General features: G+C 52.7%; 56 protein-coding genes, 1 tRNA gene and 2 pseudogenes (1 of these 59 running past the window's edge). 18 read left to right on the forward strand and 41 right to left on the reverse strand.

Features of this window, described 5'->3' with window-relative positions:
• Positions 1 to 30 precede the first annotated feature (30 nt).
• Both ACRCWW_RS08110 and ACRCWW_RS08115 read right to left on the reverse strand, forming a co-directional pair.
• Positions 31 to 1181, reverse strand: a protein-coding gene (locus tag ACRCWW_RS08110; protein ID WP_438681950.1) for an IS3 family transposase whose coding sequence is annotated in 2 segments (ribosomal slippage) — positions 31 to 923 and positions 923 to 1181 — 1152 coding nt in all. Because the reading frame shifts where the segments join, the coding sequence is not laid out codon by codon here.
• Between the two features lie 278 nt (positions 1182 to 1459).
• Positions 1460 to 1536 (reverse strand) — tRNA-Arg (locus tag ACRCWW_RS08115).
• 445 nt (positions 1537 to 1981) lie between these two features.
• Here ACRCWW_RS08115 and ACRCWW_RS08120 point away from each other — a divergent pair.
• Both ACRCWW_RS08120 and fimZ read left to right on the forward strand, forming a co-directional pair.
• The gene (locus tag ACRCWW_RS08120; protein WP_438681951.1) at positions 1982 to 2614 is read left to right on the forward strand and encodes a hypothetical protein; all 633 of its coding nucleotides are present in this window, start codon (positions 1982 to 1984) and stop codon (positions 2612 to 2614) included.
• 889 nt (positions 2615 to 3503) lie between these two features.
• On the forward strand, positions 3504 to 4136 hold the full coding sequence (gene fimZ, locus ACRCWW_RS08125; RefSeq protein ID WP_438681952.1) for a fimbria biosynthesis transcriptional regulator FimZ: 633 nt from the start codon (positions 3504 to 3506) through the stop codon (positions 4134 to 4136).
• A 44-nt stretch (positions 4137 to 4180) separates the two neighbouring features.
• On the opposite strand, the gene sfmF is transcribed toward fimZ, so the two are convergent.
• From sfmF to fimA, 6 genes are all read right to left on the reverse strand, one after another.
• Positions 4181 to 4696 carry a fimbria assembly protein gene (sfmF, locus tag ACRCWW_RS08130; protein ID WP_438681953.1) on the reverse strand — a complete coding sequence of 172 codons (516 nt, stop codon included), beginning with the start codon at positions 4694 to 4696 and terminating at the stop codon, positions 4181 to 4183.
• 10 nt (positions 4697 to 4706) lie between these two features.
• Positions 4707 to 5714, reverse strand: a complete 1008-nt coding sequence (gene fimH / locus ACRCWW_RS08135; RefSeq protein ID WP_438681954.1) for a type 1 fimbria D-mannose specific adhesin FimH — start codon at positions 5712 to 5714, stop codon at positions 4707 to 4709.
• Positions 5704 to 8232 (reverse strand): fimbrial biogenesis usher protein, encoded by a 2529-nt coding sequence (locus ACRCWW_RS08140; RefSeq protein WP_438682008.1) that lies wholly within the window; start codon positions 8230 to 8232, stop codon positions 5704 to 5706. The genes fimH and ACRCWW_RS08140 overlap by 11 nt, the downstream gene beginning before the upstream one ends.
• A 65-nt stretch (positions 8233 to 8297) precedes the next feature.
• Positions 8298 to 8990: a type 1 fimbria chaperone FimC gene (gene fimC / locus ACRCWW_RS08145; RefSeq protein WP_438681955.1), complete on the reverse strand. Its 693-nt coding sequence runs from the start codon at positions 8988 to 8990 to the stop codon at positions 8298 to 8300.
• A gap of 42 nt (positions 8991 to 9032) precedes the next feature.
• Entirely contained in the window at positions 9033 to 9578 is a 546-nt protein-coding gene (gene fimI, locus ACRCWW_RS08150) for a type 1 fimbrial protein subunit FimI (protein WP_438681956.1), read from the reverse strand.
• Positions 9579 to 9649: 71 nt separating this feature from the next.
• Positions 9650 to 10201, reverse strand: coding sequence for a type 1 fimbrial major subunit FimA (gene fimA, locus ACRCWW_RS08155; protein WP_438681957.1), 552 nt, complete (start codon positions 10199 to 10201; stop codon positions 9650 to 9652).
• Positions 10202 to 10562: 361 nt separating this feature from the next.
• Here fimA and folD point away from each other — a divergent pair, with 361 nt between their 5' ends.
• Positions 10563 to 11429, forward strand: a complete 867-nt coding sequence (gene folD, locus ACRCWW_RS08160) for a bifunctional methylenetetrahydrofolate dehydrogenase/methenyltetrahydrofolate cyclohydrolase FolD (protein ID WP_438681958.1) — start codon at positions 10563 to 10565, stop codon at positions 11427 to 11429.
• Positions 11430 to 11431: 2 nt separating this feature from the next.
• Positions 11432 to 11644, forward strand: a complete 213-nt coding sequence (gene ybcJ, locus ACRCWW_RS08165) for a ribosome-associated protein YbcJ (RefSeq protein WP_330983217.1) — start codon at positions 11432 to 11434, stop codon at positions 11642 to 11644.
• A 35-nt stretch (positions 11645 to 11679) separates the two neighbouring features.
• On the opposite strand, the gene ACRCWW_RS08170 is transcribed toward ybcJ, so the two are convergent.
• A complete protein-coding gene (locus ACRCWW_RS08170; protein WP_438681959.1) occupies positions 11680 to 12663 on the reverse strand; it encodes a fimbrial protein in 984 nt (327 codons plus the stop codon).
• Positions 12664 to 12914: 251 nt separating this feature from the next.
• Here ACRCWW_RS08170 and ACRCWW_RS08175 point away from each other — a divergent pair.
• Positions 12915 to 13220, forward strand: a pseudogene (locus ACRCWW_RS08175) (LacI family transcriptional regulator); the annotation flags it as partial.
• Between the two features lie 152 nt (positions 13221 to 13372).
• Here the strand turns inward: ACRCWW_RS08175 and ACRCWW_RS08180 are convergent.
• The 3 genes from ACRCWW_RS08180 to cysS form a co-directional block, all read right to left on the reverse strand.
• Positions 13373 to 14692 carry an FKBP-type peptidyl-prolyl cis-trans isomerase gene (locus ACRCWW_RS08180; RefSeq protein WP_438681960.1) on the reverse strand — a complete coding sequence of 440 codons (1320 nt, stop codon included), beginning with the start codon at positions 14690 to 14692 and terminating at the stop codon, positions 13373 to 13375.
• 214 nt (positions 14693 to 14906) lie between these two features.
• Positions 14907 to 15374, reverse strand: a complete 468-nt coding sequence (locus ACRCWW_RS08185; RefSeq protein WP_438681961.1) for a hypothetical protein — start codon at positions 15372 to 15374, stop codon at positions 14907 to 14909.
• 339 nt (positions 15375 to 15713) lie between these two features.
• Entirely contained in the window at positions 15714 to 17099 is a 1386-nt protein-coding gene (cysS, locus tag ACRCWW_RS08190) for a cysteine--tRNA ligase (protein WP_438681962.1), read from the reverse strand.
• A 172-nt stretch (positions 17100 to 17271) separates the two neighbouring features.
• Between cysS and ppiB the strand changes: the two genes are divergently transcribed.
• Together ppiB and lpxH are read left to right on the forward strand one after the other, a co-directional pair.
• Positions 17272 to 17766, forward strand: coding sequence for a peptidylprolyl isomerase B (gene ppiB / locus ACRCWW_RS08195; RefSeq protein WP_438681963.1), 495 nt, complete (start codon positions 17272 to 17274; stop codon positions 17764 to 17766).
• Between the two features lie 2 nt (positions 17767 to 17768).
• Positions 17769 to 18491, forward strand: coding sequence for a UDP-2,3-diacylglucosamine diphosphatase (lpxH, locus tag ACRCWW_RS08200; protein WP_438681964.1), 723 nt, complete (start codon positions 17769 to 17771; stop codon positions 18489 to 18491).
• On the opposite strand, the gene ACRCWW_RS08205 is transcribed toward lpxH, so the two are convergent.
• A complete protein-coding gene (locus ACRCWW_RS08205; protein WP_330983210.1) occupies positions 18492 to 18755 on the reverse strand; it encodes a DUF2534 family protein in 264 nt (87 codons plus the stop codon).
• Positions 18756 to 18999: 244 nt separating this feature from the next.
• Between ACRCWW_RS08205 and purE the strand changes: the two genes are divergently transcribed.
• The 3 genes from purE (at position 19000) to mnmH (ending at position 21777) form a co-directional block, all read left to right on the forward strand.
• The gene (gene purE / locus ACRCWW_RS08210; protein WP_438681965.1) at positions 19000 to 19509 is read left to right on the forward strand and encodes a 5-(carboxyamino)imidazole ribonucleotide mutase; all 510 of its coding nucleotides are present in this window, start codon (positions 19000 to 19002) and stop codon (positions 19507 to 19509) included.
• The gene (gene purK, locus ACRCWW_RS08215) at positions 19506 to 20573 is read left to right on the forward strand and encodes a 5-(carboxyamino)imidazole ribonucleotide synthase (protein ID WP_438681966.1); all 1068 of its coding nucleotides are present in this window, start codon (positions 19506 to 19508) and stop codon (positions 20571 to 20573) included. Before purE ends, purK begins: the two co-directional genes overlap by 4 nt.
• Positions 20574 to 20706: 133 nt before the next feature.
• Positions 20707 to 21777, forward strand: a complete 1071-nt coding sequence (mnmH, locus tag ACRCWW_RS08220) for a tRNA 2-selenouridine(34) synthase MnmH (RefSeq protein WP_438681967.1) — start codon at positions 20707 to 20709, stop codon at positions 21775 to 21777.
• A 136-nt stretch (positions 21778 to 21913) separates the two neighbouring features.
• Here the strand turns inward: mnmH and ACRCWW_RS08225 are convergent, their stop codons facing one another.
• From ACRCWW_RS08225 to ACRCWW_RS08260, 8 genes are all read right to left on the reverse strand, one after another.
• Positions 21914 to 23059 (reverse strand): porin, encoded by a 1146-nt coding sequence (locus tag ACRCWW_RS08225; protein ID WP_438681968.1) that lies wholly within the window; start codon positions 23057 to 23059, stop codon positions 21914 to 21916.
• Between the two features lie 181 nt (positions 23060 to 23240).
• The gene (ybbP, locus tag ACRCWW_RS08230; RefSeq protein ID WP_438681969.1) at positions 23241 to 25652 is read right to left on the reverse strand and encodes a putative ABC transporter permease subunit YbbP; all 2412 of its coding nucleotides are present in this window, start codon (positions 25650 to 25652) and stop codon (positions 23241 to 23243) included.
• Positions 25649 to 26329 (reverse strand): putative ABC transporter ATP-binding protein YbbA, encoded by a 681-nt coding sequence (gene ybbA, locus ACRCWW_RS08235; RefSeq protein WP_438681970.1) that lies wholly within the window; start codon positions 26327 to 26329, stop codon positions 25649 to 25651. The genes ybbP and ybbA overlap by 4 nt, the downstream gene beginning before the upstream one ends.
• Positions 26330 to 26410: 81 nt before the next feature.
• Positions 26411 to 27322, reverse strand: a complete 912-nt coding sequence (locus tag ACRCWW_RS08240; protein ID WP_438681971.1) for a hypothetical protein — start codon at positions 27320 to 27322, stop codon at positions 26411 to 26413.
• Positions 27323 to 27654: 332 nt separating this feature from the next.
• Positions 27655 to 28446, reverse strand: a complete 792-nt coding sequence (locus tag ACRCWW_RS08245) for a DUF1796 family putative cysteine peptidase (protein ID WP_438681972.1) — start codon at positions 28444 to 28446, stop codon at positions 27655 to 27657.
• 60 nt (positions 28447 to 28506) lie between these two features.
• Positions 28507 to 30252, reverse strand: a complete 1746-nt coding sequence (locus ACRCWW_RS08250; protein ID WP_438681973.1) for a hypothetical protein — start codon at positions 30250 to 30252, stop codon at positions 28507 to 28509.
• 361 nt (positions 30253 to 30613) lie between these two features.
• The gene (locus ACRCWW_RS08255) at positions 30614 to 31048 is read right to left on the reverse strand and encodes a recombinase family protein (RefSeq protein ID WP_438681974.1); all 435 of its coding nucleotides are present in this window, start codon (positions 31046 to 31048) and stop codon (positions 30614 to 30616) included.
• Positions 31033 to 31203 (reverse strand): hypothetical protein, encoded by a 171-nt coding sequence (locus tag ACRCWW_RS08260; RefSeq protein ID WP_438681975.1) that lies wholly within the window; start codon positions 31201 to 31203, stop codon positions 31033 to 31035. The genes ACRCWW_RS08255 and ACRCWW_RS08260 overlap by 16 nt, the downstream gene beginning before the upstream one ends.
• 319 nt (positions 31204 to 31522) lie before the next feature.
• Here ACRCWW_RS08260 and ACRCWW_RS08265 point away from each other — a divergent pair, with 319 nt between their 5' ends.
• Positions 31523 to 31687, forward strand: a complete 165-nt coding sequence (locus tag ACRCWW_RS08265; RefSeq protein WP_438681976.1) for a hypothetical protein — start codon at positions 31523 to 31525, stop codon at positions 31685 to 31687.
• A 1343-nt stretch (positions 31688 to 33030) separates the two neighbouring features.
• Here the strand turns inward: ACRCWW_RS08265 and ACRCWW_RS08270 are convergent.
• The 9 genes from ACRCWW_RS08270 to ACRCWW_RS08310 all read right to left on the reverse strand — a co-directional run bounded on the left by ACRCWW_RS08270 (position 33031) and on the right by ACRCWW_RS08310 (position 41272).
• Entirely contained in the window at positions 33031 to 33339 is a 309-nt protein-coding gene (locus tag ACRCWW_RS08270) for a hypothetical protein (protein ID WP_438681977.1), read from the reverse strand.
• 40 nt (positions 33340 to 33379) lie between these two features.
• On the reverse strand, positions 33380 to 36487 hold the full coding sequence (locus ACRCWW_RS08275; RefSeq protein WP_438681978.1) for a DUF927 domain-containing protein: 3108 nt from the start codon (positions 36485 to 36487) through the stop codon (positions 33380 to 33382).
• 56 nt (positions 36488 to 36543) lie between these two features.
• The gene (locus ACRCWW_RS08280) at positions 36544 to 36732 is read right to left on the reverse strand and encodes a hypothetical protein (protein WP_438681979.1); all 189 of its coding nucleotides are present in this window, start codon (positions 36730 to 36732) and stop codon (positions 36544 to 36546) included.
• A 226-nt stretch (positions 36733 to 36958) separates the two neighbouring features.
• Positions 36959 to 37597 (reverse strand): hypothetical protein, encoded by a 639-nt coding sequence (locus tag ACRCWW_RS08285; protein ID WP_438681980.1) that lies wholly within the window; start codon positions 37595 to 37597, stop codon positions 36959 to 36961.
• A 1-nt stretch (position 37598) separates the two neighbouring features.
• On the reverse strand, positions 37599 to 38396 hold the full coding sequence (locus ACRCWW_RS08290) for an antA/AntB antirepressor family protein (protein ID WP_438681981.1): 798 nt from the start codon (positions 38394 to 38396) through the stop codon (positions 37599 to 37601).
• Entirely contained in the window at positions 38393 to 38644 is a 252-nt protein-coding gene (locus ACRCWW_RS08295; protein WP_438681982.1) for a helix-turn-helix transcriptional regulator, read from the reverse strand. The genes ACRCWW_RS08290 and ACRCWW_RS08295 overlap by 4 nt, the downstream gene beginning before the upstream one ends.
• Positions 38644 to 39117, reverse strand: coding sequence for a host cell division inhibitor Icd-like protein (locus ACRCWW_RS08300; protein ID WP_438681983.1), 474 nt, complete (start codon positions 39115 to 39117; stop codon positions 38644 to 38646). Before ACRCWW_RS08300 ends, ACRCWW_RS08295 begins: the two co-directional genes overlap by 1 nt.
• Before the next feature lie 141 nt (positions 39118 to 39258).
• A complete protein-coding gene (locus ACRCWW_RS08305) occupies positions 39259 to 40071 on the reverse strand; it encodes a hypothetical protein (protein ID WP_438681984.1) in 813 nt (270 codons plus the stop codon).
• A complete protein-coding gene (locus ACRCWW_RS08310; RefSeq protein ID WP_438681985.1) occupies positions 40064 to 41272 on the reverse strand; it encodes a tyrosine-type recombinase/integrase in 1209 nt (402 codons plus the stop codon). The genes ACRCWW_RS08305 and ACRCWW_RS08310 overlap by 8 nt, the downstream gene beginning before the upstream one ends.
• Positions 41273 to 41416: 144 nt before the next feature.
• On the opposite strand from ACRCWW_RS08310, the gene tesA reads away from it, so the two are divergent.
• The 3 genes from tesA (at position 41417) to ACRCWW_RS08325 (ending at position 43783) form a co-directional block, all read left to right on the forward strand.
• Entirely contained in the window at positions 41417 to 42061 is a 645-nt protein-coding gene (tesA, locus tag ACRCWW_RS08315; RefSeq protein ID WP_438682009.1) for a multifunctional acyl-CoA thioesterase I/protease I/lysophospholipase L1, read from the forward strand.
• A gap of 28 nt (positions 42062 to 42089) precedes the next feature.
• Positions 42090 to 42860: an SDR family oxidoreductase gene (locus ACRCWW_RS08320; RefSeq protein WP_438681986.1), complete on the forward strand. Its 771-nt coding sequence runs from the start codon at positions 42090 to 42092 to the stop codon at positions 42858 to 42860.
• A gap of 68 nt (positions 42861 to 42928) precedes the next feature.
• Positions 42929 to 43783, forward strand: coding sequence for a co-chaperone YbbN (locus ACRCWW_RS08325; protein WP_438681987.1), 855 nt, complete (start codon positions 42929 to 42931; stop codon positions 43781 to 43783).
• Positions 43784 to 43855: 72 nt separating this feature from the next.
• Here ACRCWW_RS08325 and fetB read toward each other — a convergent pair whose 3' ends face one another.
• A complete protein-coding gene (gene fetB / locus ACRCWW_RS08330) occupies positions 43856 to 44641 on the reverse strand; it encodes an iron efflux ABC transporter permease subunit FetB (protein ID WP_438681988.1) in 786 nt (261 codons plus the stop codon).
• Positions 44628 to 45296 carry an iron efflux ABC transporter ATP-binding subunit FetA gene (gene fetA / locus ACRCWW_RS08335; protein WP_438681989.1) on the reverse strand — a complete coding sequence of 223 codons (669 nt, stop codon included), beginning with the start codon at positions 45294 to 45296 and terminating at the stop codon, positions 44628 to 44630. Before fetA ends, fetB begins: the two co-directional genes overlap by 14 nt.
• 135 nt (positions 45297 to 45431) lie before the next feature.
• Between fetA and ACRCWW_RS08340 the strand changes: the two genes are divergently transcribed.
• Both ACRCWW_RS08340 and ACRCWW_RS08345 read left to right on the forward strand, forming a co-directional pair.
• Positions 45432 to 46349: an SPFH domain-containing protein gene (locus ACRCWW_RS08340; protein WP_438681990.1), complete on the forward strand. Its 918-nt coding sequence runs from the start codon at positions 45432 to 45434 to the stop codon at positions 46347 to 46349.
• The gene (locus tag ACRCWW_RS08345) at positions 46346 to 46798 is read left to right on the forward strand and encodes an NfeD family protein (RefSeq protein ID WP_438681991.1); all 453 of its coding nucleotides are present in this window, start codon (positions 46346 to 46348) and stop codon (positions 46796 to 46798) included. Before ACRCWW_RS08340 ends, ACRCWW_RS08345 begins: the two co-directional genes overlap by 4 nt.
• Here ACRCWW_RS08345 and cueR read toward each other — a convergent pair whose 3' ends face one another.
• Positions 46799 to 47203 carry a Cu(I)-responsive transcriptional regulator gene (gene cueR, locus ACRCWW_RS08350; RefSeq protein WP_438681992.1) on the reverse strand — a complete coding sequence of 135 codons (405 nt, stop codon included), beginning with the start codon at positions 47201 to 47203 and terminating at the stop codon, positions 46799 to 46801. It lies immediately after the preceding gene.
• Positions 47204 to 47786: 583 nt separating this feature from the next.
• On the opposite strand from cueR, the gene ACRCWW_RS08355 reads away from it, so the two are divergent.
• The gene (locus tag ACRCWW_RS08355; RefSeq protein WP_438681993.1) at positions 47787 to 48770 is read left to right on the forward strand and encodes a winged helix-turn-helix domain-containing protein; all 984 of its coding nucleotides are present in this window, start codon (positions 47787 to 47789) and stop codon (positions 48768 to 48770) included.
• Positions 48748 to 49203 (forward strand): hypothetical protein, encoded by a 456-nt coding sequence (locus tag ACRCWW_RS08360; RefSeq protein ID WP_438681994.1) that lies wholly within the window; start codon positions 48748 to 48750, stop codon positions 49201 to 49203. The genes ACRCWW_RS08355 and ACRCWW_RS08360 overlap by 23 nt, the downstream gene beginning before the upstream one ends.
• A gap of 15 nt (positions 49204 to 49218) precedes the next feature.
• Here the strand turns inward: ACRCWW_RS08360 and ACRCWW_RS08365 are convergent, their stop codons facing one another.
• The 8 genes and pseudogenes from ACRCWW_RS08365 to ACRCWW_RS08400 form a co-directional block, all read right to left on the reverse strand.
• Positions 49219 to 50241: a hypothetical protein gene (locus ACRCWW_RS08365; RefSeq protein ID WP_438681995.1), complete on the reverse strand. Its 1023-nt coding sequence runs from the start codon at positions 50239 to 50241 to the stop codon at positions 49219 to 49221.
• A 2-nt stretch (positions 50242 to 50243) separates the two neighbouring features.
• Positions 50244 to 51161, reverse strand: coding sequence for a flagellar hook-associated protein FlgL (gene flgL, locus ACRCWW_RS08370; protein WP_438681996.1), 918 nt, complete (start codon positions 51159 to 51161; stop codon positions 50244 to 50246).
• Between the two features lie 22 nt (positions 51162 to 51183).
• Positions 51184 to 52554, reverse strand: coding sequence for a flagellar hook-associated protein FlgK (flgK, locus tag ACRCWW_RS08375; RefSeq protein WP_438681997.1), 1371 nt, complete (start codon positions 52552 to 52554; stop codon positions 51184 to 51186).
• A 118-nt stretch (positions 52555 to 52672) separates the two neighbouring features.
• Positions 52673 to 52954: pseudogene (locus ACRCWW_RS08380) on the reverse strand (rod-binding protein); the annotation flags it as partial.
• Positions 52955 to 52963: 9 nt separating this feature from the next.
• Entirely contained in the window at positions 52964 to 54055 is a 1092-nt protein-coding gene (locus ACRCWW_RS08385) for a flagellar basal body P-ring protein FlgI (protein ID WP_438681998.1), read from the reverse strand.
• Positions 54056 to 54066: 11 nt separating this feature from the next.
• A complete protein-coding gene (flgH, locus tag ACRCWW_RS08390; RefSeq protein ID WP_438681999.1) occupies positions 54067 to 54732 on the reverse strand; it encodes a flagellar basal body L-ring protein FlgH in 666 nt (221 codons plus the stop codon).
• A gap of 27 nt (positions 54733 to 54759) precedes the next feature.
• Positions 54760 to 55545, reverse strand: coding sequence for a flagellar basal-body rod protein FlgG (flgG, locus tag ACRCWW_RS08395; RefSeq protein WP_438682000.1), 786 nt, complete (start codon positions 55543 to 55545; stop codon positions 54760 to 54762).
• A gap of 27 nt (positions 55546 to 55572) precedes the next feature.
• Positions 55573 to 56126, reverse strand: partial view of a flagellar basal body rod protein FlgF gene (locus ACRCWW_RS08400; RefSeq protein WP_438682001.1) — the 3' portion only. Its footprint extends 178 nt past the window's final position; only the last 554 of its 732 coding nucleotides appear in the window; its start codon lies off the right edge, out of view — the gene reads right to left on this strand; the stop codon is at positions 55573 to 55575.

The raw sequence follows: 56126 nt of genomic DNA on the forward strand, positions 1-56126 counted from the left end.
TGATCCTACCCACATAATGTGGACACGGCCCTAAGCGAGGTTCTGGTTTTCAAATTGTTCCGGGCTGAGACCGCCGCACGCACTGTGGCGACGCCAGCGATTGTAATCGCACTCGATATAATTAAACACCGTCGTCCGCATTATTTCCCGGCTGGTAAAGCGTTCTCCGTGGATACATTCCACTTTCAGCGAGTGAAAGAAGCTTTCCACGCAGGCATTGTCATAGCAACAGCCTTTTGCGCTCATGCTCCCGCGCAGATTATGACGTTTCAGCAAGGTCTGATAATCCAACGAACAGTACTGACCACCACGGTCCGTGTGAACAATGACATTTTCCGGACGTTTACGTCGCCACAGCGCCATTTGCAGTGCATCGCAGGCAAGCTGCGCCGTCATACGCGGCGACATCGACCAGCCAATGACGGCACGCGACCACAGATCAATGACCACCGCCAGATACAGCCAGCCTTCATCTGTACGTAAGTAGGTGATGTCACCCGCCCACTTCTGGTTTGGGCCACTGGCGTAAAAATCCTGTTTCAGCAGGTTCTCTGACACAGGCAAGCCGTGCTCACGGTAACTGACCGGACTGAACTTGCGGGCCGCTTTCGCCCGCAGTCCCTGACGGCGCAGGCTGGCAGCAATGGTTTTAATATTGTATTCAGGCAGTTCTTCGGCGAGACGAGGCGCACCATAACGCTGCTTTGCCTCAGTGAATGCCTGACTGACAGCAGCATCACAGATGTGCCGGAACTGCTGGCGCGGACCGGGCTGATGGCGACGAAGACGCCAGGCATACCAACCGCTCCGGGCAACCCGAAGCACACGGCACATGGCTTTGACGCTAAACTCAGCCTGATGATTTTCGATGAAGACATACTTCATTTCAGGCGCTTTGCGAAGTATGTCGCGGCCTTTTGGAGAATAGCCAACTCTTCATCCCGCTCCGCCAGTTGACGCTTAAGGCGGGCAATTTCAACGGACATTTCCTGCTCCCGTTCGGAAGAGGAATGTGCATTTTTCAGCTTACTTCGCCAGTGATAGAGCTGTGATTCATACAGGCTGAGCTCGCGGGCTGCTGCTGCAACACCAATACGTTCCGCTAGTTTCAGGGCTTCCTGACGGAATTCAGGCGAGTGCTGTTTACGGATCTTTTTGATGGTTGATGCTGGTTTTGTCATGTGAGCTACCTCTGGTTGAGAGTTTACTCACTTAGTCGCGTGTCCACTATTCGCGGGTAGGATCACAGGACTGATGAAACGCAGTAACTACAAAGTAGTGAGTGATATTACCTGTGGCTCAGGCAAAAAAGGAAACTAACATTGATGGGAAAAAGTGATCGCCGAACCTTCGCTATAACGTTGATTTACGTTGCGGAAATTTACTTACACCAGCAGTTACATAAATATTAAAGGTAGCTAATCGAACAGGAGGAAATGAGATAACACATTGATTTAAATGGCACGCCCTACAGGATTCGAACCTGTGACCTACGGCTTAGAAGGCCGTTGCTCTATCCAGCTGAGCTAAGGGCGCACGGAGGAGAAACTTCGTGGTTGGAACGCGTGGAATTATACGGTCAACGCCTGTTGAGTCAATGGCTTTTCCCCGTAAACGTTGATTACCCGGATGTCAGCTTAAATCCCCTCCTTTTACCGCTCACTCCTTCACCAGACGTTCGCTATTCCGGCCCGGGTATACGAAATATCCCAGCGCCGTTTAAGCAACGCCTGGTACCTTCATTTCTGGGCTCTGACAACAATAGAAGTCCATCGCTCAACGCGGTCATCCCTGGATGAACAACGCTAACTCGCGCTTTGCAAAGATGATTTCTCCAGGGGCTACCGATAATGAGTTTTAAGAAGATAAATATGGATTGACGGTCAGAGAGGGAACGATGAGCATCATACTACGCAGAGAAAGACGACGGAGAAACCTCACTCCTGTTCAGAGTCACGCCCGCCCCCTCCCCCATTTTGCCTTGGTTGAACGCCACGATTTGCTGAGCCACCACGGGCGAGCTAATGAAAACCGCATTCTGGTGACCTGTGATTATTTCCTCGCACTTGGCATTCATCACAGCCCGGCTCCGTTGTGTTATTGCACTATCTATAACAATCTCGACGAGGCGCTAAGCGTGGTGCGTGGCACGCAACCCCTCAACCTGATTATCGACATTGAGGGGTGGCCCATACCGACACTGGCTATTCTTAATCACTTACTCGACCTTCATAAACGGTATCCGGGCCTTGAAATTTCATTGATCACCCCTGAAAAAGCCTGTTCATATCGCCGTTTTTTACAAGCCGCGTGTCTGTGCCGCTTAATCGACAAGCATCTGGACCTGAAACAGCTTCGTGATGCCTTACAGTATCGCCGCCTTCTTCTTCCTGCTTCACACCGTCTGTTTAAAACCCGGGAATGGAGCGTGCTGCTGTTAATGGCCCGAGGGTTCTCGTTATGCGAGATAGCACGCTATCAGCAGCGCCCTTATCATCGAATTACCTACCGGGTAAATTGCATCATTACCCTGTTACGGCTGGAGAAACGTCAGCATTTGCTCAACCTTTTACAGAAAATCTGTGCCACACCTCCCGGCTACACCTCGGAATAACTTATTGAAGCGCCGAATTTTTTTAGGAAATTACTTAAAATCAGGTAAGCATACCGTTATTATTTAACCATTAATTAACAATTATAATTAATCTTAAATTGCTCTCGATAGCGAAACGAACAACCGCCTTAGGCTAACTGCCCAATATTTACCACTGCTTAATAAGATTTTTTCGCGGATAGCAGGTGGTTTATTCGAGTGAATTGTGAGCGCGTTGGCATAACCTTATGCCTGGGATTTGCAACAACCGGAGATCCTGCTGCGCCGCAGCAGCCAGGGTGCACCAGAGAGGATATAGCGTTGTGTCATCATAACTCTCTCTCTTAAAAGCTATTTTAGCCACCGAATTTCCACAGGCGTCAAAATAACATTTGGAAAGAAAATTAACACTGCCACAACATCCAGTGCGTTGTGTTGTTTTTTTAAGACCAGTAAGCCATAAACATCGATAAAACAAAAATAAGCAGAAAATATCCCCAAAAGAAAAATCTCACTCGAGATCATTTAGAACATCCTAATTAGTAAAGGCATTTATCCATTTCTCAGGCTTTTTCAAATATCGTTAAAGGGTATAATCGACAGCATTAAGATAAATAACAAAATGCACCACAACGTCTCCCCCACAGATAATAGTTGATGGTGATTACGTGACCACAAAAAACAAGGAAGCCTTCATCGCATTCATTGGAAAATACATCAGTATCAGGATGTTCTGATTACCCCACCGTCACTTATATTGCTGTTCTGCCAGATAAAAACTGACGCTAGCGGCCCCCACGTTCCTTTTCTCCGCTATATCAGAAGCCTGGTTACATCGTTATTAGCCTGCACTGGCGAACTGCCCGTTCGGGGAACAGCAGAACCGAAAACATAATCTGAGGAATAGAAAATGAAACCGGCCGCCGTAATTATTATGGATGAACAGCCCATCGTCAGAATGTCGATAGAAGTCTTGCTGAACAAAAACAGCGACATCCGGGTGGTGCTAACATCAGGGGATGGAAGAGAAGTGCTTGATTACATAAGAAAATCGGAAGTCGATTTGATTATCGTTGACATCGAATTGCCGGGAACAGACGGGTTCTCGCTGCTAAAGCGCATTAATGATATGCGCCCAACGACGAAGGTCTTGTTTTTATCATCGAAGTCGGAGAACTATTATGCCGGGCGGGCACTTCGCGCGGGAGCAAATGGATTCGTGAGTAAGCGCAAGGATTATAATGATATTTACAAAGCGGTGGAAATGCTGCTGGATGGCTATTCTTTTTTCCCATCTGACACAATAAACCTGTTAAGCCAGCATGCCACTCGACGCAATGAGCAAGTGGAACTTCCTTTATCTAATCGCGAAGTGACCGTGATGCGTTATCTGGTAAATGGATTAACAAATAAAGAAATTGCTGACCAGCTATTATTGAGTAACAAGACCATAAGCGCACATAAATCCAATATTTTCTCTAAGCTTGGGGTTCATTCCATCGTAGAGCTGATTGATTATGCCCGCTCGCACGAGCTACTCTGAAAAAAAAATACCCCATTCCCGAAAACTCCGGGAATGGGGCGTATTTAATAATAATTAATGGCGAAGGTCGCGTCTGCGTCTGCGCTCCCCGCCTGAGGATTTTCGGCGGTGGCGATATAGTTGGCAAAAAACTGCAAGGTTGCGTTGCCTTGTGCATCCACGACCACTTCGCGGCTGGCGTGTTGCAAAGGCAATCGCCGGCGATCGCTGTCACGAATTTCAACGGCAACGCGGCTGGCGGTACTGCTCGCGTTTAAGCTGAGCAGCGAAGGGTCGCTGTCATCAGCTTTGCCTGCAAAGGTAATGGAAGCAGCGCCCGGAGGACAACCGGTCAGGCTTAAGGTAAAGGGTGTTAAAGAGGTCGTGCTCCCGGTCTGGCGTAATTGCTTTGACGCCCATCGCCCCAGTTCAACCGATTTATCGCTGTCGCTGCCTTCCGCCACACAGGTGTAATCCACCACATTTCCGGTCAACTCAATGTTGATTTCGCCCAGTGGCGTGTCAGCCCAAACCGTGCTGCTGATGCCCACGCCTAACACGATCCATCCCAGTTTCTTCATCGCCCGCTCCTTAGTCATAATCCACACGCAGGTAGCCGCGAGCCGTAAATTTCCCTTCCTCCGGTTTATTGCCGGTCACGCTAACGGGCCAGGCGCGGATACCAACCTGCGCCTGTGCACTGCCATCCAGACGGAAAGGGATCTTGCTATTGATGTTATTCGGTGTCAGAGGGTTACCACTGCTGTCAGCCACGATAAAACCAAGGTCAGGATTGTCCGACACCATCGCATTGCCCTGGGATTTCTCCGCTTCGACACGCATGGTGAGATAGGCCTGCGACTCCACGTTCGTGCATTTTATGCCAATGGTTTTCTGCTGAATGGGCACATTTGCCGGAGCATTTCCCGCCCCTGCATCGCTGAAGAGCGAGGCTCTGATATCACCAAAATCAAACTGCACGATGGTTCCCGCGTTGATTTCACAGGTCTGCGGCACATTGATTGTTCCGCTATAGCTGATGGTGTAGACCGGCGTGGTCAATGGCTCACCGTTGTTGGTTGTCACATAGACCGTAAACATTGTTTGCTTTGGGATAACGACCATATTGATAAAGCGACGAGTCACCTTCAGGCGGAAGATCAATTTAGAGTCATCCACCGGAAAGGGTTGTTGCTTCGGCACGTTAGGGTGCGAGCCCATTTGAATGTAGTTCGCCGGAGGATAAAAAGTCCCCGCCGCGCTGTCCGTTATCTGCATTGCGCCATCCAGATAATCATTCAGCTTTAAATATTTGAAGTTGTTCTCAGTGCTCACCACCGGGAAACTGGTCACGTAACTGCGTTTGGTGGTGGTGCCTGTGGTGCCCGCCGGACACACAGCGTTAACACCAATCCAGCCCGATTTTTGGCTGAGCGTCACCGTTTGGCCGACCTGGTTATTGGCGCTGGTAAAGGTATCCGTCAGATCGTAAAACACATCCGTCGGCACCCCGTTCTGATTACGGCAAACCGTTGCCCATGCCGACGTGCTGGTCAGCGCAATGCCCAGGACAAATAAGGTCAGGGTCTTAGTGATCACAGCGAACCTCCGTGAGTGTGACCGCCTGTTTCAGGCTCTTTTCGGGGAGAGAATACGGTGCGCGACATTGCGCATTTGGCCCGTCGCCCCATTGGATCAACAGTTCACCTTGCAGCGGTAAGCCACTCAGGTAGATTTGTCCGTCGTCTCCCACCATGCTGGTAACGCCGCTTGATGTTTCACGCACGATGGCACCAAAAGGCACGGGCTGAGCACCGCGGCGTACCGTTATCAGTGCGCGCACGCCGATGCGAGTATCGAATGCCGCTCGCACCACTGCGCCTTCCGTCGGCACCACGCTGCTGACGTTGTTTTCTACGTCCGTGCTGTTGCTCATGGTGTTGGTGTCCAGCGCGATGCGGTTGTAGCGATAAACCGTGGCGTAAGGCATCACCGCATAGCCGCGCCAGTCGGTTTTCACCCCGGTCTGGTTTTCGATGCGAACGCCGTCGGCACCGGGCGCCTTGATCAGCACATTGGTGTCGCCCAGCGGCTGGCTGAAGGTGATGCCATCGGCGTGCGCCAGAATGCCGCCCGAAGCCTGCCAGTTCAGCGAGTGCTGGTCCCTGTCATAGTTGTACGCCCCGCTTAAGGTGCCGTAGGTCGCCTGCCAGTTGGCACTGGCGCTGCCGGTGTAACCGCGATCGCTGGCGTTGCCCTGGGTCACGCTGTAGCTGAGGTTATTCCCCTCAAGCAGCGTGCCGCTGATGCCACTTTGCCAGCTGGTATCTCCGTCGCTGTTGCGGTTGGCGGACACCGTGGCATAAGCCCGATCGACCGCCGTACGCCAGCGATCGCTTCCACCGTTGTTGAAAATGCTGAAAGGCACGGAGAGATTAAAGGAAGCAATACGATCGGTTCCTTCGATCCCCACTGATTGGTTCCAGGAGAGGGATAACGAATAACTGATCCCACGCCACCCCGCTGAATAGCCGAATTGATACCAGGTCGTGCTCTCATCGGAGCCCCAGTAGGTTTGCTCGCTGCCAGACAGATACAGTGAGCCGTAATCACCCAACGATTGCGAAATGTTGGCCTGGAAGCGGCCTTTCTTATTTTGCGTCAGGTTGTGGTAGCTAATAACATCAGGCACACCGTCCCGGTCGCTGTCATCGTTCCCGTACTGATAGCCACTCATGCTCTTCCACGTGGTGTCATCAAGCGTGAAAAAGCCTTTTGTCGAGTAGCGATAACCCAGTAGCTGGAAGTTGGTGCCGAAGGTGTTCAGCGATTTCGCGTACAGGAAGCGTAACGACTGCCCGTCGTGCGAGGAGTCATCCACCAGCACGCTGTGCGCATGGGTAATATCGAATGAGACTGCGCCCCAGTCGCCGAGGTTTTTACCCACCCCAACGGCGAGAGCCCGATAATTTTCAGCAAGCTGCGTACCGCCATAAACGGTCACACCTGCGTTCAATCCGGTTATCAGCGTGCCTTGTGCGAAGAATGGCGTATCCTGCTGATTGTTACCCGAGCGGAAATCGCCCATCACCAAATCGTATTTCCAGCGCCCTTCACGTTGCAGTAATGGCACGGAGGAGTAAGGCACGGTGTAGCGCTGCTGGCTGCCGTCTTTTTCATCGACGGTCACTTCAAGGTCACCGCTTGAAGAGGTCGGGTTCAGATCGCTGATAGCAAAAGCGCCGCTCTGCACATAGCTTTGATAAACCACGTAGCCGTTCTGACGGATGGTCACTTTCGCTGGAGTGCGCGCAATGCCGCGCACTGTCGGCGCGAAGCCCTGCATACTGTCGGGGTACATGCTGTCGGACGAGTAAAGGCGCGCGCCGCGAAATCCCACGCTGTCGAACACGTCACTGCCGCTGTTGCTGTCGCCCAGCACCAGTTCGCTTTTCCACGGAATAATCGAGCGTTGCGCCCAGGTGGCGACATTTTGCCACTGACTCTGTTTCTGGCTGTTGTTGTTGGAATAGCTCCAGGTGCCGTTATTTCGCAAACGCCACGGGCCGTAGTTCAGCCCGCTCATCAGGTTTAAAAAGTAGCTGTCATCGTTGCTGCCGCGATTTCCGCTAAAGCTGTAGTTCGCCAACAGCGCCGGGATGCCTTCATCCCACTCTTCCGGCGGAATGTAACCGCGTGCGCTATTAAACATCGCCACCTGCGGCAGGCTGATACTGAGCTTCAGCGCGGCAAAATCAAAACTTGTCTCCGCCCCGGGAATGGTTTTTTCCAGCGCAACACATTCCCCCTTCCCGACTTTCGCCAGTTCAGGAAACGCCGCCGTATTGACGCCAAGCCTGCGCAACAATTCAGGTGTAATACACGGAGCAAGCCCGCCCGCCGCTGGCTGAGTATTATCAGCCGCAACGAAGCGTAGATCCTGTGAGCCCATAAATTCGTCGTTACGAGAAATATCGACGCGGTAGACACCAGCGGGTTGCTGATGGCCTTTTTCAAAGCGCGACAAATCTGCCACGCCCGCGGCATCATCAGACAGGAATGAAGGGTTGAAGTAACTCTCCGCACATGCGCCGGAGGTTAACCCTGCCCCCGACATCGCCAGCACCAGCAGTTTCAACCGCGGCCAGCGTCGGGCAGTAAAGGCGATAGTCAGGGTGTTCATTACAAGTTCACACGACGTACAGGCGTGATGGCGCCGTAATCATTGACGCTCTGCCAGCTCAGCGCACCCGGGGTCGCTGCAGGCAGCGTAACGCTGGCGCTACCTTTCGGCGCGATCATCACGTTATCGACTTTTTTCCCGGCCATTTGCAGATTCACCAGCGTGATGTAATACGGCGTCGGATTGCTAATATTCAGGGTGCTGCCACTGCGGGTGAACGCGAGCTTATCCAGCGCAGGAGCAGGCTGGATTTCCAGATTTTGCGGGCGAACAAACAGCTTGATGCGCGACAGGATCGCCAGTTGGAGCACGTTGCTGCCGTCGGCACTTTTCTTGTCCATCGAAGGGATTGCCTTCACGTTCAGATAGAACAACGTTTCCCGATCGGCGGGCAACGCCGGGCCGGCGTAAATAATACGCAGCGTGTTTTCACTGTTCGGCTCGCTGACAAACAGCGGTGGCGTGATGACGAACGTTTTCTCTTTCTGCCCGTTAGCGTTCTCAATCCAGGCATTGATCAGGTAGCGTTCCTGTTTGTTGCTGTTGCTCAGGGCAAGCGAGGTTTGTTTGGCATTTTCGGGATAAATCACCCGAGTCGCGCCCAGGGCTATCCCCCCCGCCGCCTGGGCAGGCATCACACAACTCAAAAAAAGCAGTGACAGTAATGTCGTCACGTTAATAAGGCGAATCATAGCGAAATAACCTGTTTCTTAATGTCTGACTCAGTATTTTATTTACGGATAAACCAGCGTAAACCAGACTTCGGTGAGTAAATTCCCCGGTACCAGCGGTAAAGAAATAACGCGATAGCGTGCGCTGAAATGCAAAGTCATTTCTTTGGCGGTGATCGGTAAATAATAATTTGGAGAGGCGTTAGGAATAATAAGCTGCTGTCGTGGGTCAAACAGCGCTAACCCCAGCCCACTCTCGCCAGGCATCCCAGTAGCCTGAGCCGATGCGACAAAGACCTGTGGATCCTCTGCGGGGCTAAGTCCCTGAAAGCTCACGCCAACCAGGCTTGCCACCTCAGGCTGGCACTCCATAAGATGCAGAGAGAACGGCACGGTGACGGTAGAAAAGGTGCCCACATCACCAAAAGTATTGGTGCGATATTGCCCCATATCTACCCGCATAACCTGGCTGTCCGGGGCAACGGCGCAGGCACTGTTAACCAGCTCGCCGCGCATTTTCACGCGCCCGCCGTCGACCACAACGGTGTGGGCAAAAGCAGGGGTGAGCGTCGCAAACAGCAAAGCCAGCAGCGGCAACTTCCGTATCATCATCGTGTCCTGGGAGGTCTGAAAATGTGCCTCATCCTTAAGGCAAACTTCGTCCTGAACGTCAGAATGACTTACTCGTATTTCATGACGAAAGTCGCATCAGCGTTCGCCTGACCCGGGGTGGTGGTGTCAGTCGTTGCTTTGTAACGCGCGCTGAATTGCAGGGTGTTGGTGCCCTGAATCAGGTTCTGTGCGGCAGAGAACACGGTGCCATTTGGCGTCAGCGTTGCAGACGCGTTATCCATGATCTCAATACCCACGCCAGAGGCCGTGTCGGTGTTGCCCCCGGAAGCCACTGCAAGCAGGGAGGTGTCAGTTGCATCAATCTGACCCGTGAAAGCCACCGCTGCGGTCGCCGCAACAGCAGGATCACAATCGTTCAGCACGATGCTGAATGGGATTTTTGCGGAAGTATCACCGGTCTTGGTGAAAGACGCGGTACGGTACTGACCCAGCTCAACGGTCTGGTTGGCGGATTCGGTGCTGACGGCACAGGCTGCGTTCACCAGTTCACCTTTGAAATGCACGTTGCCGCCGTTAACCACGGTAGTGGCTGCATTAGCGGAAGCTGCGACAAAACCGAGCGCCGCCACCAGAGCGAAGGCAATCTTACTTACTTTCATGAGTTTTCCTTGATTTATCTAATTATTTACGGCGAAGAAACAATCCGAAAAATAACTCCCGTCGTTCCTTCAATACTGAACGGAAATAAAGCCCGCAGCAGTTGGCATACAATAGACAAATCGATGAACAGGAAATATGGATAAAAGCTGCCATTTCTGTCAGCCTCGTCCTAATAATAATTAAGAAAGGACTACTTATTTTTGTAAACATGGGAAAAACCTGTCTCTCTTTGTGGTTTTTCTTGTCATCCCACCCCGCGAGCATGATAAAAACGCAAACGGTGACTGACATCACGCCCGGCTTCTGACAAAATATGAGCATCCCCCCCTTTTGATAGTGACAGACGGAATCCTCTCTCTGATGGCAGCAAAGATTATTGACGGTAAAACGATTGCGCAGCAGGTACGCTCTGAGGTTGCGGAAAAAGTGAAGGCTCGTGTTACAGCCGGAAAACGCGCCCCTGGCCTGGCGGTTGTGCTGGTGGGCAGCAACCCTGCTTCGCAAATTTATGTCGGCAGCAAACGCAAAGCCTGTGAAGAGGTGGGCTTTATCTCCCGCTCTTACGATTTGCCTGAAACCACCAGCGAAGCCGAGCTGCTGGAACTGATTGATACCCTGAATGCCGACGATGAGATTGATGGCATCCTGGTGCAGCTTCCTCTTCCGGCAGGCATCGATAACGTCAAAGTGCTGGAGCGTATCGCGCCGGACAAAGACGTCGATGGCTTCCACCCGTATAACGTGGGTCGACTGTGCCAGCGTGCACCGCGTCTGCGCCCTTGTACACCGCGCGGCATCGTGACGCTGCTTGAGCGTTACAATATCGACACTTACGGTCTGAATGCGGTGATCATCGGCGCATCCAATATCGTGGGTCGCCCGATGAGCATGGAACTGCTGTTAGCAGGCTGCACGACCACCGTCACCCACCGCTTCACCAAAAACCTGCGTCAGCATGTTGAGAACGCCGATCTGCTGGTCGTCGCTGTTGGCAAGCCTGGTTTTATTCCTGGCGAGTGGATCAAAGAAGGCGCGATAGTGGTCGATGTCGGCATTAACCGCCTTGAAAGCGGCAAAGTGGTTGGCGATGTGATTTTTGACGACGCCGCAGCGCGTGCGTCATATATTACGCCGGTACCGGGTGGCGTTGGCCCAATGACCGTGGCGACGCTAATCCAGAACACGCTTCAGGCGTGTGAAGAATATCATGATGTAGAGGACGTTTAAGAATGGCCACTTTTTCCCTGGGCAAGCATCCGCACGTAGAGCTGTGCGACTTACTGAAACTGGAAGGCTGGAGCGAGAGCGGCGCGCAGGCGAAGATCTTTATCGCCGAAGGCCAGGTCACCGTTGATGGCGTGGTAGAAACCCGTAAGCGCTGCAAGATTATCGCCGGTCAAACCGTCAGCTTTGACGGCCAGAGCATCACCGTTATCGCCTAATGTTTCCCCGACGGCAGTCGCCGTCGGGCTCTCTGCTACAGATATGAGAACGTCAGCACCGCCGACCCATTGGCATCACCTGCGCCGACCTGCGCTTTGGTCTGAATATAACGGGCGTGGAAAGTAAAGGTTTCCGGCCCGCCCGCCGCTTTCTTCAACAGCTTCTTCTCATTCAGTTTTAGCGCTTCGGTGCCATACAGCACCTGGATCCCCACCCCTGTTGCCACCTCCGCACTTCCGGCTCCGTTCAGCTGAAGCACGGAGGTGTCGCTGGTCTCGCTGTTTTGCATACCGCTGAGGGTCACGCTAACATCCAGCATGGCCTGACACTCCAGCAGCATGTTGATCTCTTTCTCCGGTGTGGTCGAGCCCACGCCGCGGAACTGCTTAACTGCAAAGTTTCCCATCATTACTGTCACATCCGGTGTTTTTATCATGCAGCCGCCAGTGGTAATGATGCGCCCACCTGTGACATTAAGTCTCACGGGAAACAGTGAACCGTCCTGGCTGACGGTCGAAAACTCGGCATAAAGCCCCGTTGGCAGATTCCTTACCGTACCGGGTTCGGATTGCCCGGTTTTACGAATAATCAGAGTGGCCTCTGCCAAATCATCCAGTGCGGTTATATTGTTGTGAGCAATAAATCTGGTAAACGGCGGCTGCTGATAGGTATATTCCGAATTGCTCGTACCAGCGTAAACAATCACGCTGTAGCCGGGGATCCCGGTTTGGTAGGTACCAGCAGGGCTGCCGGAAACGGCAATATTATTCACCCCGCTGGAGAGTACCCACTCTGGCGGGAGAATACAACGCATCACCCCCTGGCCATAAGGCTGAAACTTCACCGACGTTCTGAAAACTTCTGAGCCGACTGAAACGTCTTGTTTGATGGTAATATCACCGATATTGAGGTTTTGCTGAATATCGTGCGCACCGTTAATATATCGGCAGTTGGCCCACAGGCTACCACTGCTCCCTGTCAGCACAACCGCTAAAAATATTTTTATGACAACCTTCATATTTCCCTCTCCAGGTATCGCTCCCCGGCTAAAACAACCAGGAATATTCCCAATTATTATTTGGTCTCATAAAGAATCTATTTCACCGTCGATGGCGCACAAAACTCACGTCAGGGAAATAAATTTTCTATTTATTCTTTTGCCGAACTACTATATAAAAAGAGGGTGTCCAATAAATAATATTACCTGTTTATCTCCTTTGCATAATTACCCATTCAGGGGCTGACGACCCGAATGAGAGAAAGCCATTTCCGCAGGATGACCACGCAGGCCTCGAGCGCTGTCTTTTATCCTTCAAACAGCAGGGCTGTCACGGGGGGGATTTATCTGGCCTCAGAAACCAACCGGTCGGCCTTACCTGTGCTGGTGAGCGAGTGCCCGCTGCCGCTGGTCATGGTGTCGCAATCGCTGATGGGAGATAACTGCAACCTGCTGATGGGCGATAACCGTCAGGCAGCCAGCAGCGCTTGCAGGGAGCTCGCAGCGAACTAATGCAAAACGGCAGGGTGTATAAAGAAGAGTCGACCCCGGCATGCAATGACGATACCCACGCCGCAAGCCTTGCCACCCGGCAGCAGCGCTGATTATCCGTCAGCTCAGAGAGCCCGACCTGCAAACCCAGCGCATCACGCTTTCGGGCCAGCTCATTGCCCGGGAATCGGCCTGAAAATAACAACGCCCGGACGAACCGGGCGTGACAGTAACAACCTTATTTCCCTGCGGGTCGAACATCTACCACGGTTATCTCATACACCATCGTCGACGAAGGCGGGATCTCCGGCGGTCGCCCCTGCTCGCCATAGGCCAGCTCAGGCGGTACGGCCATCACCAGCTTGCCCTTGTCGCCAAGCTTGCCGACAGCCGATGAGAAAAGCGGCGGGAACTCCGACAGCGGCAGCGCCAGCACTTTTCCGGTCTGCGCCATATCCTTAATCACCTTGCCGCTCGCCAGGCTCTCTTTCACCGAAACCGCCACTTTGTCGTTTTGACCGATTTTTCCCTGGCCTTTTTTACTGATGCGGTAGTAGTAGCCCATCTCTGCGCGCTGCGTACCGGGCTTTTTACTGAAGGCCTGAAGGAATTTATCGCTCTGGGCAGGCTTATTCTGGCTGAGCACCTGTTTGTTCATCGCCTCCAGCACCGCAATAATTTTCTCCCTTGGCAGCCTGAACTCGCCGCGCAGGGAATCTGTCACGCCGCTGCTGACCTGCGTCATATCAAGCGGAAATCCGTCTGCTTTTACTTTATCCAGCACCTGAGTGACCTCATGCCCCCAGAAAGTTCCCAGAGCATACGAACGCACTTCGCCTTCTGATTTCGGCTCCAGCGTTTTCGCGCCCTGACGCAACTCAGCCAGCTGCGCCTCCTGCGCCTTGAGCTTATCGCTCGCCTCCAGCCATTTTTTATTTAGCTCCTCGCGCTGTTTCTGGCTTTCCAGCAGCGAGTTTTTCGTGGCGAGCAGCCCTTCATCCTTGGTTTTATTTTCAGCAGCCAATCCCGCGTTTCTGGCGAGCATATCTTTGGCAAGGCGATCGCTTTCAAGCTGCGATTTTTTCAGCTGCTCTGAGACTTTCAGTTGTTCGGCCTGAGCCTTAGCCCCGGATTCCCATGCAGCCTTCAGCGTAGCGACCTGCGTCTGGAGAGCCGCAACCTCCTTCCGGCTCTCTGTCAGCGAAGCCTCTGACTTCGCCAGCGCCTGATTTTTGAGGGCCTGGGCTGCCGCCAGGTCCAGCGCCGTCGCGGTCCGGGCAGCCGTTAGCTGCGCGATCTGCTCTTTCTGCTGCTGGTTTTGTTGCTGGCTGTCCGTCAACTGTTGCCTGATACCTGCCACTTCCTCCTCTTTCTCATGGCCGGAGGACTGCAGGACCGCGATTTGCCGGTTTCTCTCTTCAAGCTGTAGCTGCGTGCTCTGGAGCTGTTCCTGATTGAGCTTTTGCTGTTGCGCCGTCTCTGCCAGTGATTTTTGCAAAGCCGCTATTTGTGAATTCGCCTCTGACATCAGTGACAGCGGCGTTTTATTCGCACCCATCTGGCTTATTTTTGCGGGAGGAGCCTTACGACGAGGCAAAGCGGGAAGCGCTATCGGTTTTTCCACCAGCAGAGCCGGAATATCGCTGGACTGGGCGGTAATGGCATCCAGCGACTGCAGCGCTATGCTGCTATCGTCAGCCAGTACCTGAGTGGGGAGAATGAAAAGAATTAACGCTGGATAGGCAAAAAAAAAGAGCTCATGCGGCCTGCGGTCATTTTAAATTCTCCCCCCGATTGATCAGCGACTGGCGAACGGATTGCGCAATATCGCTGCATAATTTTTGCGTTTTATATTTATAGAGAGCATCCAGGGTATCCCGGGTTTGCTCGCCAATATCATCCCGCACGCTGGTATAAACAGAAGCGCTCTGAAGGAGGCTCTCAAACGCCTCTTTTTTACGGACATACAGGGTCTGATTGACTTTTGCCAGCGCGACCAGCTCCCGCTGGCACACCGACGCTGCGCCCTGCGCAACGCTCTCCTCACGCTCAATGACCGGTGCCGGGGGAGCGATGGCTGGTGCTGGTGATGGCTGAGTAAGGGAAGCTGAAACGTTATTTTCCGGAGGCTGCTTTTTTGTCTGATGCTTTTGGCACCCGGCAATAAGCAGCGGTAATGCACATCCTAATAATAATAAACGCCACTGATGACCTCTTTTTATTTCTGTTATCCCGTCCACGTGCCCTCCCTCATTTGCTTGTAATTTATCAGGAAATATAAAAACTAAAGGACGGGCATTATCTTACAGGCCGAAATATAAAAACAACGAGGGAAAAGCGTTCAAGGAATGGACTCATCACCAAACTAAATAAAACAAATGAAAACAATTCACTGCATCTATTTTTAAACTGACGTTCATATTTTCAGAACATCATAAAAAACAATGAGAAAACGATAAAAGGGAAATGAAAATTGAGTGGATAAAAGCTACTTCACGGAAGAAAGTTTTTTTAAGACCATTTAGGACTTTGAATAAAATGTGGCCCCTTCGCATTGAAAGAGGCCACAAGAGGAGAGATTACTTACGACGCCAGGTTGTACCCTGCGCGCCGTCTTCCAGCACGATCCCCATCTCATTCAGACGGTCACGTGCAGCATCTGCCGCTGCCCAGTCTTTCGACTGACGCGCTTCCAGACGCTGTTTAATCAGAGCCTCGATTTCAGCTACTTCGCCGTCGTCGGCCTGCGCACCGCCTTGCAGGAACACTTCCGGATCTTGTTCCAGCAGGCCCAGCACGCCAGACAGTTTACGCATGTGCGCCGCCATCCCGTTTGCCGCAGCCAGGTCTTCACCTTTCAGACGGTTCACTTCGCGGGCCATATCAAACAGCACGGAATACGCTTCCGGGGTGTTGAAATCGTCGTCCATTGCTTCACGGAAACGGGCTTCAAACGCTTCGCCGCCTGCGGCTTCAACAGAAGTATCTGTGCCGCGCAGCGCAGTGTAGAGGCGCTCCAGCGCTGAGCGGGCCTGCTTCAGGTTCTCTTCGCTGTAGTTGAGCTGGCTGCGGTAATGGCCGGACATCAGGAAGTAACGCACGGTTTCGGCATCGTAATACTTCAGCACGTCGCGCACGGTGAAGAAGTTACCCAGCGATTTCGACATTTTCTCGCGGTCAACCATGACCATGCCAGAGTGCATCCAGGTATTTACATACTCGCCATCGTGCGCGCAGGTAGACTGGGCGATTTCGTTTTCATGATGCGGGAACATCAGGTCCGAACCGCCACCGTGAATATCGAAATGGGAACCCAGCTGTTTGCAGTTCATCGCAGAACACTCAATGTGCCAGCCTGGACGACCTTCGCCCCACGGAGAAGACCAGCTCGGCTCGCCTGCTTTGGACATTTTCCACAGCACGAAATCCATCGGATTGCGTTTAACATCCACCACGTCAACGCGTGCGCCAGCCTGCAGCTGTTCCAGATCCTGGCGTGACAGCAAGCCATAGTTAGGATCGCTTGGCACCGAGAACATCACGTCGCCATTGTCAGCTACGTAAGCGTGACCGCGAGCGATCAGCTTTTCGGTGATCTCAATGATTTCGTGGATGTGGTGCGTGGCACGCGGCTCGTTGTCCGGACGCAGGATGTTCAAAGCATCAAAATCTTTGTGCATTTCGGCGATCATGCGATCGACCAGCGCCACAAAATCTTCGCCATTTTCATTAGCGCGTTTGATGATTTTGTCGTCGATATCGGTGATGTTACGCACGTATTTGAGCTGATAGCCCAGGAAACGCAGATAGCGGGACACCACATCAAACGCAACAAAAGTACGGCCGTGGCCGATATGACAGAGATCGTAAACGGTGATACCACACACGTACATGCCGACCTGTCCGGCATGAATAGGTTTGAATTCCTCTTTTTGGCGCGTCAGTGTATTAAAGATTTTTAACATCGAAGATTCCATGTAGACGTGTGTGGGCGAAAACCGCGTATTCTACCCGTTATTCAATCGTGAAGCAGCACACAATGCAAGGTGATCGAACCCTACGGTTATGCTATAACAAGCCCCTATACGTGACCCGTCAGCGGGTATTCGCACCACTATATCGGAACAGGATGCAAAAATGGTTACTTTCCACACTAATCACGGCGATATCGTCATCAAAACCTTCGACGATAAAGCGCCTGAAACAGTTAAAAACTTCCTGGACTACTGCCGCGAAGGTTTTTACGACAACACCATTTTCCACCGTGTGATTAACGGTTTTATGATTCAGGGCGGCGGCTTTGAGCCAGGCATGAATCAGAAAGCCACTAAAGATCAGATCAAAAACGAAGCGAACAACGGCCTGAAAAACACCCGTGGTACGCTGGCTATGGCCCGTACTCAGGCGCCACACTCTGCAACCGCACAGTTCTTCATCAACGTAGTGGACAACGACTTCCTGAACTTCTCTGGTGAAAGCCTGCAGGGTTGGGGTTACTGCGTGTTTGCTGAAGTTGCAGAAGGCATGGACGTAGTTGATAAGATCAAAGCTGTCGCAACAGGCCGCAGCGGCATGCACCAGGACGTGCCAAAAGAAGACGTTATCGTCACAAGTGTGACCGTCAGCGAGTAATCGTGGCGACACTCTTTATTGCAGATTTGCATCTGCACACAGAAGAACCGGCGATCACCGCCGGTTTTCTGCGTTTTTTACGGGGTGAAGCGCGCACAGCCGATGCGCTTTACATTCTGGGCGACTTGTTCGAAGCCTGGATTGGCGATGATGATCCCGAAGCGTTGCACCGCGAAATAGCCCAAGAGATCAAAGCGCTGGTCGATTCTGGCGTGCCCTGCTACTTCATTCACGGCAACCGTGATTTCCTGCTCGGTAAGCGCTTCGCGCGTGAAAGCGGCATGACGCTGCTGCCGGAAGAACAGGTCTTAGATCTTTACGGACGTAAAGTGTTGATCATGCATGGCGATACGCTGTGTACGGATGACACTGGCTATCTGGCCTTTCGCGCCAAAGTGCATCAGCCCTGGCTGCAAGCCCTGTTTCTTGCCCTGCCGTTATTTATCCGCCGTAAAATCGCCGCCAAAATGCGCAATGGCAGCAAAGCCGCCAACAGCCATAAATCAATGGCAATCATGGACGTGAACCCGCAAGCCGTGGTGCGCATGATGGAAAAACATCAGGTGCAGTGGCTCATTCATGGGCATACGCATCGCCCGGCGGTTCACCCGCTGACAGCGAATGACCGGCCTGCAAAGCGTGTGGTGTTAGGTGCGTGGCATGAGGAAGGGTCGATGGTCAAAGTGACCACCGACAGCGTCGAACTGATCGCGTTCCCGTTCTAATCAGCCGCGATCGTCTTTCGGGCCAAGGAAGTAAAAGCCAAACGGCAGTGAACCAATGATGGTGAACATGATGCTGTAAATGGCCGCCCAGGCGCCCTGAATAAAGAACATGCCCACATTCCAGTTTTCCATCGGCAGGTTGTATTGATCTTCCACGCCCTGGAACGTCACTTTAGTTACCACCGTCACGGCAATCAAAAAGACAATCGCGACAGCGGTCAGAAATTTTTTCCCTTCCGGGGTGCGAAGAATGTGTTTCAGCATACGTTCTCCTCGTGGTCATGCTGCGCTGCGGTGTTTCCGCAGTCGTTTCGTCGGCAAGGTAACGACTCCAGCCGCAACTTTACCGTATTTCTTGCCCTGTCGGGGTAAATTTACATCAACACGGCTGTGAACCGCGCTTTCGCCTGTTTCCTGACCGCGCAACCGTTTTCCTTGCCGATTTTCCATGCTATTCTCTGTGGCCTTCAAAGCAGTGTGTTCCACACCCACAGGAGTTTTAAGACGCATGTCTTCCCGCAACAATCCGGCGCGTGTCGCCATCGTGATGGGGTCCAAAAGCGACTGGGCTACCATGCAGTTCGCCGCTGAAATCCTCGATACCCTGAACGTACCGCACCATGTGGAAGTGGTTTCTGCACACCGCACGCCCGACAAACTGTTCAGCTTCGCCGAAACCGCTGAAGAAAATGGCTATCAGGTGATCATCGCCGGCGCCGGTGGAGCAGCACATTTGCCGGGTATGATTGCCGCGAAAACATTAGTTCCGGTTCTGGGTGTACCTGTGCAGAGCGCAGCGCTGAGCGGCGTCGACAGCCTTTACTCCATCGTTCAGATGCCACGCGGTATTCCCGTTGGCACACTGGCGATTGGCAAAGCGGGTGCCGCCAATGCCGCACTGCTGGCGGCCCAAATCCTCGCCACTCATGACAGTGAATTACACCAGCGCCTGGCTGACTGGCGGAAAGCGCAAACCGATGAAGTGCTGGACAATCCAGACCCGCGGGGTGCGGAATGAAACAAGTTTGCGTCCTTGGCAATGGTCAATTAGGCCGTATGTTGCGCCAGGCGGGTGAACCGCTGGGTATTAGCGTTTGGCCTGTCGGGCTCGAAGCCGATCCGGAAGCCGTGCCCTTTCAGCAAAGCGTGATCACCGCAGAAATTGAGCGCTGGCCGGAAACGGCGCTGACTCGCGAGCTGGCGCTGCATAAAGCGTTTGTGAACCGCGACGTGTTCCCGATTATCGCTGACCGTCTGACGCAAAAGCAGTTGTTCGACAAGCTGGGGCTCGCTACCGCGCCGTGGCAGCTGCTCGCTGATAACACAGAATGGCCTGGCGTGTTTGAGCGTCTTGGCGAGCTGGCTATTGTGAAGCGTCGCACTGGTGGCTATGACGGCCGCGGACAGTGGCGTTTACGCGCCGGTGACACCGGGCAGCTTCCTGCCGATTGCTATGGCGAATGCATTGTTGAGCAAGGGATCAACTTTAGCGGTGAAGTTTCGCTGGTCGGCGCGCGTGCCCACGATGGCAGCACCGTGTTCTACCCTCTGACCCACAACCTGCATCAGGACGGCATTTTGCGCATCAGCGTAGCGTTCCCGCAGGCCAATGCTCAGCAGCAATCACAGGCTGAAAGCATGCTCACGGCCATCATGAATGAGCTGAACTATGTGGGCGTGATGGCGATGGAATGCTTTATTACGCCATCAGGATTGTTGATTAACGAACTGGCCCCCCGCGTTCACAACAGCGGGCACTGGACACAAAACGGCGCATCCATCAGCCAGTTCGAGCTCCATCTTCGCGGCGTGACAGATTTACCGCTGCCGCCGCCGGTGGTGAACAGCCCGTCAGTGATGGTCAATCTGATTGGCACAGACCTGAACTACAACTGGCTGAAGCTGCCATTGGTGCATCTGCACTGGTATGACAAAGAAGTACGCCCGGGTCGTAAAGTCGGTCATTTAAACCTGAACGACAGTGACACCGGGCGTTTAAGCGCCACGCTTGAAGCGCTCATTCCCCTTCTTCCGCCGGAATACGCGAGCGGGATAGCATGGGCACAGGCAAAACTGAAGTAAGCGCACCAAAAACCTGCATCTCAAGGATGAATGCAGGTTCGAGCCCCTTTTCCTCATCGCAGCAGTGAAAAATCAAAGTATCCTTCTCTGATACGAGTAAAATCCCCCCATGCCATTCGAGAAGGATTTTTTCATGAACAATGGGACAGACTTCCGCGCCATTCTGCGTGCCGGAACGCCCATCATCGATGTACGTGCGCCCGTTGAGTTTCAGCAAGGTGCCGTGCCAACCGCCATCAACCTGCCGCTCATGAATGACGATGAACGCGCGTCTGTTGGCACCTGTTACAAACGCCAGGGTGCGGAAGCCGCGCTTAAACTCGGCCATTCACTGGTTCGCGGTGAGCTTCGCCAGCACCGTATTGACGCGTGGCTTGCGGCATTTCAGCTGTATCCCAATGCGTATCTTTGCTGCGCACGTGGCGGCCAGCGCTCGCATATCTCTCAGCAGTGGCTGCGCGAAGCAGGGCTTGATGTTCCGCTGATTGTCGGCGGGTATAAATCCCTGAGGCAAGCCACGATGAGCATCACTGAAGAGAAGGTCAAAAAACCCATTGTGTTGATTGGCGGTTGCACAGGAAATGGCAAAACGCTGCTGGTGAAGGCGCACGCTTCAGGCATTGATCTCGAAGGCCTCGCCCATCATCGCGGCTCTTCATTTGGCCGAACCCTGCAACCGCAGCTTTCACAGGCAAGTTTTGAAAACGCGCTGGCCGTTGAGCTGTTGCGTACCGGGAGTGAACGCTGGGTGCTGGAAGATGAAGGCCATATGATTGGCGCCAATCACCTGCCGGAATGCCTGCGCGAACGGATGGCGCAATCGCCAATCGTGGTGGTAGAAGATCCCTTCGAAATCCGGCTGGAGCGCCTGCGGGAAGAGTACTTCACAACGATGCATCAGGATTTCTTGCAGGCCTTCGGGGAAGAAAAAGGCTGGCAGGAATACAGTGATTATCTGCACCACGGCCTGTTCGCCATTCGCCGCCGTCTGGGATTGCAGCGCTTTGCTGAACTGACGGATAAACTGGATACCGCGCTGGTTGAACAGCAGCGTACAGGATCGACCGAATCGCATTTCAGTTGGCTCAGGCCATTAGTGATTGAGTATTACGATCCGATGTACAGCTACCAGCTCAGTAAAAAAGCGCAGAAAATTGTGTTCCGTGGGGATTACGCTGAGGTTGCGGCCTGGCTTACGGAGTAAACGCTTTCCAGGCCCGCGCAAACGCAGTGCCACCGGGCAAATTGGGAAAAAATGCCGGGTGGCGCTAGCGCTGACCCGGCCTACGAATCAAAGCCAGGTCCGGTCAGGCGAAGCCGCCACCGGGCGCTGTTCGGCATCAGAAATCGTAGCGCAGACGCACCAGATTCATGTCGCCCAGATCGTCGGTGCTGGACGTGAACACGTGTTCGTAATCCACCTGGAAGCCGTAATCCAGCTTGAAGCTGATACCGACGCCGTTATCGATACGCTGGTAGTTACGTCCGTTGACGTATTCCATGCGGTCGCCCATAAAGTAAGGCTGAACGGATTTGAGTCCGTACTGACCAATTGGGAATTTATAACCCGCGAAGTATTCAATCCCCCACGCGTCTCCCGCAAAGTAATCATCGACGGACACTTTTTTAGTGGTCAGGAAGTTCTGATACCAGCCGCCGCCAAACGAGAAGGTCCAGTTGTCCGGCGTGTAGCTCAGCGCCGTACCGACAATGTTCTGATCGTAGGTTTTGCTGTCGTTGTTACCTGGGTTGCGCATTTCGGCGCGGGTGTAGTTCCACGCGGTACCCCAGGTCAACTCATCGGAAATATGGTAATCGACACCGAGTGAGCCGCCGCCTTTACGCTTATAGCGCAGGCCGTTGCCCGGCAGATACTCGTCGTCGTTAAACAGGTAGGAAGCGTAGAGATCGACATTCTCCACGGTTTTCTTGTACTTCAGCATGCTGCGTGAACGGTAAGATCCGTCATAGTCGCCGTTGATCCCGTTACCTGGCGCCTGACCCAGCATGTCGTAATCCCAGATATCGGTTTTCGCACCGACAACGTCATAATAAACGCTGTTTTGCTGACCATAGGTTAACGTACCCCAGGTATTACTTTTCAGGCCGGTATATAGCATACGACGCTGAGTATTATTGGCCCCTTCGGCATAATGATTATCCCAGCTGAACAGTGCCGGAATATTGACGCCCAACTCGTAGTAGCTTATCCAGCTAATATCATCGAACAGATAATAATCCGCTGCGAAACGGAAACGAGTCCCGCCGTCAAAGCCATTGCGCTTATAAGAACCTTTATCGCCATCGCCGGTCATATTATTGAACTGAGGGCGAATACTGCCCCCGACGGTGAAGTTGAGGCGGCTGAGCGGGTCGCCAGCCTGAGGATCTTGTTTGAGGACGGTTATCTCAGCCTGGGCGGCCATTGAGGTTAATGCCACTGCAGCACCGATCGCAACAGACAGTGCTTTCATTGTTATTTTCATGTTATATCCCTGAGTAAATTAACAGACACGCATTTACCTAACGGATATTAACTTTTATAAATTTCGCTGTGTTGTTGTGTTTTTAATAAAACGTGCGGTTAAACATCGATATTTATCCTTACGTGCTTTTAAAATAAAAAAACCGGCACACTGGCCGGTTTTAATTAATGACGGAAATAAACTAAACGCTGAACTGACGGAATAACGCTTTACCTTTAAGCAGGCGAATTCCCAACCAGCCGCCACAAAGGGAAAGCAGCACCGCGCCGCACAGCGGTAAGGTCACCCACAGCCGCCAGTCTGGCTCCCAGGGGAAGTCAAAGACTTTGGTCTGCAATACCCCGAGTGCCGTTTCCGCGCCAATAGCAGCGACCAGCCCGGACACAAAACCAAGCAGCGCAAATTCAGCCCACAGCGTGGTTCGCAACAGCGATTTGCCTGCGCCGAGCGTGCGCCACACCACCAGCTCCTGATGACGCTGCCGCATACCGACCTGCACCTGCGCCAACAGAAGCAACACGCCACAGGCGGTCACCAGCACCACCATCACCTCCAGAGCGCGGCTAACCTGCCCCAACACCTGACTGACCTGTTTGAGGATCGCGCCAATATCCAGCAGGCTGACGGTCGGGAATTCGCGGTTCAACTGGGTCAGCAACGTTGTGCCGTTATCCCAGCGGAAACTCGTCAGCCAGCTTTGCGGCTGCCCGTCCAGCGCCCCTTGTGGGAAGATAAAGAAGAAGTTAGGCCGCAGGCTTTCCCAGTCCACCTTGCGCAGGCTGGTCACCCTGGCGCTGAACGCCTGCGTGTCGCCGGTAAAAGTCACACTGTCGCCCAGCGCAATATTCAGCCGTTTCGCCAGCCCCTCTTCTATCGAAACCTCGCCTGTTTTCGGCGGCCAGTTCCCAGCGGTCACTTGGTTATGATCCAGCTGATTTTGCCAGGTCAGATTCAGTTCACGGTTCAGCGATTCATCAGTGCTGCCATCTGTGGATTTGCCGTTAATCTCTGTCAGACGCGCGCGAACGATAGGGTAAAACGCCGAAGGAATAACCTGATGCTCAGCCAGGAACCCCTTCACCTGCCCCACTTGCTCCGGCGCGATGTTGATCAGGAAATAGTTCGGGCTTTCCGGCGGTAACTGCTGCTGCCATCGGTCGAGCAGATCGCCACGCAGCACCAGAAGCAGCGCCAGCAGCATGAATGAGAGCGAAAATGCCGCCAGCTGGCTGAGCGTCGACCAGGGCTGACGGAGCAAACGGCTCACTGCCAGACGCAGCGGCAGTGACTTCAGCGTCAATAGCTTCAGACCATTGAGCAACAGCCAGCCGACAATACCGCACAGCACGGCCAGCACGACGGCCCCAGCCAGCACCGACCAAAGCAGCATCGAACCGCCCATCAGCCAGGCCAGAAGCCCTACCACCACAACCACAATCGCCGGGATGTAAAACTTCAGCGGCCAGACATCCGCCACCGCATCACGACGCAGCACGCGCAACGGCTGGGTTGCCAGCAGCAAGCGCCACGGACGAAGCCCCACCAGCAGCGAAATCACCACCATCGCGCCGGTGGCCCACAGCCACGGCCACATACTGGCTGGCGGCAGCGCGGCAGGCAGCACCGGCTTTAGCAACACCATCAGGACTTTTTCGAACAATAATCCCATCGCGCCACCGGTGATCAGCGACAACGCAAGCAGCATCGCCCACTGCCCGAGGATCAGTTTTCGCAGTTGCGCTCGCCCTGCGCCAAGCGTTTTAAGGATCGCCACCAAATCGTACCGACTGCGGCAGTAATGCCCCATCGCCACAGCGACGGCAGCCACTGCCAGCAGTAAAGTCAGCAACGCAGAAAGCAGCAAGAATTGCTGTGAACGCTCCAGAGATTTGCCGAGTGCGCCTTCATCCTGTTCAAGGCCAATCCAGCGCTGATCGGGTTTGAGCTGCGGCAACAGCCACGCTTCATAAGCGGCTATCTGCTGCGGCGTGCCGCCAAATTTATAGCGCCAGCTCACGCGGCTGCCGGGCTGTACCGCGCCTGTTTTCGCCACATCGGCGACGTTCATCATTAGCCGGGGTGCCATCTGGAAAGGGTTAAATCCCGAATCTGGCTCCTGAATCACTTCGCCGGCGATCTTGAGTGTTGCATCACCCACATCAATAGAATCGCCGACTTTCAGGTTCAACAGCGCCATTAAGCGCGGTGCTAGCAGCACGCTGCCCGCCTGCGGCTTCAGGCCCGGAGGACGCGTATCCAGTTCGCCATACATCGGATAAACATCGTCTACCGCTTTCACATCGGCAAGCTGCGGGGTATCGCCTGCGAAGGTCATGGTGGCAAAGCTGAGCTGCTCGCCCACTTTCAGGCCAGATTCACGGGCTTTATCCAGCCATGCAGCGGGCACTTCCCGCGCGCTACGCAAGGCTCTGTCGCCCGCCATAAATTCACGGCTTTGCTGGCTAAGCCCTTTTTCCATTCTGTCGCTGATATTGCCCAACGCCAGCACGCACGACACCGCCAGGCTCAACGCCAGCCAGACGATCAGTAACGAGGGCGACCGCCATTCTCGCCAGAACCAGCGGGCAATCATGACTCTTCCCTCAACTGGCCGTTGACCAGACGCAGACGTCTGTCGCAGCGTGCTGCCAGCTCAGGATCATGCGTAACCAGTACCAGCGTCGTGCCATGTTCACGGTTGAGGGAGAAAAGTAACTCAGCAATGCGATCCCCGGTTTGTCTGTCGAGGTTTCCCGTTGGCTCATCGGCAAACAGCAAATCAGGCCGGCCGTTAAACGCGCGAGCCAGCGCCACTCGCTGCTGCTCACCGCCGGAAAGCTGCGCCGGAAGGTGATGCAGACGCTTACCCAGACCCAGCTGTTCTAACAGCGCTTTGGCATGAGTGCGCCCCTGGCTGTCAGTTTCCCCACGCAGTAACGCAGGAAGCTCAACGTTTTCCAGCGCATTAAGCGTTGGGATCAGCATGAAAGACTGAAAAACAAAGCCGACATGCCGCGCGCGTAAAGCCGCCCGGGCTTCCTCATCAAGCTTATGCAACGGTTGGCCCATCAGATTCACTTCACCGCTGCTGCCATCGTCTAAACCAGCCAGAATCGCCAGTAACGTCGATTTCCCGGAGCCCGATTCACCCACCAGCGCGAGCGTTTCTCCCCGTTTGACAAGCAGCTCAACTCCGGTAAGGATGGAAAGCTCCTGCTCACCCTGACCGACGGATTTCTTAAGATGATGAACTTCAAGTATGTCATCCATTGATTGACTATCTCATTGAAATTTAAAAAATAAAAATAAAAAAATGTATAAGGGGACAGATGGAGGGACTCCATCTAATCATCAAGCCCGCTTCAATGCAGCTCGTTTCGGCTTCTCTGGTGCCCTCATGTACAGCACGCCACCAGCGAGGGACACAATGAAATCATCGACGTAATTATCAAGACCATACCACAGGCTTTGCTGTGCTATCCCTTGATGAGGTAGGTAAATATCCATTCCATCAAGCGGGGAGGCATCTTCAGGTATCTCGCTATTGGGGTAAGCCCCGGAATAGTCATCAGGGTCGCCATGCCGCCAGTATTCTTCGTGAGTAATGCCTGAGTTGACGAATGTCAGCACATTAGACGCGCACGCCGCATCCACCAGCGTAGTCACCTCCTGAATAATTAGCCCTGAAATCATGGGAGGGAGCTGTTCGGTGTCTATGTCGTTGACAATGGTTCGCGCATATACCCGGTATCGTGTATCAACACCCTGATAGCGATAGCGCTCGATGAAGTCCACAAGTAAGCACAGCGAATCAGAAAGCTCTCTACGATCTTTCTCTGCACTTCTCCTAAATTGGATCGCCATCAAATCAGAAAGAATGTTCAGGTAAAACGGATTCATATTGCTAAATCGAGCCGTGAGCTCCTCCACGGCATTTTTTATGTATGCCTCGTATTTTTTCTTGCCTTCAGCGTTTAGAGTGTCTCGCGCTGCCACAAGTTGTCCTCTAACATACCCTAACCCTGCAAGATATGCGTTAAGTGATTCAGTGGGATGGGTATCATAAAATGCCTTGATAGCATGAGCACGAAACCCCAGCGCAGTAGCTGGTGATGGGTCGAACTCAATCGACTCAGAAAATATCTGTCGATTTTCTTCCTGCTCATGGAGTTGGCGCATAGCGCCAGTGAGTTTGCGTGCTGTGGCGGCGGCTTCAGCCGCAAATTTTGTGCCGCTCATGTGTCGAGGGTCGATGTGTGCCATAGTGCTCCCTAGAGCGGTGACGGAAAGGGCCTAATTATTGAAGTGTATTAGCTTGGACTCGAACTGACAGTTTCCTTGACAGAATACAATCGAAAATGACCGTCCGCTCTGAGCGAGGAGCGGACGGTCACTATGGGGTCCGCTTGGAAAACGGAAATTATCCTACTCTAAGCCTGCTTATTAACCAACAGAAGAGTCAACGGCCAGTTGTGGACGAGGATTTGGTGACGATCAGCACGTCACCGGTTTCCATACGATCAAGCAAACGGATAGCTGAGCGCCTTTCAGCCCATCGGGGTTCATTTACGAATAGGTCCGCACCGTCAAGGATTTTAAGCGGCTATATCTGGTTGTCGCTTAATTTGACTGTCAATGATATCGAACATCCTTTCGAAGAGACCATCATCCTTTTTAGCCCAGAAGGTATCAAGATCATCTCCTCCCCATATCTCATGGGTATGACAGACAAATTCAAGTAACCCGGTATCATGTTTAGTGAAATCGATAAACGCCTTAGTGTCCTGATTGACTATCATTTGATAAAATAGGGCCACTTTGCACGTGCGTCCATTAATATTATACATTGATAAAAACTCATTGAGATGCGAACGCAATAGCGTAAGGTCCGAATGTTCAGTGATCCGGTGATGGTATAAAAAAATAAAATCCTTCACCCCTCTAAATTTTTGCAGACGAGAAATGCGACGTCTGAAAGCTCGACTATCTTCTTTCACCCTTAATGGATCATGATGTGCAAATTCAAATCCCAGCATATGGCGAGGGCTGTATTGGCCAGCGCAATCTTTATAATAGGTTGAGCGTACAACAGAATGCACCCCATCAGAAAAATGTTGTAAATTTTCTTTTTTCAGAAGGTTTTTATAATCATCTTTTTCCATCTGAATGATATATTCAATATTGGAGCGCCCTGAGGAAAAAACTGAGCTGAATGATTTTCTGTTATGCCTCCGGAGGATATCATCGGGCAGACAATTTTCGCCAAGAGAAATCCAGACTTCATCGAGCGTTAAGTTATGTCTGTTTTTCCACTTCATATTTGCATTAGATAATGTTCGCTTAACTGAGCGAAGGTTATCCTTAAGGTATTGTATTACACGTTTCATTAATAGCTCCCGGTTTATTGCCTTAAATTCTTACGACAATGAATATCGTAATATTAATTATCATTGGTTGATTTCACTATATTCAACGGGATATGCTGCATGTATTGCAATCGTACCTGCAACAGCAGTCTCAATAGCTGGGGAAATGTCGAGGGTATAGCGTCCATCACGGACATATGTACCATTCGTAATGGTCGTCAGTAAATCATTACCATTTGCACCTGCTCCCGGAATAATTAATCGTGTTCCTGCATTTTTTAGATGATTAGTCTGACTCCAGTCATAATTAGCCGTCTGGATGTAAGTTTGACCAGCTGCAACGGATTGAATAAGCTCAGTGCCTGTAATACTGGCCCCTGATTTTGTCACCCGATAATATCCTCCACTAAGTTTCCATAACTGGCTTCCCTGGCTGAATTCACGGCCTGAAGGGAAACTATCATCCTGGAGAAGATAAACCTCTGCCGGTGCTGTCATCAGGGGCCCACGATGCCCGCCGGATTCAGAAACCATCGCAATGGAGAAGTTGTTGCCAGTTTCAACGAGCTTGTCCACATACATCTTTGTCACAGATGCATTGACCGCAGGCTCATTAAGACATAGCACGTCCACCCAATGCGTGCAGGTAAACGACTGCCGTGTGTATACCCCCCCTCCAGATCCCTCTCCATCACTGTGTCTTCCAATACAGTCCAGAGAGCAGCAATAAATATTTCTGAAAACTGAAACAGGGGGCAAACCACGCCAGTACAGAACATTACAGCGAATACTTTCGACTATAGTGGTGTTCTCCCATCCATCACCACCTGAAGTAGATACTTCAATGTTTCCGCTGACTGAATCGATGTTTTTGATGGTAAAAAAGGTGGGGGGGCCCGCATATACGCCACTATTGTTCCCCCAATCCAGCACCAGGAACCGGGAAGAAGGAGGTACAGGCTCCCCGGTCAGTCCATTAACAGAAAAACGTTTACAACCGTAGATTACACAGGCCCCAGAAATAATACCTGAACCTGTTGAGCGCGATGAGTCTGGATAACATATGTTATTGATAACAGAAAAATCCCGGCATAACTCCATATGAATACACTGGCGGCACCCTGAAATAAAGTTATCCTTGACAGTGAAATTAGCAGCATAGTTTTCATCAGGCGCATTGACACCGTAAGGAGTTATCCCCGAAATCCCGATGCCAATCCCCCAATTTGGACCAGCACCATCAATATTTGCGATGATATTGCCTTCAATAGTCAGCCCCTGTTCGTAATGCCCGTTAACCACATTGAGTTCAATAGCATCACCAGCAGTATCATGAAATGAATTAAAAGATATTATTCCAGAAACCAGATAATAACTACCGGTTCCTTGTTGTAGAATGGCATAGTTACAGTTGTAGAATTCGTTATTAACACAATTTAACCTGGTTGTATTTTGCAAATCGCGAATAAGAAGTGCTGCCGTGCTGGTTTGTCCATGAATCTTATTGTTAATTAATGAACAGGACCCTCCTTTTATTTCAATATGAGGTCCGTTAATATCAATGTTTTCAATAATAGCATCGGTTAAATAAATGGTCCCTGTCCCAATGAACTCTCCACCGATCCAACGAACCGAATTCAGTGTTATTGACTCCGTAAGGGTATAGTTTCCCCTACCCATGATTGTAACGTTATTTTCACTGGCGAAAGAAAGGCAGGCGTTGATGTCCTGCATGGTTATATTCGTCGGGTCGGATGCAAAAAGCTCTGGTGAAATAACAGGGGCTGTTGTCAAATCAATTTCGTTGGGTAAGGTTGAACTAGCCAAGATAATAACCCTCTGTGAGTATTTGTTATAAAACAACATGTCGTGAGTTGGCCTATGGGTAGGTTACCCATCTGGCTACAAGTGTAATCGTTTAATAGCAAGCAAGGGATATAGAGAAAATCCTAAAACCTCTTTTTATTGGGTTCGCTCACAACATTGATTTTCAGGACAAGAGTGGATCGACCGACGTAAATCCTATCCCTAGGTGCCGTGGACGACAAAATTTGAGTACAGTAAAAGCAAGGAAAACACTGTACATCATGATCAAGTGACACTTGGCAAATCTATAGCATCGTAGGAATGTCCGCTGTTGGCACGGAGCAGACCGCCAGCTCGTGTCCGGCTGTGTGCCATAGCAGTGTCAGGTCAAACCTGAGCTAATACACTTAAAGCTGTAGATTCTTGTCTTGCCTGCCTTAATGCCTTTCGACTCCAGCACCCTGACGATTTCTCCATAACGCAGGCCATCGGCCGACATATTTCTGATTTCTTCTTCATGGGGATGCCTCGGCCTTCCCATATGGACACCTTCAGCCCGAGCGCGGGCCATTCCTGCGAGTCTACGTTCATCGGTAAGGTTCCGTTCCATTTCCGCAAACCCAGCCATCATGTTGAGCATCATTTTTCCCACTGGAGTACTTAAATCAAAACCCTCTCGCAAACTAACAAGCCTCGCGCCCATGGCGGCAATCTCATTGGTCGTATTCAACACGTCCACAGCATTGCGCCCAAGCCGGTCTATTGCGGCAACTACAAAGATATCACCTTCACGCGCTTTGCTTATCGCAGTGCGCAAGCCGGGTGATCAGCTGATACCACCGAACCACTAACCGCCTCATCGACAAATTCCAGCCCCTTACCTACCTGATAGCCCGCATCGGCTATTTGCTTGCGCTTGTTCTCAATGGTTTGGTCAGCGGTCGAAACTCGCAGGAAGGTAATGACTGACATTTTTCTCTCTTTTATCGTTCATAAAGCTCAGTTCGGAATCATGCCGTTCGAAAATCACCCAATCAATCTTTTAGAACGCCGGAATGGGCTGTTTTTACATGGTTCGAAAAGGATATCCTTTGCGAACACGTGCCAGATAATATTTTTGGAGGGCATGTGCGAAAAGTGCGGGCTGCACCTAACCTTGAAACGAAACAAATCCATAGCTAGTACTTCTTTTCTCGCCGCTCAGTCCGGGCGGCTTTTTTTGGTATACCTGTTTGCCGAATAACGGCTTGATTTTGTTTGACGCACATTCGCGATGTGATTGGGGGTCGCAATGGATATTGATGAAAATCAGCTCTGGCAAAACTTCAGAGGTACATTAAAAAGCCTACTGGATGAGGCAGATATCACACAGGAACAGAGGGATTTTATTTTTCACAATCTTGAAGATAGTGAGCGGGATAATGTGATCGACATTAATCGAAAAATACCTGATTAGTGGTTTGCGGTGCCGGGTGCCTCCCGGTGGGGGCAAGACAGCAACTCATCCCCGCGATGTAAACATACAGTTATCAGTAATGACAAGAATCATCGCTAACAGTTGTAGTACTGCTGTTCGCCCATCCGCTTAGGTGGATTCACCGCCTTAGTAGCTTAACAAAAAAACTTATTGCACCAAAGGGAGTACGCGCCATGAGTTAAAATCTTTGAGTAATGCTATCTAGTAAGTAGGGTTAAAACCCCAGTGAGCCTTGACGATATCGCGCAGCTTTGATTCGGAAACCATCAGATTGGCCCGTCCAATAGGAGGGAGAAGAGCAAAGGCGTTATTACCTTCGAGTTTTACCACTCGCCACCAGTACCCCAAGTAGAATAACCAGTTCATAAGTACCATCCTTGTCAACGCCAATCGTTATATTTATTTTTGGATTTTTCCGATGCAAAGTCTACGAGAATCCACTTAAAGAGCATGGTTATTTTAAGTATAAGAGCCAGTTGACAGACAACCCGCACCCGTAGCCTTCAGCCGCCCACCAGCGCCACAAACCTAATAGGACTACTGAAACCATTTCGGCGGTATCACTGCTATGGTTGGGAAAGTGCAGCCTGCCTGATTGGTATAGTCCTGTTTGCGGTGACGGAAAGGGGGCGGTTAATTACTGCGGGGCCTCAACTTTGAGGACACCCACCGGAACCCGTTGAGCAAGTGAGTTTGCCGGGATTCTGTCGTCAGTGCTCTCAGTGCCGGGAGGTGCTATCCGTTGGCGACGTGGTGTAGCCACTTTCCCTATTTTGTAGCCAATGTAGCCACCTTTGTAGCCACTTTTTCAACTCTCATTAGTTCCAACAAAATCCAGTCGAATAAGGCTTTGCCGGGTGGCTACATGGCTACACGGAAAAACCATATACATGTATAGATGAAATCATGATGGCGCGGTCGGGATTTCATTACCCGATAAAATATTTTCCCATATGCGAGAGCAAATCCCGTGTAGCCATGTAGCCACATGCATATATTCACCATTTTAAAACAGTAACAATATAATTTATATGAACTTTAAACATTATAAATATGGCTACAAAGGTGGCTACAAATTGCCATTTTTTGGCTACATGTGGCGTTTTAATTTGTAGCCACCTCGTATACTTAGAACAAAAAAAGAACGTATCACAGTCAGGAAGTGTCGGCTCGTTGGGTTGAGCTCAACAAATGAGCAAAAAATTATTTTTGCGGAAACCACAGAAAGGAGGGGCTAGCGCGGTGAAATGCAGCCCTATTCCGTTAAGGCTGCTTTTTTTCGCTTTGTGGGTCTACTGGAGAGGTGGGGCGTGGGTTATAGCTTACTGGTGGCTATATGGCTGCAATTCCCCACTGTCTGCCACAGTCTGATAATCAACGCCGAAATCAATATCCGTCCTTAGCCCGGCTGGGTAGTGTCGCTTATACTGAAATGGTACGGGGTGTATCACACCTTCCGGGACAGGCTCCACGCTTCCGACTGGCACAAGCTCGCCATCATGTTCAACAATAAATGGGATGCGCCTGCCGTCTGTCGTGATAGCAGCTTCGATGTATGCGCCGTTATATGGGTCGTTACTGATATGCAGCCCCAGAAGTGCCGTATTGCTTGCTTTGTTCTCAGTATTCATATTGTTATCTTCTACATTTGATTGCTACGCTGTGGACTGATTAGGATCCAAATCCATCCACGCCGGAAATAACTACCAATCTGACGTTTGTCCTGCCTTCTTTATGCCCTGTTCGAACCTTGAGCATCATCGTCGCATTGGATTCAGTCATTGGCTTATCGCCATCGGTTACAGCGTTAGGCCACTCATAGCGCCCGGCCTGTCGCATTGCTTCCAGCTTTTTCATGTAGCTCATTGATGGCATAACGGACTTTATGAAATCCGGGCGCAATAACCATACTGGATAGGAATCGTCACTATCTTCGCTGATTCTCTTCGTCTCAAAGAATCCCGCCCGATTGTCGATGTAGCGGCTATCCGCGCCGTCAGTGATGTTTTTCGGGGCAATGTGGGCACGGTTTTCCACAATGGCGGTGTGAAGCGCGTCAGTGAATTTGCGGGCATCACGGTTCCCGGTGCCGTTATGCTCTGCGTATGCGTCAATCAGCGCGGTAAACGTGGAGGTAACATCACCATCAGTAAAACCAGTGACGTGCTGCGTTAGCAAGCCGATGGCAAAGACCGGGGCCAGCTTTGACAACGCACGAATAACAACGGGGTCGGTTGTCTGCTCTTTGAGCCAGTTCATAAAGCCACTCACCTGCTCTGCTATCTTCTCTCGCAGTTCGGCGTTATCAATATTGCAGAACTCAGAAAGCGCGGCATCGAGTGGCGCACCGTAGTACCGGGCGGCGTTGGCTTCAAATGCTTCCACGAACGAACGGGGGTCCGCATAACCATGAAGCTCGGTATATGGGATAAACGGAATATCAAGCAGTCGCGCCCCAACGCCGCCCGACGTATCACCACCTTTCGACTCGATGAAGGTCTCTGCTGACAGCTCGCCAGAGGAGAGGATAGCCGTTTCATACCGTGGCGTTTTGGTGAAGCCATAGCCAATAGGCTTGCCCTGAATCTTGCCACTGCCCTCACTCAGTTCGCGGAAAGTCTTGCTGAGTTTCTGGCCTTCAGAGCTGTCGCCCGTCCCGGCAAGCTGCAATTCATCAAGAATGAGTAATCCGTTATTCATCGCTGTCGCTATCTGGGTCAGGCCGTAACCCGTGGCTGACCATCCATACATTGAGCGGTCTGGTTTACCCAGTACGCTGGCAGCGCCTTTTAATGCCGTTGTCTTACCCTGAGTGGTTGCCCCGAAAATGTGTACTATCGGCATTTCAGCTTTCGCCTTGTCGGTCGCCATCCGGTAAAACGGTGCAGCGAGCGCATACAGGATGCAGAAAACCATAACGGGATTGCCTGCTGCCAGTGCTGCCACGTTGTCGCGCCAGTCATCGAGCGCGGTGATGGAAAGCGGGGCAACATCTTCAGGCAGGGTTAGCAGTGCGCAATGCGTGCTGGCGTTAGGGCCGTAGGTTTTCCCGTTCAGTGACGTGAAGTTATACCGCGCCTTTCCGCCCTCATCCTGCAATCGGTGCCAACCGGGGAGCAGCGAATAAGTAAAATCAGGGACGGGCTTCCATGAAAATATCGTTGCGATCATCTCCATGGCCTTTGTGCTCTGGTCTGGTGCGCCACCAATAGACGCCAGCGCGGTGCGGATATACTTCGGGGTAATCTCACTCTGCTTGATGGTGATGCGTCTGCCCGTATCGCTTTCCAGCGTGAGACAGGCTTCACCTTCAACACTGCCGCGCCCGATAACATCCACGCCCACACAAATTACAGTGCTGTTGCAGTCTGTAACCCGCTTTTCGTCCTCTTTCCCACGCACAGACGGCTCGTGCATGATGTAAGCCTTGCGCTGGCTGCGGCTCTGGCAAAGAATCCAATGAATACAGGCGTATAACGCTTTAATGCTTACAAGGTGCTGCGGGATTGCGTCGCGCGTCAGGTTCCATTTTTCAAAGTCGTCAGAGACGCCCATGCTGAAATCATAGCCAGCCGGAACGATGGCGATGCGTTGCTTTTTGGCGGTTGTTTCATGGTAAGGCGCGTGAATGGTTGCAGGGGCCGCACCCTTCTCGTCCCGCTCCTTTCTGGCCTTCGCCAGTTCGCGGTTAAACTCTTCAGTCATACGCTCAATGCCTGCCTCTGCCCGCACATCGTCCCAGTCCTGTTTTTTACGTCCCAGACAGCCCGGAAACACCACCAGCGCACCAGATTCACGTGCGGCCTCTTTGGCTTTAAGAATGCCTGTATTGGCTTTTGTCTTGCCGTTGGCATCAACATCGCCGGGGGCGTGATAGTCATTATCTGCGGCGATGACTATCTCAAGTGCCGGAAAACGCTCCCTGAATGCCGTGGAGACGCTTATCAGGTTGACCGCATTCATTGCCGCAATAACGCGAGAAAACGGCGCAGAGATCGATACACTGAGCGCGGTGGCATACCCTTCGGCAATGATGAGGGTGTTATTAGGCTTTTCGGGGGTGCTGACAGGAATAAACATGCCAGCCACTGGCAGGCCCTTCATCGGGTCTTTACTGCGTCCGTCAGGGAACGGAACCGCCAGCAGGCGCTGTACGTTCACCAGTTCGCCATTGATATTGTGGATTTCAGCAATCCCGGTGCCATCAGCAGTGACGGAAAGGCGCTGATATTCAGAGGCGAAGCCTTTGCGGGTCAGGTACAGACATTCCCCCGGACTCGCGTCGCTCAGTAGTTTGTGCATCAATTTGCGGGATTCTGCGGCCTGCTGCTCTGCCCCGGCTTCCCGTTCGCGCCGCTTTTCGGCTGCAATCCGCTCGTTCTCTTTGCGCTGTGCGTCCATTGCTTCCCGCTCTTCGCTGGTCATGCTCTGCCGGAAGTAACCCCAGCCGCAGGCCTCATCAATAATTTGCGCAGCCTGTTTAATTTGCTTTCCGTCTGGCTTGTTGTCTGGCGCACAGCCGCAGCGCATACGAGCCACCAGTTCAAGCATGTTAAATCCAATGCCAGCCGCGCCACAGGTGCAGATATACGAACCGACTTTCTTGCCATTGTCGTAGATTCTGAAGCTGTCAGCGTTGCCACATATCGGGCAGGTGTGTTTTTTGGAACCCTGCGGCTCAGGAATGCCCAGCGGGGCAAGCGCGTCGCGCCAACCCTCCGCCATGATGCGGGCTTTCACCTGGCTAAATGGTGTATTCGTGGTGATATGTTGATTCATGATGGTGCTCTCTTGTTCCGATTCAGCCCGTCCGTGGACTGCTGGTAACGGCTTTGCTACTGCTGGGGTTGTGGTACTGAATTATCCGGGGCTGACATGCTCACAATGGCGGTTTTGGCGTCAGCCTTCAGCCATCGATAGCGCCGCCCGCCGTGCCATGTCACCCCGCAAACAGCCACCAAAGCGCCGGGAATGAGCTTGCTCAGGGTCTCCATCGCAGTGATGTCGGTAGGACATATCGACATAGTTTTCATGTCGTAGGGGCGTGGATAGCTGGTTTCCTCCACGCGAACGCGAACGGTGTAGCCGCGATCACCTCGATTGAGAGGCTCAATCACGGTGGCCTTTACTGCATGTCGCCCCCTGTGCTCTGCGGCTGCGGTTGCAAGCCCTGCATCTCTTCTTGTTTGTGCTGCTCCAGTCGCTTTGCGCTTTGCAGCAATTCGCCGCCGTCTAGCGGCGCTGATTTTCTTACCCATGTTTTTTAGCCTCCATGGCTGCCAGTTTTTCCATAACAATCGATACGGGCAGTTTCCCGCCCTCCTTGACGTGCGTAACAAGAAAATGCTGTTTGTTGTACAGCGCTTTACCTTCCTTGATTTCAGTCTTTAAGCCGCTTTCCAGCCGGATAGTCAGCGTGTCGAACTCTGAATACCAGCGAAGTGATCCCCGGTGAATCTTGCCGCTGTCGAACAGACGCAGGTAAGTGCCAGCCGGGACGGAAGGGGCATTTGATTTGGTGACGATGACATGGATACCTAAGTACCCGGTTTTCTTTCCGTAGATGTGCTTTCCGAAGCGCTGGCACTCAAAGCCTTCGGGTGGCAGGCCGTTGCGGAACTGGTTGCTAGACACGGCCTGAGCGCGGTAAACGTGCTGCTGTGCAATCTCTTCCTGATAGGCCACCAGCGCAGATTCACCGGACAGAACGCCAGCCGCAGCGGTTGCGATGCTCTGCTCTTTCAGGAGATGCAGGGCGGCACTGGCAACGTCGCGCCACTCATCAGGCAGGACAGCCTTACCCGCATTGCTGCGGGTGATGAGTGCGGCGTAATGGGCATTGATAGCGCTGGCGGTGCCTGCTGCTGGGTAGATTGATGATGAGAGCATATCAATAATCCTCCCCAGCAATGATTACTGCGGCTTTGCGGGCTAGCCAGCTTTGAGACAGGGCAATGAGCGTGGCCTTACGATCGTGATAACTTTGCCCGGCCTCGATAAAGGCGGTATTCGTCAGCTCCAGATAGGACATGTGCATCAGTTGGAAGCGGTTCATATGGCTGCGAGGACTGCCGGAATAGCCGTTTACCTCTGCCCACTTTTTCGCAGTCAGCCCGGCCAGCACCATGCGGTCAATCATGGTTGACTCATTAGCGTAGTGGAAATCCTTGGTTTCCTTTCCTGCTGCGGCTCTGAGGCGTATCAGGGCATCGCACATGGTCTTATAATGGTCAGCAACATGAAGGTTTATTTTTAGGTCGCGGCGATGGTCTGCTGCCTTCAGTGGTGCGACCTTTCTAAGCTCCTCCTCGCATTTAATGAAATACTGACGAATGGCGCGGCCTTGTTCGGTGCTTGCCACCATCGCCAGCTCTTTAGCCATGCTCAGAGTGATTAGGTAATCATGTGTGACTTGCTGGCGGCTTTTTGCGCTACTCAATTTTGAGTCGCTCAAAATTTCAACAATCACATAATCAACATCCTTGCCGAACTTGTATTCGGCAATGCGGCGCTTAATCCAATCGCTGAATCGTGTATCAACTCCCAGCGCAGAATGCAGGGCGCGAGCGCTAACGATGCTGGTTTCAACCTTGTTGATAATCGCAGTGTCGACGGGAATGATGCTGGCGAACGTCTCGCCAGCGGTTACAACGTTGGATACGGTCTGAGATGTGCGGATGGTTTTCATTCGCCACCCTCCACAACTGCATAACCGTTAGCTTTGGTTGAATCGATAAGCCACTGTTTAACTTCATCTTCACGCCATACGCTGATACGTGGGGACAATTTGGCCGGGACGGGGAAGGCTCCTTTGCCCATATGGGCATAGATCACCTGCTCGCTGCGGAATACGATTTCTTTGACTTCGTCTAAGCGAATCCACTTGTATTTAGGGTCGAATGGTTGCGGGTTCCAGCATTGTGGGGACATAGCCATTATGCAGCCCCTCCGTTCTGGATGACGCCAGCGAAGGAAAGCACGTATTGACGGCTCACAGTTTGACGGGCAGCGCGTTCGGTTGCGGCGGTGATGCGCAGCATTATCGGGTGGGGGGATTTGAGGTTTGCACGCTCAACGGCGGCAAAGATGAAGGTTTTTAGGCGAGCGTGGGCGTAGACAGCCATGGTGGCGATCTCCTTTGACAGTGATTTTAAATCACCACCAAACGACGCCAATCGTTGGGTGGTGAGACTGATTGCGGATTGGCGTACCGGCGTCAAAGGCTCCCGGCGTCCCGTGAAGGACCCCACAACCAGCCCCACCATTGTAGGCATGCTGATTTTAGACAATAAAAAACCGCTATTCGCGGCGTAATTATCGCCTTTGACTATTACCAGACGCCAATCCGGTACACCTGATTTTGCAGGTGCTGGCGAATGATCTTTCAGATTGGATAGTGTTGTCAACATAAAAACGCCCCTCATTAACTATTGCTGTGTCAGTGAGAAGCATTTTGGAGATTTGTTTTTCCCGGTTGCGTCAGCCGCTAGCGACCGCAATTGTAAATATTGCAGCCATTTGAATTTAAATGACTAAATTAACAATGCCACTCACCTTTTGTGACACTGTCGCAAGTCCTTCGTATATCGCTCAATAGTTCTTTTGCCTGGTAGATTCCACCTCATTAGCTGGAGCAATCTCATAAGGTCAGGAATCGATATGCCGGGGTTAGCTATATACTGCTCCCGAATTTCATCACGCCCCGCAATAGTGACTACAGGCTGGGTGCCCTTGCCTCCGCTGGTTCTCTGGGTATGCTCCATCTTTGCCCAGTGCCGCATAATTCTACAGCTCTCGGCGAATGCGTTATCAAGCTGCCAGCTTTCCAGCGCAGTTTTAATTATTGCAGGCTTTTCTTTATGGTTTGAGGTGTCGAGATTCACGCCGACTGATTTGCATATAGCGGCATAAAGGCCGCCCGGTTCGTGTCCGGGGGTTGTTATCGTGCCTTTCAGATTGAGCATTGTTTCCATTGTGGCGATATTCTCCATGACCTGATCCGCAATCATTTCGATGAGCGTGGCTGCAAATTCGCAAAGAATCTGCCGTGTTACATCTTTTGATGCGTACAGGTCAGCAGACACACCGCCGATATATCCATAGTTTTCACGATACTGATTAACGTACTTATCAAGTAGAAAATCCGTAATATCGTGGGGCCGTAAGTCCCCTTGGATGGCTATTGGATCCTCTCCCCTCAACAACTCGCTTTCACATGTCTTGAGTTGCTCAAATTGTTTATTCGCAAGGAAAAGTTTGATTCCGAGCTTCGTTATCTCATTGGCTTTCGCGCTCATCATCCTTTGTAAATGATCGGTCTTGCGTGGCTTTTTATGCTGCTCATCGTCGTTGCGTTCAGTCATGAGAACCACCAGCGGTAACGGAAAGAGGGGTTTCGGCACGATGCAGTTCGTCGATGTGGTCCGCGTACCACTGGAGCATCTCGCGGCGGTTGTCGAGGTATTGGGCGTGATTGTATGTGCTGCGGATTGTGTTTTTATCGGCGTGCGCGAGCTGGGCCTCAATCCAAGCTGTGTTATAGCCCTGCTCATGCAGGACGGTGCTCATGGTGTGCCTGAAGCCGTGCCCTGTGGCCTCCTTTCCGTAGCCGCAGCGGTGTATCAGATTACCAACAAGTCCGGGGGACATCGCTCGCAGCGCGTCACGTTGGTTTGGGAATATCAGGCCGTGCGGCCCGGTGATGGAGTGCATGAATTTGAGGATATCGAGCACCTGCCGGGAAAGCGGGACAACGTGCGGCCTATCCCCCTTCATTCGCTCGGCGGGGATGCGCCACAGTGCGGCATCAAAATCCACTTCAAGCCATGCCCCTTCACGGGCTTCAGTCGGACGCAATCCGGTAAGCATCAGGAGGCGAATTAACGATATGACAATCAGGCTTTCGCCAGACGTTGTGAGAACGCTCAGAAACGCCCCTATCTCTGAGGCGTCTAATGATGCGAAGTGACCTTTTTTGTGGCGTTGTAGTGCGCCTGTTAAATCTCTGGCGGGGTTATATTTGGCCTTGCCAGTTATTACAGCAAAGGCGAAAACCTCTGAGCATCTGGCGCGTACATTTCCCGCCACCGTTGTCGAACCTTTGGCCTCGATTTTCTTCAAGAGCTTGAGGACATCAGGCGGTTCAATATTCGCCACGGGACGGCTGCCGATAGCGGGCAGGATGTGCATATCAAACAGGCGTGTTATGTTTCGCGCATAACTATCAGCCCATCGGGAAACTCTGGACTGATACCACTCGGAGTAAACGTCTCTGAATGCGCTGCCTGAGCGGTTTGATTCAATCGCTTTGGCCTTCTCATCGACTGGACTGATACCTTGCGCTACTTTCGCACGAGCGTTCGCGGCCTGTATGCGGGCAGCAGACAGGGTAACGTCCGGGTAAACACCTATGGATAATTTCTGTTTTTTGCCGTTCAGGGTGTATCTGAAGCGCCACAGCTTTGAGCCGTTGGGTTTTATGAGGATTGCCAGACCACCGCTATCGGTAATCATGTACTCGCGTTCTCTGGGAGAAGCGTTTTGGATGTGGGCATTGGTTAGCAAAGCGTGTCCCTCGGATTCTGATTTTTTTCGAGGTTACTCCAGAGGGACACTTTTTTATACTGTTACCGTGATATTCTCTCAGCATTAAACAGAGTTGAGATTCACCACAAACTCAGTAAAAACGAGGGTTAGCCTGTGATTTCAATCAGCTTCAAGAGGTTAGGAAAATCTATCAAGTATGTTTTCCGCTGGCATTTGCCTTTCCTGTTTCTGATTCTGTTAAGCTTTCGCGCCGCGGCTGCCGACACGCTGCTGATTCTGGGTGACAGCCTGAGTGCGGGCTATCGCATGGCGGCAACCGCCGCATGGCCTGCGCTGCTGAATGAAAAGTGGCAGCCGAAGACGGAAGTTGTCAACGCCAGTATTAGCGGTGACACCTCGCAGCAGGGGCTGTCGCGCCTGCCCGCCCTGCTGAAACAGCACCAGCCCAAATGGGTGCTGGTCGAACTTGGCGGCAATGACGGCCTGCGTGGGTTCCAGCCGCAGCAAACTGAAGAAACCCTGCGCACCATTCTCACCCAGGTCAAAGCGGCCAACGCCAAACCCCTGCTGATGCAAATTCGTCTGCCTGCAAACTATGGCCGTCGGTATAATGAGTCATTTAGCGCGATATATCCGAAGCTTGCCAGCGAGTTCGCTATTCCTCTGTTGCCGTTTTTCATGGAAGAGGTCTATCTGAAACCGCAGTGGATGCAGGATGATGGTATTCACCCCAATCGTGACGCCCAGCCGTTTATCGCCGACTGGATGGCGACACGCCTGGCTCCCTTAGTTAAACACGACTCCTGAGAGTCGCGAGTTGTCTTCAGGTAAAGTTATGCAAAAAACGGTCTTAATAACAGGATGTTCCAGTGGAATCGGGCTGGAAAGTGCGCTGGAACTGAAACGTCAGGGTTTTCGCGTGCTGGCCGCTTGCCGTAAGCCAGAAGACGTGGCGCGCATGGCAGAATTAGGACTGGTCGGGATCGTTCTCGATCTGGACTCTCCTGAAAGCGTCGATCGTGCCGCCGATGAAATTCTTGCCCTCACCGACAACCGCCTGTTCGGCATTTTCAATAACGCCGGATACGGGCTGTATGGCCCATTAAGTACGCTGAGTCGTGCTCAGGTCGAGCAACAATTCTCCACTAACTTCTTCGGTGCCCACCAGTTAACCATGCGCCTGCTGCCCGCCATGGAACCGCACGGCGAAGGCCGTATTGTGATGACTTCGTCGGTGATGGGGCTGATTTCCACCCCAGGCCGAGGGGCTTATGCCGCCAGTAAATATGCGCTGGAAGCGTGGTCCGACGCATTACGCATGGAGCTTCGCTACAGCGGAATCAAAGTCAGCCTGATTGAACCCGGCCCGATCCGTACCCGCTTCACCGAAAACGTTAATCAGTCACAGGCCGATAAGCCGGTGGAAAACCCAGGCATTGCTGCACGTTTTACGCTGGGGCCGGAAGCCGTCGTGGACAAAGTACGCCATGCTTTCACCAGCGACAGGCCAAAAATGCGCTATCCGGTGACGCTGGTCACTCATGCGGTGATGCTGCTTAAGCGCCTGTTACCCGGGCGGATGATGGACAAAATTTTACAGGGCTGAGTTGAAGCTGTGGCCAAAGCCCCCATGTAACAGAGATATCCTCTGAATTCGACTATAGAGAGTGCCTCATGACTGCACAGTATATCGTTAACATTACCGAAGCTAACCTGCACCAGACGCTGGAGCAGTCGGTCACCAAACCGGTGTTGTTCTACTTCTGGTCTCCTCGCAGCCAGCATTGCGAACAGTTAACCCCGATGCTGGAAAGCCTCGCGACTCAGTACAACGGACAGTTTATCCTCGCGAAACTGGACTGCGACGCCGAGCAAATGATCGCCTCGCAGTTTGGTCTGCGGGCCATTCCAACCGTTTATCTGTTCCAGAACGGTCAGCCGGTTGACGGCTTCCAGGGCCCGCAGCCGGAAGAAGTGGTTCGTGCGCTGCTCGACAAAGTGCTGCCGCGTGAAGAAGAGTTGAAAGCTCAGCAGGCGATGGCCCTGATGCAGGAAGGCAAACACGACGAAGCGTTGCCGCTGCTGAAAGAGGCCTGGCAGTTGTCCGGTCAGGACAGCCAGATTGGCCTGCTGTTGGCGGAAACCCAAATCGCGCTGCACCGTTCTGAAGACGCAGAAGCGACGCTGAAAACCGTGCCGTTGCAGGATCAGGATACCCGCTATCAAGGGCTGGTCGCGCAAATCGAGCTGCTGAAACAAGCCGCTGATACCCCAGAGATTCAGCAGCTACAGCAGCAAGTGGCAGCCAATCCTGAAGACGCCGCGCTGGCTTCTCAGCTCTCGCTGCAACTGCATCAGGTCGGCCGTAATGAAGAAGCGCTGGAACTGCTGTTCAGCCATCTGAAGAAAGATTTAGGTGCGGCAGACGGCCAGGCGCGCAAGATGATGCAGGAAATCCTTGCGGCACTCGGCACCGGGGACGCACTGGCCTCGAAATACCGCCGTCAGCTTTACTCTCTGCTTTACTAACCCCTTTGCTGAATGCCCGGCGGCGCTTCGCTTGCACGGGCCTACGGTAACGCAAACAGTCCGGGTAAGGCGTCAGCCGCCCGGATTTTTTAGCTGCTTCACCACCAACTGGTGGCGCGAGTTATAGAACTTCCGGTACGTCAGATAGCAGGCAATAATGGTCGACAGGCTCGCGGTTGAGAGCAGCATAAACGTCACCATAATCTGATACTTAATCGCTTTCACCGGGTCGATTCCGGCAAAAATCAGGCCTGACATCATTCCCGGCAAGCTGACTAATCCTACCGTTTTGGCTGAATCCACCGTTGGGATCAGCGACGCACGAATGCTCTCGCGAATCAAACGTTCAGACGCCATTTTCGGCGTTGCGCCGAGGCTCAACTTCTCCTGAATTTGCTGCTGCTCGCTGCTGAAACGCTGTCCGAGATTGTTGTAGCACAACCCCACCGCAATCATCGCGTTGCCGGCGATCATCCCTGAAATCGGGATCACCTGCATCGGCGTGAAGGTAATCGCGCCAGAGAAAACCAATACCGCCAGCGTCAGCCCTGCCCCGGTGGTGATGGCGATAAACGACGACACAAACGCCTGACTGATGTATTTACTGCGTTTTTGCGCATTCCACGCCGCGTTGAAACAGATAAACAGCACCATCAGCAGGGTCAGCAACGCGTTATTGACGTTAAAAATCGTTTTCAGCACGTAGCCGACAATTACCAGTTGGATAACGGCCCGGCAGATGCTCCAGATGATCTCTTTCTCCAGCGCCAGTTTTTCCCGATAGCTGACAATAATCGCCACCAGCACCAGCATCATCGATAGCGCCAGCGACTCATTGGAAATATTATGCTCGCCCATCTGCGCGCTCCTCCATTCCACCTGCCTGCGGTTTCAGGGTAATAACATCATCGGCGTGGCTTATTTCGTCTTTATCATGGGTGACCCACAACACGCCGACATTCTGCTCCTTCACATAATGATGAATAATCTCATTCACGTTACGCTTATTACTCTCGTCCAGCGCGCTGGTAATTTCGTCGAGCAATAACACTTTCGGTAAGAATTGCAGATTGCGGATCAGCGATATTCGCTGTTTTTCACCACCAGACAACGAATGAATGGATTTTTGCAGCGTCTCTTCCGGAAGATTAAAACGTGCCAAATCCGCCAGCAATTGTTTCGGCTCCGGGCGTTTATCCCGTATTTGCCACGGGAAAATGAGGTTGTCATAGACCGTTTCGCCAAACAGCGCAGGAGTTTGCGCGCAGTAAGAAACCTGCTGGCGGTAGGCTTCAGGGGAGAGCTGCATGATATCTTCGCCGCAAAAATGAATGCTGCCGGACGTTGGGCTCAGCAGCGAGGCAATTATCTTCAGTAAGGTACTTTTTCCACACCCGGAAGGCCCGGTTATCAGCGTAAATTGCCCTTCGCAAAGCCGCAGATTGATATTATTCAGGAGGGGAGTCTCACCAGACATAAACCCCAGTTGGCTGACCTGCAATAATTCCTTCATTGTTTTCCCGTTTATTACGCTTATTCCCCGATATTGTATGCCTGCGGCCTTCGCGCTGAGAAGGATAAAAGTTATACTTTCTGTTCTCGGGCTGACGAAGGCCGTTGGCTATCAGGCAAAAAACAGGAGGTTTTCATGCTCGTCTTTATTCCCGTCTTAATCTTTGTCGCGCTGGTGATTGTCGGCGCAGGCGTCAAAATTGTGCCGCAGGGCTATCAATGGACGGTAGAACGCTTCGGCCGCTACACCAAAACACTGCAACCGGGGCTGAGCCTGGTAGTGCCGTTTATGGACCGTATTGGTCGCAAGATCAACATGATGGAACAGGTTCTCGATATCCCTTCGCAGGAAGTCATTTCCAAAGACAACGCCAACGTTGCGATTGATGCCGTATGCTTTATTCAGGTTATCGATGCCCCGAAAGCAGCCTATGAAGTCAGCAATCTTGAGCTGGCGATCATCAACCTGACCATGACCAATATCCGTACCGTGCTGGGCTCGATGGAGCTGGATGAAATGCTCTCTCAGCGAGACAGCATTAACACTCGCCTGCTGCACATCGTGGACGAAGCCACCAATCCGTGGGGCATCAAAATCACCCGTATCGAAATCCGTGATGTTCGCCCACCGGCCGAACTGATTGATGCGATGAACGCCCAGATGAAAGCCGAACGTACCAAGCGTGCTTATATCCTTGAAGCCGAAGGGATCCGTCAGGCCGAAATCGTCAAAGCGGAAGGGGAAAAACAGTCCAAGATCCTCAAAGCCGAAGGTGAGCGTCAGTCTGCGTTCCTGCAAGCCGAAGCCCGCGAACGTTCCGCCGAAGCAGAGGCCCGCGCAACGCAGATGGTGTCCGAAGCTATCGCTGCCGGTGACATTCAGGCGGTGAACTACTTCGTGGCGCAGAAATACACCGACGCGCTGCAGCAGATTGGCTCGGCTAACAACAGCAAAGTGGTGATGATGCCGCTGGATGCCAGCAGCCTGATGGGCTCTATCGCCGGGATCGCCGAACTGATGAAAGACAGCGCGACTGAGCGGAAAAACAGATGATGGACGCCCTTCTCACACACCCGCACATCTTCTGGCTAAGCCTCGGCGGTTTGCTGCTGGCGGCGGAAATGCTGGGCGGGAACGGGTATCTGCTGTGGAGCGGCGTGGCGGCTATCATCACCGGCCTGCTGGTGTGGCTTCTGCCGTTTGGCTGGGAGTGGCAAGGGGTGATGTTCGCCGTCCTGACGCTGCTGGCCGCCTGGCTGTGGTGGCGTTGGCTGGCCAATCGCGTGAAACAACAGCCCCGCGCCGACAGTCAGTTAAATCAGCGTGGTCAGCAACTGGTTGGCAAGGTGTTTACACTTGATGTCGCGCTAAACAACGGACGAGGGCACGTCAAAGTGGGCGACAGCTCCTGGCCCGTGGCGGCTGATGAAGATTTGCCAGCAGGCACACGCGTGGAAGTCATTGCCGTGGAAGGGATCACCTTAAAGGTGCGCCCTCACTGATCAGGCCTTACGATGACAGCAGCCGGAAAGATTATCGATAATCGGACAGTCGGCGCTGTCATCTCCCGGGCAGGCTTCGGCGAGAGTGAGTAATTGCTTACGCATTCCCTGAAGCTCCTCAATGTGGCGTTCAATATCCGCCACCTTTTGCAAGGTTCGCGCTTTCACATCGGCACTGTGGCGAGCGGGATCGTTGAACAGGTTGACCAGCTCACCACACTCTTCCAGATTGAACCCCACCTGACGTGCCTGACGCAGCAGCGTCAACTCATCAAGATGCTTTTGCGAGTAGGTGCGGTAGCCGTTATCGCTTCGCAAAGGCGGCGTCACCAGCCCTTTCTCTTCGTAGAAACGAATCGCTTTGCTGGTCAATCCGGTTTTTTTTGCAACGTCGCTGATGTTCATCGAGCCTCCTGAGGCGAGCAAGGTGCATGCCAGGGGAAAATTATACTCGCTGCCAGGCGTTCCGGGCCAGCGCCTATACCCTGCTTTACCGTTTCTTCCTGAGAGCTAAAACAACCTGTTTATTAACGTCTGAAACTGACGCCTGTCGCCTACTCCTTTATTAGTATTAACGCTGATTATTTATTGCCATTTACAAACAATAATCTCGCCTTGAAAAAACAAAAAAGACACAACCCATCAACATTAAGAATATTCAATTTTAAATTTTAAAGAATCTGGATTTCATGTAATAAAAACTCACCACCAATAAAATTAATGAATATAAAACAATGAGTTAAATAGCAAAATAATCTCAAAAAAATCGTCTAAAAACGTTAATTAATACTCCCTCAATGTAATTTTAAACAGATTAACAGATTGAAATGTGATTAATATCTCGGTAGAAAACAGTTCACCGATGAAAACATCATCCTCACGGCACAGCTATTGCATCGCTCCCTCAAGAAAGGATTTCTCTCACGCTGGGTTATTACGACGGGTGCTTTTGTGCTTACTCTATTAGGCCATTGTTCATTTGATCATTATGCAAAAGTATTTTTACTCGGTTAACAACTGGCTGGTGGACTCGCCGACGGGGTCGCTCATCCACTTAGCCAACGGTGAAAAGAAGCGTCTGGGTGAGTATCAGATAAAGCTTCTCGAAGTGCTGCTGGAAAACGCGGGCCGTATTATGTCCCGTGAAGAGCTCACTGCGCTGGTCTGGGAACGCCGTGTCATCGGCAGCAACAGCCTGCCTAACGCCATTCATGCGCTGCGTGCTGCTCTGGAAGATGACGGGAAGCAGCAGCGCATCATCAAAACGCTGCCAAAAAAGGGCTACATTCTCGAAGCGGAATATTGCACTCAGGTTGAAAAAGAGGAGTCTGAGATATCCGCCGCTAACCAGAATGCGGAACTGACGGAAACCTTCGACAACAAAGAGACAGAAGAGGAGTACGTCACGGAGGACGTCACGCTGGTGAATGAAAACCAGCCTGTGGAAGTCTGTCTTCACTGCGCAGAAGTCCAGAGCGTGCCCGAAGTTACGGCCGTTCCTGAACCAGCCGCCCGCGAACCACGCAGCGCGTCTTTCCGCCTGTTGGTTGTTTTCGCAGCGATGGCCTTGAGCCTGCTGGTCGCAATGGGTGGAACCTGGCTCATGAAAGTGAATGCTTCCCAACTGACGCTGTCATCTCGCCAGCAAAAAGTGTTCGATCACATTACGATGTATGAAGTCAAAAACACCACTGACGACGATGTCGACCAAACGGACATGTATCTGTTCAGTCGCCTGAAGGACACTTACAGCCAGCTAAACCAGACGCTGAAAGCCCGTTCCGTGGACATGACGGTTTACTACCACTATGTGCAACAAACGCTGAACTACACCTTCGTCCTGAAAAGCCGCTGTGAGGACAAAGAGACCATTCTCTATTTCTATCACTGGCACAGCGACAACGCGGCCCTGAATCGCTCCATCTTTGACAATACCATGAGTACACTGAATGAAATGGCAACCTGTAAATAAGACACTCTGGCTCTTCATTCTGGCGCTGGGCATAGGACTGGCAGGGACATTTGCATGGCACACGCTGCATTCGCCTCGCTTCCTGATGAACAAGCACCAGAAGACGATAAAAATCGGTTTTGTCGATTTAATGTCGCATCAGCAGGAGATGTACAACATGGATATTCAGGTGCTTGATGACTGTATTCTGGCGACCTTCACAGACCCGAAAGACCCGGACTTTCTCATCAAAGGCAATATGGTGGAAGTGAAGAAGTATGACGATCGCTACAACTATAAGTTCAGCCCGGTGCTCACTTCATCAACCGTGAAATCATCGATGGCCTGGGAATATATTGAGATGCTGACCCACACCGATTTGTGGATGCAAGCGCAGGACGATAATCAGAGGACGTTAATGATTGGTAAGGAAGGCGTGGTTTTCCCACTCTGACCTTCCTTATAGCGGTCAACTCAGCAAGTTCTTCACCGTCGCCAGGCGGACATTCCCCTGGGCTGAGAGCGCCCGGGAGAAGCTCTCATAACTCTCGCCACTGTTCGCCAGAATGTCTCCCAGTGCCTGCGAAGTGTTTTGCGCCTGAGCGGCTGACATGGGCGGGGCTAAATCATCAATACGGCTGGCGGCACGCCCCTGATGCTGATTCAGGCGGCTACGCTGCTTCACAATATTATCCATCACCTGATTCAGCATAGAGCTGCTGACCTGTTTGCGATCCTGGGTGACCTGTTGCAGCACATCTTCCTGCGAAGATTCCGCTTTCGGAGTCAGCATCGTGAACGCATCCGCGGGGAAATTCTGCCCTTCCCCGCGCACGCTCAGGTACTCGCTCACCCGGCCCCAGCGTTGTTCATCCACGCTGAAACTGGTTTGCCCGTCTTTGCCCTGTTGAGCATGGATACCCAACCGTCCTAACCCAAGATTCATCTGGCGTAGCACCTGGCGAGGGTTGTCCTGCTTTGGCAGGGTCACCGCCGCCAGTTCGCGTTTATCGCCACCCAGGGAAAAAACCAGCGTCTCCCCCTGCGGATTTTCCACCAGCTTATCCAGGCCCGCCAGGCTGAAATTCACCTTGCTGCTCTGCTGTAAGCGCAGCGCGAACTGTCTGTCGACCGTGCCGCCTGACAGTTCACTCCGCCCATCGAGATGCTGCTTCAACCCGGAAGAAACCTTCCGGCTATCTGCCCCACTCGCATAAGCATGGCGTAACTGCATCAGCTTCGATTCCGTTTGCGCCAGATAGCTGTCCGCCTGCTGAACCGCTGTCAACTGCTGATTTAACTGAACGTTATAGCGCAGAGGCTGACGAGAAATGATCGCCGCTTCCGGGAAGACGTTATTACGCCCGGAAGAGGCGACATCGGCCACGGCCGACGACTGACGAATCGTTTCGGGTGCGCCGATCGGGCGCTGCCCAACCGCCGTTGAGGCGGTTGGGATCGTGCTGGTTTTAGAAGAGACCTGGGTGACCATGATTACAAGTTATCGAACAATGAGAGTGAGCTGACCATGCTGTAGGCCTTGTTGCTGATTTGGACTGAGTTGACATAGAGCTGCATGTTCATGCTGGTTTCAGCCCAGTCGGTATCAGAAAGATCATGAACCACCTGATCGTTAGCCATGCTGACATCGGCGTGCGCGTTATCCAGCAGCGTGAGCTGATTCTGACGGCCACCCAAATCGGTGAAGACCGAAGAAATCTTATCGCGCGAATCCGATTCCAGCTTCAGCACCTGATCAATCTGCGGTTGATAGTCTTCAAAGTGCGCAGTGGGATCCTGCATCTTGTCGCTCAGATCCTTCAGCTGATTGAGCATCTCCAGATCGTTACCGCTGGAGGAAAAGACGGAGGCAATATTGGTGTTTTCCTGAATCGTCACGCTGTTGGCGACGGTGGTTTCACGCGTGCCGTCGTTGCCCTGATACACATACTTGCCGGTCGCATCGTCGAACACCACCGGTTTGGTATCGGTTTTGGTACCCGAGAAAAGGTAGCTGCCGTTTTCATTCTGTGCGTTCATGCTGTCCACCAGCGAGTCCAGCATCGACGACAGTTCTGCGCCAAAGCCTGACATGTCTTTTTCGCTGTAGGTACTGTTGTTGGCCGACAGCAGCTTGTCGTTAATCGCCAGCAGGTTATCGCTCATCGCCTGAACGTGGGATTCCTGCACCGACAGCGTCCCGCTCACGCGGCTGATGTTTTGCTGATACTGCTCAATCGCCGACTGCTCGCGGTTAAGCTGCACCAGACGCGTGGCGGCCACCGGATCGTCCGATGGCACGTTGACACGCTTTTGCGTCGACATCTGTTCCATCAACTTACTCAGACGGTCGTTGTTGCTGTTCATCTGGGCCAGCATGGCCTGCGAGTGGTAAAGGCTACTGATTCGCATACTGTTCTCTCCTCATCCCTGATTAAAACAGGTTCAGCAGGTCGGAAAAGACCTGATTGCCCGTCGAAATGACCTTCATGTTGGCCTGATAAGACTGCATATAGGTTTGCAGGTTTATCGCCTCTTCGTCCTGATTGACCGCGCTGACGTTATCGCGCTGCGTCTGAGACTGATCGCTGACGGCTTGCGCCGCTTCCAGCTCGGCTTTGGTCTGCTTGCTGAAAATCCCGATGTTGGACACGATTGCCGCCGCCCCTTCGTTCAGGCTCATATTGCCCATCCCCGGAATGTCGACTTTCTTGTTTTTAATGTCGATAAGCTTCTGCAGATTATCGCCATTGCCCGGTTCGCCTGCCGCGCTGGAAAGCGCAATATCGTCGGGCTTCAAATCGTTGACCTGAAGGATGCCGTTCGGGCTGCTCGGGTCATAGGTGAACATCGGCTGGCCCGGGTTGCCGTTCAGGTCATAACCCTGCGCCAGCTGATCGTTAAACTGGGTGGCGAAGGAATCAGCCATGCCGCGAATACTGTCTCGCATCTCCTGCAACGTGCCGGTTTCATAGTCGTACAACGAGCCCATTTCTCCGCCCACGGACTGCGACAGCGGGAAGTCAGATTTCGAGAAACTCAGGTTCAGCGAAGGGTTGCCATCGGTGTCGTAATCCGCCGACAGCGTGCCTGCCGTGCGCCCGCTAACCAGCGGCTGGCCGCCTTTCAGCGCCACCGTGTAGTTGCTGTTGTCATCTTCGGTCACGTTGACGTCGATAATGCCGCTCAACTCTTTCACCAGGTCATCTCGCTGATCGCGCAGGGTATTGGTGTTAGCCCCTGACGCTTCCGCCGTGGTGATTTTTTGGTTGTAGTCCGCAATCTGCCCGGAAAGGGTATTCACCTGTGTCACCAGCGCGCCACGCTGGGAGTGGATTTGATCTTTCTGCGAGCTGATAAACCCGTCCATGTTGTTAAAACGGGTCGCCAGCGCGTTGGCCTGATTCAGCAACTGCTGGCGATTCGCTTCGCTTTCTGGCTGCGTGGTGAGGGAGCTTAACGCCGAGAAAAAGTCGTCAAACCCTGTCCCCAGGCTGCTGGAGTCGGTGCCGATCACTTTTTCCAGTGCGCTGGTGTACTGATCGGTCATGCCGTAATAGCTGGCTTTGGTGTTCGACTGCCACACCTGATTCACCAGGTACTGATCAGACACACGACGGATGCTGTCGACCTGTACGCCAGAGCCCGCAGACATGCCCGCTTCGCCCATCGGCCCTACGGAACTTTGGGTTGAGCTTTGACGGGTGTAGCCCGGCGTCAGGGCGTTGGCGACGTTCATCGACGTGACGCCAAGGCCAATCTGTGCCGCCTGCAATCCGCTGTAGGCAATATTAATAATGTTCATGGGTGACTTACTCCTTGCTGCCATGCCCGGTTGGCACGACAGGGGTTTTCAACTCTTGTGGATGCTGAATAAGAGCGACCATATCCTGTTGGTTCTTAAGCGCGTTTTGTGTCGATGGCCCTAATTGCGCCATGATCATCTGCGCAATGCCGCTGCTGCGGGTGGTGGCGAGGTGTAACGCCATTTTGTCATCGTAGAAATCACGCAGCATTTTTTGCTGTTTGCTCTCAAACGGGTTGTCGGCAAACAGCGCATCGGAGGATTTGCGCATCTCCTTCATCATCGAGCGCAGGAACATCGCTTCAAACTGCTCTGCCGCCTGCTCCAGGTTTTGCGGCTTCACCGCTCCGGTTACGTCACCCGGAATAACCGCCGTATTGAGATGGACTGCGTTAACCATATCCTTTCCTTAGATAACCACGAGTTCAGCGTCGAGTGCGCCCGCTTCATGCAGCGCCTGAAGAATAGCCATGGTGTCATCCGGGGAGGCGCCGAGGCTGTTCAGGGTATTCACAATCGCACGCAGGCTGGTGCCGGTGCGCAGCGTCACCATCTGGCCTTTGCCCTGACTCACGCTGATATCGCTCTGCGGCGTCACTGCGGTACGGCCCTGACTGAATGCGCCTGGCTGCGAAACATTGGAAGACTCACGAACCGAAACGGTCAGGTTGCCGTGAGACACCGCCGCCGCGTGAACCACCACGCCATCGCCAATCACCACCGTGCCCGTTCGGGCGTTAAACACCACGCGCGGCGGCTGTTTGCCCGCGTTGATCTGCACGTCTTCAAGCTGCGACATAAAGGCCACGCGATCGCCCGGATTCATTGGTGCGCGCACGGACACGTTAGTTGAACTTTCCGCCATTGCGGTGCCGTAGCCGAAGGAGTTGTTCAGCGCGATGGCGATGTTGTTCGCCGTTTTGAAGCTCGGACGCTTAAGATTGAGCATCACGCGATCGGTCTGCTGAAAATCACTTGGAATTTCGCGCTCAATGGAGGCACCGTTCGGCACCAGGCCAACCGTTGGCGTGTTCACCGTAATACTGGAACCGCTGTTGCCCTGGGCTTTAATGCCGCCCACCACGATATTGCCCTGCGCCAGCGCGTACACTTCACCGTCTGCGCCGTGGAGCTGCGTCATCAGCAATGTGCCACCACGCAGGCTTTTCGCATCGCCCATTGAGGACACGGTCACGTCGATCGACTGCCCGCGAGCATAGCCCGGCGGCAACGTCGCGCTCACCGCCACGGCTGCCACGTTCTTCACTTTCGGGTTAATTTTGGCAGGCAGCTGCACGCCAAACTGGCGCAGCATGTTGGTCACCGACTGGCTGGTGAATTTCACCTGGTTTTTATCACCGGTGCCATCCAGGCCGACGACCAGGCTGTAGCCCACCAGCTGGTTGCCGCGCACGCCCTGCACATCGACCAGATTGCCCAGACGAGCGGCAAAGGCGTTCGCGCTGCACAGCGCCAGGCAGAGAATCATTAACTTACGCATCATCTTCTCCATTAAATCGGGAACAGCGGATGGTTGAAGAAGCGCGTCAGCCAGCCTGCCGAGTTGGCATCGCTAAGTGCGCCACGTCCCGCATAAGAGATGCGTGCGTTGGCAATGCGCTGAGAAGAGATCGAGTTATCGTGTTCGATGTCTTCGGAACGTACCAGCCCGGTTACGCGCAGGTATTCGTCACCCTGATTGAGGGTCAGCCATTTTTCGCCGCGAACCGCCAGTACGCCATTTGGCAGCACTTTATAAATCGCCACCGTGATCGCGCCACGCAGGCTGTTTTGCTGCTGCGAACTGGCCCCCCCGTTGAAGTTACGGTCGCCGCTGACAGAGCCAGAAGCGTTGTCGAGGGTTTTACCCATCACCGTCGGCACGCCAATAGTGACATCGTTCTTCTTGCCGAAGTTGGTTTTCGCCTGTTTGCTCGACTGGGTCGATTCATCGAGAATGACCGTCAGAATATCGCCCACACGATAGGCGCGGTGATCCTGCACCAGACCCCAGTTGTAGCCTGAATTGTAGAGCCCGCCGCCTTTGACCTGGGTCGGCGGCTGGACGTAATCTTCCGGCGGCGCGAACGCCGCATCGTCTTTCTGGACCAGCAGTGCCGGGCTTTCACAGCCCGACAGCAACAGTGCCAGCATTCCAATCAATAACTGCTTTTTCATATCTCTTTCACTGTTTCGCCGCAGGCATTACATCTGCTGCGTGACAAACTTCAGCATGTCATCGGCGGCAGACACCATTTTGGCGTTCATTTCATAAGCTCGCTGAACGGTAATCATGTCCACCATCTCTTCCACAACCTGAACGTTGGAGCCTTCAAGCGAGCCTTGTTCAAGCTGGCCGAAAGCTTCTTCGCCCGGAACGCCTTCCACGGCTTCACCGCTGGCTGCGGTTTCCATGTAGAGGTTGCCACCGACGGCTTCCAGACCGGCCGGATTGACGAAGTTCACCAGCGTGATCTGCCCCAGCTCCACGGGTTCAGCTTCACCCGCAACGGTGGCAGTCACCGTGCCATCTTTGCCAATCTGGATGTCTTTGGTGTTCTCCGGCAGCTCAATCTGCGGGATCAGCGGCAAGCCCTGGGCATTGGTGATCATCCCGTCGGCATTACGTTGCAGGTTGCCCGCACGGGTATACGCCGTATCGCCATCCGGCGTTTCCACCTGGAAAAAACCCTGGCCGGTGATCGCCACGTCCAGCGACTGTCCGGTATTCTGGATATTGCCTTCGCTGAACTCTTTCTGCGTGCCAACGATCTTCACCCCGGTGCCGTACTGGATGCCGGTTGGTGACGTATTCTGCTGATCCAGCAACCCGCCCGGTGCGCGATCGGTTTGATAGAACAGATCCGCAAACATCACACGATCGCGCTTGAAGCCGGTCGTGTTGACGTTCGCCAGGTTGTTGGAAATCGCGGTCATCTTGGCGTCTTCTGCCGCCAGGCCGGTTTTACTCACCCATAATGCTGAATTCATTGTGACTCCTTGTTCTTATGCCGCCGCTTACGAGTTCCGTAGCAGTCGATTTCCTGCACTGGCCATATCTTCGGCCGCTTTCATCATCTTGATTTGCGCTTCGAACTGGCGGTTGAGCGAGATGCTCGCCACCATTTCGCCAATCGCCGACACGTTGGAGGTTTCAAGATGACCCGAAGCCACCTCGACCTCTTCGCTGCGAGGATTGTCAGTGGCCTGGGTTATCAGCAGACCATTTTCGTTCTTGTGCAGTTGACCCGGCGCGATATCCACCAGCTTGATGCGATCCACGTCGATAGCCTGATTAATCTCACCATCATCCGGAATGATGGTGATGATGCCGTCGTCGCCAATGGTCAGCGAGGTAAAGGTCGGCAGAATGATCGGCCCGTTATCCCCTTCCACTGGCAGCCCGTTGATCAGCAGATCACCTTCCGGGCCGACTTCCATCTGCCCGTTACGGGTATAAACTTCGCGGCTGCCATCATTGAGGGCGATCAGGCCATTGCCTTTGATCGCCACATCCAGATTGCGCCCCGTTTCACGCACTGCGCCCGGCGTCATGTCCACGCCACCGTTTT

The organism is Scandinavium sp., assembly GCF_051650185.1.
Classification (GTDB): domain Bacteria; phylum Pseudomonadota; class Gammaproteobacteria; order Enterobacterales; family Enterobacteriaceae; genus Scandinavium.

What these genes read in the sequence shown, in the direction of transcription:
- fimZ (WP_438681952.1), top strand. Translation starts at nt 3,504, where the DNA reads ATGAAACCGGCCGCCGTAATTATTATGGATGAACAGCCCATCGTCAGA.
- sfmF (WP_438681953.1), bottom strand. Translation starts at nt 4,696, where the DNA reads ATGAAGAAACTGGGATGGATCGTGTTAGGCGTGGGCATCAGCAGCACG.
- ACRCWW_RS08140 (WP_438682008.1), bottom strand. Translation starts at nt 8,232, where the DNA reads ATGTCGGGGGCAGGGTTAACCTCCGGCGCATGTGCGGAGAGTTACTTC.
- fimC (WP_438681955.1), bottom strand. Translation starts at nt 8,990, where the DNA reads ATGATTCGCCTTATTAACGTGACGACATTACTGTCACTGCTTTTTTTG.
- fimI (WP_438681956.1), bottom strand. Translation starts at nt 9,578, where the DNA reads ATGATACGGAAGTTGCCGCTGCTGGCTTTGCTGTTTGCGACGCTCACC.
- fimA (WP_438681957.1), bottom strand. Translation starts at nt 10,201, where the DNA reads ATGAAAGTAAGTAAGATTGCCTTCGCTCTGGTGGCGGCGCTCGGTTTT.
- folD (WP_438681958.1), top strand. Translation starts at nt 10,563, where the DNA reads ATGGCAGCAAAGATTATTGACGGTAAAACGATTGCGCAGCAGGTACGC.
- ybcJ (WP_330983217.1), top strand. Translation starts at nt 11,432, where the DNA reads ATGGCCACTTTTTCCCTGGGCAAGCATCCGCACGTAGAGCTGTGCGAC.
- ACRCWW_RS08170 (WP_438681959.1), bottom strand. Translation starts at nt 12,663, where the DNA reads ATGAAGGTTGTCATAAAAATATTTTTAGCGGTTGTGCTGACAGGGAGC.
- ACRCWW_RS08180 (WP_438681960.1), bottom strand. Translation starts at nt 14,692, where the DNA reads ATGGGTGCGAATAAAACGCCGCTGTCACTGATGTCAGAGGCGAATTCA.
- cysS (WP_438681962.1), bottom strand. Translation starts at nt 17,099, where the DNA reads ATGTTAAAAATCTTTAATACACTGACGCGCCAAAAAGAGGAATTCAAA.
- ppiB (WP_438681963.1), top strand. Translation starts at nt 17,272, where the DNA reads ATGGTTACTTTCCACACTAATCACGGCGATATCGTCATCAAAACCTTC.
- ACRCWW_RS08205 (WP_330983210.1), bottom strand. Translation starts at nt 18,755, where the DNA reads ATGCTGAAACACATTCTTCGCACCCCGGAAGGGAAAAAATTTCTGACC.
- purE (WP_438681965.1), top strand. Translation starts at nt 19,000, where the DNA reads ATGTCTTCCCGCAACAATCCGGCGCGTGTCGCCATCGTGATGGGGTCC.
- purK (WP_438681966.1), top strand. Translation starts at nt 19,506, where the DNA reads ATGAAACAAGTTTGCGTCCTTGGCAATGGTCAATTAGGCCGTATGTTG.
- mnmH (WP_438681967.1), top strand. Translation starts at nt 20,707, where the DNA reads ATGAACAATGGGACAGACTTCCGCGCCATTCTGCGTGCCGGAACGCCC.
- ACRCWW_RS08225 (WP_438681968.1), bottom strand. Translation starts at nt 23,059, where the DNA reads ATGAAAATAACAATGAAAGCACTGTCTGTTGCGATCGGTGCTGCAGTG.
- ybbP (WP_438681969.1), bottom strand. Translation starts at nt 25,652, where the DNA reads ATGATTGCCCGCTGGTTCTGGCGAGAATGGCGGTCGCCCTCGTTACTG.
- ybbA (WP_438681970.1), bottom strand. Translation starts at nt 26,329, where the DNA reads ATGGATGACATACTTGAAGTTCATCATCTTAAGAAATCCGTCGGTCAG.
- ACRCWW_RS08240 (WP_438681971.1), bottom strand. Translation starts at nt 27,322, where the DNA reads ATGGCACACATCGACCCTCGACACATGAGCGGCACAAAATTTGCGGCT.
- ACRCWW_RS08245 (WP_438681972.1), bottom strand. Translation starts at nt 28,446, where the DNA reads ATGAAACGTGTAATACAATACCTTAAGGATAACCTTCGCTCAGTTAAG.
- ACRCWW_RS08260 (WP_438681975.1), bottom strand. Translation starts at nt 31,203, where the DNA reads ATGTCAGTCATTACCTTCCTGCGAGTTTCGACCGCTGACCAAACCATT.
- ACRCWW_RS08265 (WP_438681976.1), top strand. Translation starts at nt 31,523, where the DNA reads ATGGATATTGATGAAAATCAGCTCTGGCAAAACTTCAGAGGTACATTA.
- ACRCWW_RS08270 (WP_438681977.1), bottom strand. Translation starts at nt 33,339, where the DNA reads ATGAATACTGAGAACAAAGCAAGCAATACGGCACTTCTGGGGCTGCAT.
- ACRCWW_RS08275 (WP_438681978.1), bottom strand. Translation starts at nt 36,487, where the DNA reads ATGAATCAACATATCACCACGAATACACCATTTAGCCAGGTGAAAGCC.
- ACRCWW_RS08280 (WP_438681979.1), bottom strand. Translation starts at nt 36,732, where the DNA reads ATGTCGATATGTCCTACCGACATCACTGCGATGGAGACCCTGAGCAAG.
- ACRCWW_RS08285 (WP_438681980.1), bottom strand. Translation starts at nt 37,597, where the DNA reads ATGCTCTCATCATCAATCTACCCAGCAGCAGGCACCGCCAGCGCTATC.
- ACRCWW_RS08290 (WP_438681981.1), bottom strand. Translation starts at nt 38,396, where the DNA reads ATGAAAACCATCCGCACATCTCAGACCGTATCCAACGTTGTAACCGCT.
- ACRCWW_RS08295 (WP_438681982.1), bottom strand. Translation starts at nt 38,644, where the DNA reads ATGGCTATGTCCCCACAATGCTGGAACCCGCAACCATTCGACCCTAAA.
- ACRCWW_RS08300 (WP_438681983.1), bottom strand. Translation starts at nt 39,117, where the DNA reads ATGTTGACAACACTATCCAATCTGAAAGATCATTCGCCAGCACCTGCA.
- ACRCWW_RS08305 (WP_438681984.1), bottom strand. Translation starts at nt 40,071, where the DNA reads ATGACTGAACGCAACGACGATGAGCAGCATAAAAAGCCACGCAAGACC.
- ACRCWW_RS08320 (WP_438681986.1), top strand. Translation starts at nt 42,090, where the DNA reads ATGCAAAAAACGGTCTTAATAACAGGATGTTCCAGTGGAATCGGGCTG.
- ACRCWW_RS08325 (WP_438681987.1), top strand. Translation starts at nt 42,929, where the DNA reads ATGACTGCACAGTATATCGTTAACATTACCGAAGCTAACCTGCACCAG.
- fetB (WP_438681988.1), bottom strand. Translation starts at nt 44,641, where the DNA reads ATGGGCGAGCATAATATTTCCAATGAGTCGCTGGCGCTATCGATGATG.
- fetA (WP_438681989.1), bottom strand. Translation starts at nt 45,296, where the DNA reads ATGAAGGAATTATTGCAGGTCAGCCAACTGGGGTTTATGTCTGGTGAG.
- ACRCWW_RS08340 (WP_438681990.1), top strand. Translation starts at nt 45,432, where the DNA reads ATGCTCGTCTTTATTCCCGTCTTAATCTTTGTCGCGCTGGTGATTGTC.
- ACRCWW_RS08345 (WP_438681991.1), top strand. Translation starts at nt 46,346, where the DNA reads ATGATGGACGCCCTTCTCACACACCCGCACATCTTCTGGCTAAGCCTC.
- cueR (WP_438681992.1), bottom strand. Translation starts at nt 47,203, where the DNA reads ATGAACATCAGCGACGTTGCAAAAAAAACCGGATTGACCAGCAAAGCG.
- ACRCWW_RS08355 (WP_438681993.1), top strand. Translation starts at nt 47,787, where the DNA reads ATGCAAAAGTATTTTTACTCGGTTAACAACTGGCTGGTGGACTCGCCG.
- ACRCWW_RS08360 (WP_438681994.1), top strand. Translation starts at nt 48,748, where the DNA reads ATGAAATGGCAACCTGTAAATAAGACACTCTGGCTCTTCATTCTGGCG.
- ACRCWW_RS08365 (WP_438681995.1), bottom strand. Translation starts at nt 50,241, where the DNA reads ATGGTCACCCAGGTCTCTTCTAAAACCAGCACGATCCCAACCGCCTCA.
- flgL (WP_438681996.1), bottom strand. Translation starts at nt 51,161, where the DNA reads ATGCGAATCAGTAGCCTTTACCACTCGCAGGCCATGCTGGCCCAGATG.
- flgK (WP_438681997.1), bottom strand. Translation starts at nt 52,554, where the DNA reads ATGAACATTATTAATATTGCCTACAGCGGATTGCAGGCGGCACAGATT.
- ACRCWW_RS08385 (WP_438681998.1), bottom strand. Translation starts at nt 54,055, where the DNA reads ATGCGTAAGTTAATGATTCTCTGCCTGGCGCTGTGCAGCGCGAACGCC.
- flgH (WP_438681999.1), bottom strand. Translation starts at nt 54,732, where the DNA reads ATGAAAAAGCAGTTATTGATTGGAATGCTGGCACTGTTGCTGTCGGGC.
- flgG (WP_438682000.1), bottom strand. Translation starts at nt 55,545, where the DNA reads ATGAATTCAGCATTATGGGTGAGTAAAACCGGCCTGGCGGCAGAAGAC.